At 41.9% G+C, this 57,671-nt stretch carries 52 protein-coding genes, 1 rRNA gene and 2 pseudogenes (1 of these 55 running past the window's edge); 27 read left to right on the top strand and 28 right to left on the bottom strand.

The annotated features are described in order from the left end of the window. Nucleotides 1-529, top strand: partial view of a transcription-repair coupling factor gene (gene mfd / locus AC19MV_RS19510; protein ID WP_498309645.1) — the end only. Its footprint begins 2,996 nt before the window's first position; only the last 529 of its 3,525 coding nucleotides appear in the window; the start codon falls outside the window, past its left edge; it ends in the stop codon at nucleotides 527-529. Continuing rightward, nucleotides 529-1,524 (top strand): peptidoglycan binding protein CsiV, encoded by a 996-nt coding sequence (locus AC19MV_RS19505; protein ID WP_498309643.1) that lies wholly within the window; start codon nucleotides 529-531, stop codon nucleotides 1,522-1,524. Before mfd ends, AC19MV_RS19505 begins: the two co-directional genes overlap by 1 nt. Before the next feature lie 90 nt (nucleotides 1,525-1,614). On the opposite strand, the gene nagZ is transcribed toward AC19MV_RS19505, so the two are convergent. Further along, nucleotides 1,615-2,625, bottom strand: coding sequence for a beta-N-acetylhexosaminidase (nagZ, locus tag AC19MV_RS19500; protein ID WP_498309642.1), 1,011 nt, complete (start codon nucleotides 2,623-2,625; stop codon nucleotides 1,615-1,617). A gap of 220 nt (nucleotides 2,626-2,845) precedes the next feature. Between nagZ and AC19MV_RS19495 the strand changes: the two genes are divergently transcribed. Then, nucleotides 2,846-4,222 (top strand): L-serine ammonia-lyase, encoded by a 1,377-nt coding sequence (locus AC19MV_RS19495; protein WP_432403847.1) that lies wholly within the window; start codon nucleotides 2,846-2,848, stop codon nucleotides 4,220-4,222. A gap of 143 nt (nucleotides 4,223-4,365) precedes the next feature. Here the strand turns inward: AC19MV_RS19495 and AC19MV_RS19490 are convergent, their stop codons facing one another. Next, nucleotides 4,366-5,979, bottom strand: a complete 1,614-nt coding sequence (locus tag AC19MV_RS19490; protein ID WP_498309640.1) for a methyl-accepting chemotaxis protein — start codon at nucleotides 5,977-5,979, stop codon at nucleotides 4,366-4,368. A 505-nt stretch (nucleotides 5,980-6,484) separates the two neighbouring features. Here AC19MV_RS19490 and AC19MV_RS19485 point away from each other — a divergent pair. The 6 genes and pseudogenes from AC19MV_RS19485 to AC19MV_RS19460 all read left to right on the top strand — a co-directional run bounded on the left by AC19MV_RS19485 (nucleotide 6,485) and on the right by AC19MV_RS19460 (nucleotide 13,496). Beyond that, nucleotides 6,485-7,552, top strand: coding sequence for a RelA/SpoT-related domain-containing protein (locus tag AC19MV_RS19485; protein ID WP_498309639.1), 1,068 nt, complete (start codon nucleotides 6,485-6,487; stop codon nucleotides 7,550-7,552). Nucleotides 7,553-7,732: 180 nt separating this feature from the next. Further along, nucleotides 7,733-8,917 (top strand): hypothetical protein, encoded by a 1,185-nt coding sequence (locus AC19MV_RS19480; protein ID WP_498309638.1) that lies wholly within the window; start codon nucleotides 7,733-7,735, stop codon nucleotides 8,915-8,917. 282 nt (nucleotides 8,918-9,199) lie between these two features. After that, complete coding sequence (locus tag AC19MV_RS19475; protein WP_498309636.1) at nucleotides 9,200-9,925, top strand: ISAs1 family transposase; 726 nt, start codon at nucleotides 9,200-9,202, stop codon at nucleotides 9,923-9,925. A gap of 67 nt (nucleotides 9,926-9,992) precedes the next feature. After that, nucleotides 9,993-10,465 (top strand): annotated as a pseudogene (locus AC19MV_RS19470) (ISAs1 family transposase); the annotation flags it as partial. Nucleotides 10,466-10,957: 492 nt separating this feature from the next. Further along, complete coding sequence (locus AC19MV_RS19465; RefSeq protein ID WP_498309635.1) at nucleotides 10,958-11,704, top strand: HAD-IIA family hydrolase; 747 nt, start codon at nucleotides 10,958-10,960, stop codon at nucleotides 11,702-11,704. Nucleotides 11,705-11,843: 139 nt separating this feature from the next. Continuing rightward, nucleotides 11,844-13,496 (top strand): M28 family metallopeptidase, encoded by a 1,653-nt coding sequence (locus AC19MV_RS19460; RefSeq protein ID WP_498309633.1) that lies wholly within the window; start codon nucleotides 11,844-11,846, stop codon nucleotides 13,494-13,496. Between the two features lie 174 nt (nucleotides 13,497-13,670). On the opposite strand, the gene AC19MV_RS19455 is transcribed toward AC19MV_RS19460, so the two are convergent. Further along, the gene (locus tag AC19MV_RS19455) at nucleotides 13,671-14,072 is read right to left on the bottom strand and encodes an ACT domain-containing protein (protein ID WP_498309631.1); all 402 of its coding nucleotides are present in this window, start codon (nucleotides 14,070-14,072) and stop codon (nucleotides 13,671-13,673) included. A gap of 509 nt (nucleotides 14,073-14,581) precedes the next feature. On the opposite strand from AC19MV_RS19455, the gene asnB reads away from it, so the two are divergent. Together asnB and AC19MV_RS19445 are read left to right on the top strand one after the other, a co-directional pair. Next, nucleotides 14,582-16,246 (top strand): asparagine synthase B, encoded by a 1,665-nt coding sequence (asnB, locus tag AC19MV_RS19450; RefSeq protein WP_432403858.1) that lies wholly within the window; start codon nucleotides 14,582-14,584, stop codon nucleotides 16,244-16,246. Nucleotides 16,247-16,333: 87 nt separating this feature from the next. Further along, the gene (locus AC19MV_RS19445) at nucleotides 16,334-16,837 is read left to right on the top strand and encodes a GNAT family N-acetyltransferase (protein WP_498309630.1); all 504 of its coding nucleotides are present in this window, start codon (nucleotides 16,334-16,336) and stop codon (nucleotides 16,835-16,837) included. A gap of 44 nt (nucleotides 16,838-16,881) precedes the next feature. Here the strand turns inward: AC19MV_RS19445 and AC19MV_RS19440 are convergent, their stop codons facing one another. The 4 genes from AC19MV_RS19440 to AC19MV_RS19425 all read right to left on the bottom strand — a co-directional run bounded on the left by AC19MV_RS19440 (nucleotide 16,882) and on the right by AC19MV_RS19425 (nucleotide 18,751). Continuing rightward, a complete protein-coding gene (locus AC19MV_RS19440; protein ID WP_498309628.1) occupies nucleotides 16,882-17,085 on the bottom strand; it encodes a DUF1289 domain-containing protein in 204 nt (67 codons plus the stop codon). After that, nucleotides 17,060-17,410: a VOC family protein gene (locus AC19MV_RS19435; protein WP_498309626.1), complete on the bottom strand. Its 351-nt coding sequence runs from the start codon at nucleotides 17,408-17,410 to the stop codon at nucleotides 17,060-17,062. The genes AC19MV_RS19440 and AC19MV_RS19435 overlap by 26 nt, the downstream gene beginning before the upstream one ends. Before the next feature lie 97 nt (nucleotides 17,411-17,507). Beyond that, nucleotides 17,508-18,206 carry a DUF445 domain-containing protein gene (locus AC19MV_RS19430; protein ID WP_432403866.1) on the bottom strand — a complete coding sequence of 233 codons (699 nt, stop codon included), beginning with the start codon at nucleotides 18,204-18,206 and terminating at the stop codon, nucleotides 17,508-17,510. A gap of 161 nt (nucleotides 18,207-18,367) precedes the next feature. Continuing rightward, nucleotides 18,368-18,751, bottom strand: a complete 384-nt coding sequence (locus AC19MV_RS19425) for a GNAT family N-acetyltransferase (RefSeq protein ID WP_498309624.1) — start codon at nucleotides 18,749-18,751, stop codon at nucleotides 18,368-18,370. A gap of 363 nt (nucleotides 18,752-19,114) precedes the next feature. On the opposite strand from AC19MV_RS19425, the gene AC19MV_RS19420 reads away from it, so the two are divergent. The 4 genes from AC19MV_RS19420 (at nucleotide 19,115) to AC19MV_RS19405 (ending at nucleotide 23,895) form a co-directional block, all read left to right on the top strand. Then, nucleotides 19,115-22,387 (top strand): DUF748 domain-containing protein, encoded by a 3,273-nt coding sequence (locus AC19MV_RS19420; protein WP_498309622.1) that lies wholly within the window; start codon nucleotides 19,115-19,117, stop codon nucleotides 22,385-22,387. A 107-nt stretch (nucleotides 22,388-22,494) separates the two neighbouring features. Next, nucleotides 22,495-22,851 carry a glutaredoxin family protein gene (locus AC19MV_RS19415; RefSeq protein WP_432403876.1) on the top strand — a complete coding sequence of 119 codons (357 nt, stop codon included), beginning with the start codon at nucleotides 22,495-22,497 and terminating at the stop codon, nucleotides 22,849-22,851. A gap of 163 nt (nucleotides 22,852-23,014) precedes the next feature. Then, complete coding sequence (locus AC19MV_RS19410; RefSeq protein ID WP_432403879.1) at nucleotides 23,015-23,464, top strand: hypothetical protein; 450 nt, start codon at nucleotides 23,015-23,017, stop codon at nucleotides 23,462-23,464. A gap of 203 nt (nucleotides 23,465-23,667) precedes the next feature. Beyond that, entirely contained in the window at nucleotides 23,668-23,895 is a 228-nt protein-coding gene (locus AC19MV_RS19405; protein WP_498309620.1) for a DUF2986 domain-containing protein, read from the top strand. A gap of 522 nt (nucleotides 23,896-24,417) precedes the next feature. On the opposite strand, the gene AC19MV_RS19400 is transcribed toward AC19MV_RS19405, so the two are convergent. Together AC19MV_RS19400 and AC19MV_RS19395 are read right to left on the bottom strand one after the other, a co-directional pair. Continuing rightward, nucleotides 24,418-25,914 (bottom strand): MATE family efflux transporter, encoded by a 1,497-nt coding sequence (locus tag AC19MV_RS19400; protein ID WP_432403884.1) that lies wholly within the window; start codon nucleotides 25,912-25,914, stop codon nucleotides 24,418-24,420. A gap of 87 nt (nucleotides 25,915-26,001) precedes the next feature. Next, nucleotides 26,002-26,832: an ion transporter gene (locus AC19MV_RS19395; RefSeq protein WP_432403887.1), complete on the bottom strand. Its 831-nt coding sequence runs from the start codon at nucleotides 26,830-26,832 to the stop codon at nucleotides 26,002-26,004. A gap of 210 nt (nucleotides 26,833-27,042) precedes the next feature. On the opposite strand from AC19MV_RS19395, the gene AC19MV_RS19390 reads away from it, so the two are divergent. Further along, nucleotides 27,043-27,525 (top strand): L,D-transpeptidase family protein, encoded by a 483-nt coding sequence (locus tag AC19MV_RS19390; RefSeq protein ID WP_432403972.1) that lies wholly within the window; start codon nucleotides 27,043-27,045, stop codon nucleotides 27,523-27,525. 39 nt (nucleotides 27,526-27,564) lie between these two features. After that, on the top strand, nucleotides 27,565-28,134 hold the full coding sequence (locus tag AC19MV_RS19385; RefSeq protein WP_498309618.1) for a VOC family protein: 570 nt from the start codon (nucleotides 27,565-27,567) through the stop codon (nucleotides 28,132-28,134). Between the two features lie 66 nt (nucleotides 28,135-28,200). On the opposite strand, the gene AC19MV_RS19380 is transcribed toward AC19MV_RS19385, so the two are convergent. From AC19MV_RS19380 to AC19MV_RS19360, 5 genes are all read right to left on the bottom strand, one after another. Next, nucleotides 28,201-28,479, bottom strand: coding sequence for a hypothetical protein (locus tag AC19MV_RS19380; protein WP_498309617.1), 279 nt, complete (start codon nucleotides 28,477-28,479; stop codon nucleotides 28,201-28,203). A gap of 10 nt (nucleotides 28,480-28,489) precedes the next feature. Beyond that, a complete protein-coding gene (locus AC19MV_RS19375) occupies nucleotides 28,490-28,948 on the bottom strand; it encodes a GNAT family N-acetyltransferase (RefSeq protein ID WP_498309615.1) in 459 nt (152 codons plus the stop codon). 202 nt (nucleotides 28,949-29,150) lie between these two features. Next, the gene (locus AC19MV_RS19370) at nucleotides 29,151-30,254 is read right to left on the bottom strand and encodes an ISAs1 family transposase (RefSeq protein ID WP_498309613.1); all 1,104 of its coding nucleotides are present in this window, start codon (nucleotides 30,252-30,254) and stop codon (nucleotides 29,151-29,153) included. A 273-nt stretch (nucleotides 30,255-30,527) separates the two neighbouring features. Further along, on the bottom strand, nucleotides 30,528-30,842 hold the full coding sequence (locus tag AC19MV_RS19365; protein WP_498309611.1) for a hypothetical protein: 315 nt from the start codon (nucleotides 30,840-30,842) through the stop codon (nucleotides 30,528-30,530). A 120-nt stretch (nucleotides 30,843-30,962) separates the two neighbouring features. Next, the gene (locus AC19MV_RS19360; protein WP_498309609.1) at nucleotides 30,963-32,174 is read right to left on the bottom strand and encodes a YbfB/YjiJ family MFS transporter; all 1,212 of its coding nucleotides are present in this window, start codon (nucleotides 32,172-32,174) and stop codon (nucleotides 30,963-30,965) included. A gap of 125 nt (nucleotides 32,175-32,299) precedes the next feature. Between AC19MV_RS19360 and AC19MV_RS19355 the strand changes: the two genes are divergently transcribed. From AC19MV_RS19355 to AC19MV_RS19340, 4 genes are all read left to right on the top strand, one after another. Beyond that, complete coding sequence (locus AC19MV_RS19355; protein ID WP_498309607.1) at nucleotides 32,300-33,133, top strand: LysR family transcriptional regulator; 834 nt, start codon at nucleotides 32,300-32,302, stop codon at nucleotides 33,131-33,133. 436 nt (nucleotides 33,134-33,569) lie between these two features. Then, the gene (norV, locus tag AC19MV_RS19350) at nucleotides 33,570-35,063 is read left to right on the top strand and encodes an anaerobic nitric oxide reductase flavorubredoxin (protein ID WP_498309605.1); all 1,494 of its coding nucleotides are present in this window, start codon (nucleotides 33,570-33,572) and stop codon (nucleotides 35,061-35,063) included. Further along, nucleotides 35,060-36,205, top strand: a complete 1,146-nt coding sequence (gene norW / locus AC19MV_RS19345; protein WP_498309603.1) for an NADH:flavorubredoxin reductase NorW — start codon at nucleotides 35,060-35,062, stop codon at nucleotides 36,203-36,205. Before norV ends, norW begins: the two co-directional genes overlap by 4 nt. Nucleotides 36,206-36,465: 260 nt before the next feature. Beyond that, nucleotides 36,466-36,801, top strand: a complete 336-nt coding sequence (locus tag AC19MV_RS19340) for a TehB family protein (RefSeq protein WP_432403911.1) — start codon at nucleotides 36,466-36,468, stop codon at nucleotides 36,799-36,801. Nucleotides 36,802-36,983: 182 nt separating this feature from the next. Here AC19MV_RS19340 and AC19MV_RS19335 read toward each other — a convergent pair whose 3' ends face one another. Beyond that, on the bottom strand, nucleotides 36,984-37,649 hold the full coding sequence (locus AC19MV_RS19335; RefSeq protein ID WP_498309601.1) for a DUF3047 domain-containing protein: 666 nt from the start codon (nucleotides 37,647-37,649) through the stop codon (nucleotides 36,984-36,986). A gap of 218 nt (nucleotides 37,650-37,867) precedes the next feature. Here AC19MV_RS19335 and AC19MV_RS19330 point away from each other — a divergent pair, with 218 nt between their 5' ends. Next, nucleotides 37,868-39,487, top strand: a complete 1,620-nt coding sequence (locus AC19MV_RS19330; protein WP_432403916.1) for an NAD(P)/FAD-dependent oxidoreductase — start codon at nucleotides 37,868-37,870, stop codon at nucleotides 39,485-39,487. A 246-nt stretch (nucleotides 39,488-39,733) separates the two neighbouring features. Here the strand turns inward: AC19MV_RS19330 and AC19MV_RS19325 are convergent, their stop codons facing one another. The 5 genes and pseudogenes from AC19MV_RS19325 to AC19MV_RS19305 form a co-directional block, all read right to left on the bottom strand. Then, nucleotides 39,734-40,549, bottom strand: a complete 816-nt coding sequence (locus AC19MV_RS19325) for a M23 family metallopeptidase (RefSeq protein WP_498309678.1) — start codon at nucleotides 40,547-40,549, stop codon at nucleotides 39,734-39,736. Between the two features lie 119 nt (nucleotides 40,550-40,668). After that, on the bottom strand, nucleotides 40,669-41,541 hold the full coding sequence (locus AC19MV_RS19320; RefSeq protein WP_498309599.1) for a 6-carboxytetrahydropterin synthase: 873 nt from the start codon (nucleotides 41,539-41,541) through the stop codon (nucleotides 40,669-40,671). A gap of 529 nt (nucleotides 41,542-42,070) precedes the next feature. Next, a complete protein-coding gene (locus AC19MV_RS19315) occupies nucleotides 42,071-42,775 on the bottom strand; it encodes a response regulator (protein ID WP_498309597.1) in 705 nt (234 codons plus the stop codon). Continuing rightward, nucleotides 42,772-43,473, bottom strand: a complete 702-nt coding sequence (locus tag AC19MV_RS19310; protein WP_498309677.1) for an ATP-binding protein — start codon at nucleotides 43,471-43,473, stop codon at nucleotides 42,772-42,774. Before AC19MV_RS19310 ends, AC19MV_RS19315 begins: the two co-directional genes overlap by 4 nt. After that, nucleotides 43,474-44,247 (bottom strand): annotated as a pseudogene (locus AC19MV_RS19305) (HAMP domain-containing protein); the annotation flags it as partial. A 162-nt stretch (nucleotides 44,248-44,409) separates the two neighbouring features. On the opposite strand from AC19MV_RS19305, the gene AC19MV_RS19300 reads away from it, so the two are divergent. Then, nucleotides 44,410-44,670 carry a hypothetical protein gene (locus tag AC19MV_RS19300; protein WP_498309596.1) on the top strand — a complete coding sequence of 87 codons (261 nt, stop codon included), beginning with the start codon at nucleotides 44,410-44,412 and terminating at the stop codon, nucleotides 44,668-44,670. Nucleotides 44,671-44,696: 26 nt separating this feature from the next. Beyond that, the gene (locus tag AC19MV_RS19295) at nucleotides 44,697-45,059 is read left to right on the top strand and encodes a hypothetical protein (protein ID WP_498309594.1); all 363 of its coding nucleotides are present in this window, start codon (nucleotides 44,697-44,699) and stop codon (nucleotides 45,057-45,059) included. Nucleotides 45,060-45,121: 62 nt separating this feature from the next. Here AC19MV_RS19295 and AC19MV_RS19290 read toward each other — a convergent pair whose 3' ends face one another. Both AC19MV_RS19290 and htpX read right to left on the bottom strand, forming a co-directional pair. Further along, entirely contained in the window at nucleotides 45,122-47,617 is a 2,496-nt protein-coding gene (locus AC19MV_RS19290; RefSeq protein ID WP_498309592.1) for a putative bifunctional diguanylate cyclase/phosphodiesterase, read from the bottom strand. 280 nt (nucleotides 47,618-47,897) lie between these two features. Further along, a complete protein-coding gene (gene htpX, locus AC19MV_RS19285) occupies nucleotides 47,898-48,761 on the bottom strand; it encodes a protease HtpX (RefSeq protein WP_432403938.1) in 864 nt (287 codons plus the stop codon). A gap of 265 nt (nucleotides 48,762-49,026) precedes the next feature. Between htpX and pepE the strand changes: the two genes are divergently transcribed. Then, a complete protein-coding gene (gene pepE, locus AC19MV_RS19280; protein WP_498309590.1) occupies nucleotides 49,027-49,737 on the top strand; it encodes a dipeptidase PepE in 711 nt (236 codons plus the stop codon). A 93-nt stretch (nucleotides 49,738-49,830) separates the two neighbouring features. Here the strand turns inward: pepE and AC19MV_RS19275 are convergent, their stop codons facing one another. After that, entirely contained in the window at nucleotides 49,831-50,256 is a 426-nt protein-coding gene (locus tag AC19MV_RS19275) for a VOC family protein (RefSeq protein ID WP_498309588.1), read from the bottom strand. Between the two features lie 97 nt (nucleotides 50,257-50,353). Here AC19MV_RS19275 and soxR point away from each other — a divergent pair, with 97 nt between their 5' ends. After that, entirely contained in the window at nucleotides 50,354-50,800 is a 447-nt protein-coding gene (gene soxR, locus AC19MV_RS19270; RefSeq protein WP_498309586.1) for a redox-sensitive transcriptional activator SoxR, read from the top strand. Between the two features lie 135 nt (nucleotides 50,801-50,935). On the opposite strand, the gene AC19MV_RS19265 is transcribed toward soxR, so the two are convergent. After that, a complete protein-coding gene (locus AC19MV_RS19265) occupies nucleotides 50,936-51,382 on the bottom strand; it encodes an Hsp20 family protein (protein WP_432403952.1) in 447 nt (148 codons plus the stop codon). Nucleotides 51,383-51,745: 363 nt separating this feature from the next. On the opposite strand from AC19MV_RS19265, the gene AC19MV_RS19260 reads away from it, so the two are divergent. Next, nucleotides 51,746-51,976, top strand: coding sequence for a hypothetical protein (locus tag AC19MV_RS19260; protein WP_160054258.1), 231 nt, complete (start codon nucleotides 51,746-51,748; stop codon nucleotides 51,974-51,976). A 98-nt stretch (nucleotides 51,977-52,074) separates the two neighbouring features. On the opposite strand, the gene AC19MV_RS19255 is transcribed toward AC19MV_RS19260, so the two are convergent. The 4 genes from AC19MV_RS19255 to rrf all read right to left on the bottom strand — a co-directional run. Next, nucleotides 52,075-53,199 carry an ABC transporter permease gene (locus AC19MV_RS19255; RefSeq protein WP_498309585.1) on the bottom strand — a complete coding sequence of 375 codons (1,125 nt, stop codon included), beginning with the start codon at nucleotides 53,197-53,199 and terminating at the stop codon, nucleotides 52,075-52,077. A gap of 3 nt (nucleotides 53,200-53,202) precedes the next feature. Beyond that, entirely contained in the window at nucleotides 53,203-55,959 is a 2,757-nt protein-coding gene (rbbA, locus tag AC19MV_RS19250) for a ribosome-associated ATPase/putative transporter RbbA (protein ID WP_498309583.1), read from the bottom strand. Nucleotides 55,960-55,980: 21 nt separating this feature from the next. Then, complete coding sequence (locus AC19MV_RS19245; protein ID WP_498309582.1) at nucleotides 55,981-57,000, bottom strand: HlyD family secretion protein; 1,020 nt, start codon at nucleotides 56,998-57,000, stop codon at nucleotides 55,981-55,983. A gap of 584 nt (nucleotides 57,001-57,584) precedes the next feature. After that, nucleotides 57,585-57,671, bottom strand: a 5S ribosomal RNA gene (gene rrf / locus AC19MV_RS19240); the annotation flags it as partial.

Below are 57,671 nucleotides of genomic sequence, written 5' to 3'. Positions count from 1 at the left end.
CATGGAAATGCTCGAGTCTGCTGTTAAAGCATTAAAAGAAGGTAAAGAGCCCTCACTTGCCTACATGATGAGCGCCAAAGCGGAAATCGATTTACGTATCCCCGCTTTGCTGCCTGAAGATTATGTCAGCGACGTCAATATGCGCTTGTCACTTTATAAACGTATCGCCAATTGCGAAAACGATAATATGCTCGACGAACTCAAAGTCGAATTTATTGACCGTTTTGGCATGTTGCCGCAGCCAACGCGTAATTTAATGGCCATTACCTTGTTTAAACATCAAGCAACCGCACTGGGAATCGTTAAAATTGAAATGCATGCCAAAGGTGGTAGCGTTGAATTTGGCCCTGAAAACTGCGTTGATCCAATGTTTATTATTGGTTTGTTGCAAAACCAGCCACAAATCTATCGAATGGACGGGCCAAATAAGTTAAAGTTCACCATTCCTGCTGAAACAAGCAAAGAGCGTCTTGAATTAGTCAATACCTTGCTTGAACAGTTCGCTAAACACCAAACTGGAGACAAATAGTGCTTCGTAAATTTGCGATGTCTATCGCCGCTATCACAGCGCTATCCCACAGCTTTTCAGCCCATGCAGAATCATGGTTTGAGGTTGAAGTATTTGTATTTGAACGCCAACATCCGTCAGTTGAAAAATGGCTCGATGCATCACCACCAAAATTAGCCAATAATACTGTTGATATTATCACTCCGGTGATCAGTACCGACATTACTGGCGTTGCAGTGGGACTCAATGGTTGTTCGTCTACCGACTGGGCCAGTGACACCAGCAACTGTAACGACCCTAAAGTGAGTAATAATATTGCCACTCACCCAAGCCAGGTGCCTTTTAATATTGGGGCAAGTAGCCCACAATCGGCTTATTTGGGTCAAGGTCCATTATTGCTGGCACAAAGCCAAGGGCAATTTAGCGATATTATCCGCACCATCAGTCGTGAACCCTATGTGAAAGGTTTAGTACACTTAACCTGGCAGCAAAATATGCAGTCTCGTCGAGCGGCAAAACCGGTGCGTATTTTTGGTGGTAAAGATTTCTCTAAAACCTTTGATTACCACGGCTTAAGCGTGAATAAACCCGCAGACAGCAGTAACAGCATGCCTGCAGGTGATTACAGTGCATTGGGTGGGTTTTATGATGCACCGAAAATCAGCCCAGTGTGGGAATTAGATGGCTCAATTAACATTTACCTAAGCCATTACCTGTACATCGAAAATAATTTGGCGTTGCGTAAACCAACCCAAAAAATGATTGAATCAACTCCTGCTGCGTTTAACGAATACGCTGCATTAGATATTGATGGTAAAAAGCAATTAGCCCCTTACCTGCAAAGTATTCCATTAATTCAAAACCGCCGAGTAAAAAGTGGCGAGTTACATTATTTTGACCACCCACAAATGGGCATTGTGATGCAAATTCGTAAAATGGCGCAACCTACCAACGTGAAGCCAATTGATTTGACCGGTTATAAACCACAAGCTCAATCAATGCCTTACGCGGGTTAATCGCTGCTGAATTAACACATAAAAAAACCGGATCAACTGATCCGGTTTTTTTATTGCAAACTTAAAGCAAACTTAAAGCAAACTAACGCGTTAACGGTTAATTTGACTCACCAATAGCTGCGCCGCTTGAATGCGGGCTTGCTGCTCTAGAGCATGGCACACTTGCGCAGGCTGACTTTTAAGCGCCAATGCCGTATGCAGCGGCTCGTCTGCTGGCCAAACAAAATCAGTCAGTAATGCATTAACGCCTGTCGGGTCGTTACACACTAAAATCATGTCACATCCCGCCTCTATAGCCGCTTTAGCACGTCCTTGATAGTTACCCGCAAAGCTCGCGCCCTTCATGCCTAAATCATCAGAAAATATCACCCCGTCAAACGCCAATTGTTGACGTAATACCGTTTGTAACCAGTATGCTGAAAACCCAGCAGGATTAGGGTCAATAGCTGAATACACTACGTGCGCGGGCATCACTCCTTGCAACTGTTTTTGGCCAATCAGTTGCTTAAATGGCACCATATCAAATGCGTCAATCACGTCTTTAGTGCGAGGGTCTACTGGCATTGCAATGTGCGAATCGGCAGCAACACTGCCGTGTCCAGGAAAATGCTTACCTACTGCTGCCATACCCGCTTCGTTCATGCCGATAATAAACTGCTCAGCTAGCGCACTGACGTGTGCAGGGTTAGGACTAAAACTGCGTTTACCAATCACTTCACTTATACCGTTTACATCTAAGACCGGTGCAAAACTTAAATCAATATCGCACGCAAGTAGCTCTATCGCCATTAAAAAGCCACATTCTTTCGCCCATTGTTTTGCTAATGTTAAATCCATGTTTGCAGCGGGTAAAATATCACCCATCGCTGGAATTAAACTAAAACCTTCACGAAAACGCTGTACCCGGCCACCTTCGTGGTCTACGGCAATTAACAATTCTGGCCGAATGCGGCGAACTTGCTTAACTAGCTCAATTAGCTGGTTTTTATTTTCAAAATTGCGTGTAAATAAAATTATTCCACCCACTTTTGGGTGTTGTAACTGCTCGGTTTCCAGATTTGATACTGTTAAACCGGCTAAATCCATCATTAAATAGCTCAAACTGTTCCCCTAATCGTATCGTCAACGTCTAAATATTGCGGTTATTGTGCATGATAAGACAAGCTAATGTGAAAATTATGCATAAAAAAATCTAATGAACTGTCATTCATCAAACTGTGGGATACTCTGCTCACAAAAGAGATAAACCGCCAAGTTGATATAAGGCGATTATACTCACTAATAACGAAAACAATAAACGACTCAGCAAGGGTTACACAAGATGATTAGTGTATTTGACATGTTCAAAATTGGTATTGGTCCTTCAAGCTCCCACACGATGGGCCCGATGAAGGCTGGTAAAATTTTTATTCAACATGTAGCAGACAACAATTTATTGGATCAAACCGATGAATTACAAGCCGAATTGTTTGGATCTTTAGGTCAAACAGGCAAAGGCCACGGTACCGGTAAAGCGGTCATTTTAGGCTTAATGGGTGAAGACCCTGAAACCGTTGACACCGATGGTGTTGATGCCATTTTAGACGCTGTCTCAAAAAACCAACAGCTCACTCTGGCCGATGGTCGTTTAGTGAAGTTTACCCGTGATGATGGCGTCACTTACCACAGACGTAAAACCTTACCTGCGCATGCCAACGCCATGACGTTATACGCGCTATCAAAAGGCGAATGCATCTATAAGCGCACTTATTACTCTGTAGGCGGCGGCTTTATTCTTGATGAAGATGAAATTACCCAACGTAATGCATCACCTGCCACACCGATTGAACAAGCCCCCTACGACTTCAACAGTGCTTTGCATTTATTGCAACTATGCTGCGATAACGGTTTAAGCATTTCATCGTTAATGATGTCTAACGAAATGAGCATCGCCAGCGAAGAAGACATTAAACAAGGTTTGTGGAAAATTTGGCAAACCATGAAAAGCTGCGTAGAGCGCGGTTATCAAAAAGAAGGTATTTTGCCTGGCGGCTTAAAGCTTCGTCGTCGTGCCCCTGCACTGTATCGTCGCTTAAAAGCCGAAGGTCGTAATAATACTGATCCGCTAACCGCAATGGATTGGGTTGATTTATTTGCCTTGTCGGTTAACGAGCAAAATGCCGCGGGCGACCGCGTTGTTACCGCACCAACAAACGGTGCTGCGGGCATTATCCCTGCGGTATTGTGTTACTACGATATGTTTGTGCAAGAAGTCGACATTGATGTCTGTAGCCGTTACTTACTCACGGCAGCTGCGATTGGTATTTTATACAAGAAAAATGCCTCTATCTCTGGCGCTGAAGTAGGCTGTCAGGGTGAAGTAGGCGTAGCTTGCTCGATGGCAGCAGGTGCATTAACCGAAATTATGGGCGGTACGGTTGAGCACGTCGAAAACGCCGCCGAAATCGGCATGGAACATAACCTTGGGTTAACTTGCGATCCTGTTGGCGGCCTCGTACAAGTGCCGTGTATTGAACGTAATGCGATGGGCGCGGTGAAAGCCATTAATGCCTCACGCATGGCACTGCGCGGCGACGGTAATCACAAGGTGTCGTTAGACAAAGTCATCAAAACCATGATGGACACCGGTAAAGATATGCGCAGCAAATACAAAGAAACTGCCAAAGGTGGTTTAGCGGTTAACATCGTTGAATGTTAAGTTTGATTAGCGGTTAATTACTTACCATTAACCACATTAACACAATAAAAAATGCCTGTTATCGCTAACAGGCATTTTTGTATCATTTTATCAATCAAATCAATAACCACATATAGTGATCGTATGGTGGGTTAATCCATTAACTAATGCGTTTTAAATTGACCAATTTGTCCACGCAGTTGCTGCGATAACTCATCCACTTGTACGCTGGCACTGTAAGATTGCTGCGCGTTGTTCGCCGTTAATCCTGCTTCGTCGCTGATATTAACAATATTACGATTAATCTCATCCGTCACTGCGGTTTGTTCTTCAGCGGCAGTAGCAATTTGAGTCGCCATATTCGATATAGTCGCAACCGACTCAGTAATTTTACTGAGTGCCTCACCCGCTTGCGCGGCTTGTTCTGTGCTCTTAAATGCTTGCTGACGACTTGAATCCATTACGGTCACCGCATCTTTCACACCGTTTTGTAACTGACCAATCATTTGCTGAATTTGATTGGTCGAATCTTGCGTGCGTTTTGACAATGTTCGTACTTCATCCGCCACTACCGCAAAGCCTCGACCATGCTCACCCGCGCGTGCAGCTTCAATCGCTGCGTTAAGAGCCAGTAAGTTAGTTTGGTCAGAAATACTGCGGATAACCTCTAAAATGCTGCCAATATTATCGGTATCTTTTTCAAGCTGATGTAACGCGGTGGCTGCGTGCTCAACGCCATTGGCTAATGCTTCAATTGAGGTAATCGTAAGCTGAACCACTTTATCACCCTGCACTGCTTGGGTATCAGAGTCCTTGGCTGCTTGGGCGGCTAATTCGGCATTGTTGGCCACTTCAATCACGGTGGCTTGCATTTGATTCATCGCCGTTGCCACTTGTTCTGTCTCACTTTGTAGACGCTGCATACCGGCTAAGGTTTCATTACTTGAAGAAGTTAACTGCACACTTGCCGTGCCCAATTGCTGGCTGTTGTCATTAAAGTCAGTAATTAACTCGCGTATTTGGCGTACAAACAGGTTAAAGCTACGTGCCACTTTGGCAATTTCAGTATTGCCGCTGTCATCAAGTTTAACCGTTAAATCTTTTGCACCCGAGGCGATATTGCGCATCGAATCATCTAATATTCTCAAAGGGTTAACAATCGTGCGGTAAAGCAGCAATAAAATAATGGTCAGAAACACGCCGAGGCCGATATTTCCCCACAATTGCACGCTGGCAGCCGATTGCGTGGCTAATAAGGTTTCTTGCACCGCGGCATCAAATTTACCATCGATTTCATCAGCCAATAAATCTAAATCATCAGCAAGGTTAGATGACACTTCATCAAATCCACCCGCCCCTTTCATAAGCTGATTACCCGCTTCAGTACCTTGAGTTAAATAAGCATCAGCCATATTAACGCCAGAGGCATGCAACTCATTCACCTTGCGTTTAATCTCTTGCGCTCTTTGGCTCACCTCTGGCGCAACAGCAATCAATAAATCAAGCTTTTCGAGTGCGCCGTTTAGGCTTTCTAATGCTTCCGCTTTAGCTTCATCGCTTTTGGTGGCGCCAACATCGGTTAAAAATTGTTGAATTTGCACCACAAAATAACGCGTGTCTTTAAGCGCAAAAATAGCATTAACCTGTGCTTCTTCGTGCACGACACCTTCATGAATATGGGTTTGTTGAATATTACTGACCGAAATCAAAATCACTAAAGCCAACAAGGAAAGCGTGATTGTGATTTGGAGCATTTTTTTGATTGATAAATCAAACATTGTTGAGGCACCTGTATCGGTATAAGTAGATCCTGTTTATAGGATAACGCTCGGTATATTGACTGTCATTAAGTGCAAATCAATTATATGCACTACATCTTATAAACATAGAAAATGCATTATACAGACAGTCCAAAACCCTTAAAAACCTATAATCCCTCACAAATTTATAACATCATCATACTTTAGCCTGAAGCACATAGGAATGGCCTTGGTGTTTTTTGCGTTATTTTGTCGCTTGAAAGACCCGCAGAGTGTTAGATGACCGCTTTAGGAAAGAGGTCCGAATGAAAAAAGGTAATCTAACGATCTAACTAAAGGTGTGACTGTAAACGCCGGCTTTACAATAACAGAGGTCTAATACAATCTTTACTTATAATAACGCCCTTCTTTCACTTCGCAAACCTCATTTTAAAACAGCTAGTTACCTCCAGTTCTCTTGCCATATTTTGTTAACGCGTTAGAATGCATTTAATAGTATGATTAATAGTTATCGGAGCGCGACATGGAAGTAAATAATGAAATGGATGAAGTAAGCTTTCTAGAAAGGAATAATATCTCAAGTGAAGATTGGGGAAAATCAAAAATTGACTGGCTTACTTTGCAAAAAAAAGGTGCTGACCATCTATCAAAACTTGATGAAAGGAAAGAAAGTGCTGAACTTTTTGCACGAATGATCCAGAGGTGTCCAGAGGTTCATTCCGTTAGATGGCGGGTCAAAGATCCTGAACACTTAATGGAAAAAATTGTCAGAAAAACAACTGAAGGCTCTAATTCATACAATGAGATTTACTTAGACATTAATGCAGACAATTATCATGAAATAGTTACTGATCTAGTCGGAGTGAGAGCACTGCATTTATTTAAAGATGATTGCTTTGGAATTGATGAATATCTCCGTAATCTTTGGACGACTAAAGAGCAACCTGTCTACTACGTAAGAGAAGGAGATAATGAAGCTACTGGTCACGAGCGTTTTGATATTAAAACACATCCAGCAGGCTATCGTTCTATCCATTATGTTTTTGAATCTACACCATTAAAACAAAAAATATATACTGAAGTCCAAGTGCGAACAATTTTTGAGGAAGGTTGGAGTGAAATAGACCATAAAGTTAGGTATCCTAATTTTTCAGATAATGAACAAGTTTCATACTTCCTAAGAATTTTTAATAGGCTTGCTGGTAGTGCCGATGAAATGGGCACTTTCGTTAAAAAGTTAGTAACCGAACTTGAATCAACAGCATCACAACTTACCGCAATAGAAAAAGAAAATATTGAAATAAAACAAAAGCATGAAAAAAACATTGCCGAAATTGACCGTTTATTTAGTGAGCTTGATAATTCTAATGACAAGCATAAGTTTCAAGAAGATCTGGTTAAAAATTTAAAGAAAGAAGTCGAAAAACTAAAAGCACAATCTAAAAGACAAGAACTTACCACAATTGGACGTAAGGCGCTTTTAAATACTTTATTCAGTGACATTCATCATAGGAACAATAACACATTAATTATTAGCGCTCCCAAATTTTCAAGTCCAGTTAAACACGAAAAAGATGAAGATGAAAGCTAGTAACTCATTTTTGCAGGCTTCCCTATTACAGGGCTCTACTTCGCTCAGTATAATGTTCAATAAAAGGTTATGCTTTTGTGCACAAATAGTGTGCTTTTTAGCTGCATTTTTACGGGCGTCTTAGGCGTATTAATAAGAACTGTCCCTTATTCAAATTATAATTTTCGTAAGGATAATTAAATGTTTGCATTGAACAACAATTTTCTTTTAGGCGATATTGTTCTAATACGCGGTGCGGCCAAAAGTAGCAAGATAATTGCACAAATGACGAACGGTCATTTCTCGCATGCTATGATTAACCTTGAGAATGGTCTTGCACTTGAAGCGATAACTGGTTCTGGAGTTCAGGTTACAAGTCACAATAGATTATCTTTTAAAAATAAAGAAAATATTGCAGTTTTGAGATGTAAATTTCCTGATGAAGAAACCAAGAAAAATGTTAAAAATTATATTGCCACTAAATATCAATTATACCAAGGTCGTGGATATAGTTTAAAAGGAGCTACAAAATCCATTACTAAAGATAAAAAAGACTATACAGCAGGTCAATACTTTTGTTCGCACCTTGTTGCAGGTATATACGCTGACTCTGGTTTTCCATTGTTTGAAAAAGAACCCTATAAGGTCACTCCAAATGACTTTCTAGGTTCAAGTTTACTAGAAGACGTAACAGATACAGTTTTAACTGCTTATTCTGATATCACTATAGAGAGAGTTAAAAATGCAAACAAAATAATCGAATGTATAGATTATGGGAGTAACACTCTTTCAAAAGATGCACTTAACCATCAAAAACTAATTCAGAACACTAAAAAATATTTTATCCGCTTTGGATTGAAAGCGCCAGAAAGAACGCAACAATTTATTGATATCCTTACAGACCCTTTTAATGTTAGATTCGCAAATAAATTAGACTATTTAATTAGTAAAGAATATAAGAAAATTGGAATAAATCAGTATCTCCAAAATTTAGGTGACGAACCAGACTTTGAAGCAGATCTTAAAGTTTTAATAAGTGAGTTTGATAATTATGGAATTTCACATGCAATCAATACTTACAAGGCTTACGTAGCAATTATTACTAGTTCACTTGTCAAACATGAAAACCTAAATGAATTGAGAGAACTTTTCAAAAAGGTTAATCATAAGTATAAATTTAAATATTCAGAATTAAAACTTGAATATTATGATTGTATTTTAAAAATGTGCGAAAATAACATAAATCATTTTATTGAAGCTTGTAATTTTATTGAATCAAGATATCCTGAATCACTTCAAGAGCTTGAATTTCTGAAAGAAATGATATCAAAACAAATTTCATCTAGTTTAATCGCACCTCGGGTGAAGCTTTTGTATAAATGTTAACTTTTTATCAAAATTTTTTTACCAACGTCAATCTTTAGATCTTAAATGAAATTTCAATCTTTTTCCTTAGAAAACAAACAAAGGCCATCGCATACAACTAGCAAATACAGTAACAGAGAAACGTAAAGTCACACTTGAAGTCCTATCAAACCAGGGGCTGATCATACTCGATCGCTTTTCATACATCCTTTTTTAAAACAAAGAGATAAAAAATAGCTTGATTGATCTCGCCAGTATGATCAAATAGCGCTCTTTTTCTTTTTCTTTGTCTTTATACTTAATATGCTTAAACATCTCGATAAGATTACTGATTGCCGTTCCCATATAAATCAAGAACATGATGTCATTGATATCTGCTTCCTCGTCCTAAGCACAGTGATATCAGGTGCGCAAAGTTGGGCCGATTGCCACGAGTTCGGGACATTAAAACTCATGTGGCTGCGTAAATATCGCCCCTTCGCTAATGGTATTCCCAGCCAGCAGAGCATTGGTCGCATTTTCAGAGGAGTGTCAAAGCAATCCTTGCTAGATGCCTTGTTGAGTTGGGTTAACGAGCATCGGCTTAGCACAGGACTTTCTTCTATTGCGATTGATGGGAAAGTGCTTAAAGGTGCTAAAGCATCAGCCTCGAGCGCTGCATTACATATGGTCACTGCATATGATACCGGCTCTGGTTTAGTCTTCAGCGCTAAATCAGGTGCGAGCAAAAAGAGTGAACTCAAACTCGTTCAAGAATTGCTGACGTGTCTTGATTTGAAGTCTGAGTTACTGACATTTGATGCGCTGCATTGTCAGACACAATCACTTGATTATATTGTCAAAGAAGTTGGGCATTGTATTTTGCACGTCAAAGGTAATCAGCCCAAGCTGTACGAGGCAGTACAGGCACAATTTGCTGATTACATTACAAATACCCCAGATGCCGAACAGGGCAACCGCATGAGTGTGTGTTTTTTGAGCGCTATGAATAATTTCAATACTGAATCACTTCCAATATTCATGAAGTGATAACGTACTGAACAAATATAGTTCTAAAAACATACTTGCTCTGTATGAAAAACGTTCACGATCTTGCCCTGAGATGCCGAATGCTTTACGCAAGATGATAAAGGCCATGGTCGAGTTGAAAAACGGGTAACGTTTCAGTGTCCATTGAATTTACCCGCTTAGGTAAAGATGAAATGGTCTCAATTAAAAACATTAATCGCAGTAGATCGTCATCGAAAAGTGGGTAACAAAACCAGTATAGATACGCATTTTTATGTCAGCAGTGCAGTGCTGACATCAGAAGCCTTTGGTACCGCGATTAGGGCTCACTGGCAAACGGAAAATAATCAGCATTGGCTTTTAGATACGCTATTTCAAGAAGATAAGTAGAAGATGTATGATAAAGATGGTGCCAGTATTCTGGCTATTTTAAGGCGTGGGGCATTAAATCTAGTGAAGCTACATCCCGCTAAAACAAGCCAGAATCAGAAATTCAATAGCGCTTGTTGGAATGATGATTTCAGGGAAAAGATTATTTTTGGCGCTAGTCAAAAAGTCTAATCAGCACCTGGCCGATTGGTGGTATTTTAGCAAACAATCATTCAAATACTGCTAATGCTAACTCATATAAACTAGTTAAAAGGGTTAATGATCTAGAGCAACGAGTATCGGCTAACGAGCTGAAAATAAGACAAGCTTTAAACCTAAAAAACTGTGATATAAATATTAAGTTATTCCTAGATAAAAACTATGTACCACAAGTATATGAATCAACAAAAATGTCACAGTTAAATATAAGGTTGATATTGTAACAGGCTCCGACTTTGATTTGCAGAATCAGACTCTAACATTTCTAAAGCAAGGATTATCACTTGCCGAGCAGGCGGTGATTTCTTCGTTAAATAGCACCCTTCTTAAATCCCAAAAGATTTTCATCATTAATCAACTTATGTTGTTAATTCAATACCTGCATTTTTTGCATTTAATCGTTGTTTTCTGGTCTGAATTAGCATTAGATGTAAGTAGGTTGTATTTGAAGGAAGAAATGAAAGAATGAAAAATATTATATGTGATATTGATGGTGTGTTACTGCACGACAACAAGTTGATCCCTGGTAGTGATAAATTTATTCACCGCATCTTAGAGCAAGGCAATCCGCTGGTTATCCTCACTAATTATCCTGTACAAACCGGTAAAGACTTACAAAACCGTCTGGGTGCGGCGGGCATTAATGTACCCGAAACCTGCTTTTATACCTCGGCAATGGCAACGGCGGATTTTCTTAAACACCAAACCGGCACCAAGGCCTATGTGATTGGTGAAGGCGCCCTCACCCACGAGTTGTACAACGCAGGCTTTACGATTACCGACATTAACCCTGATTTTGTGATTGTGGGCGAAACGCGCTCATACAACTGGGAGATGATCCATAAAGCGTCACGCTTTGTGGCGGGCGGCGCACGCTTTATTGCCACCAACCCTGATACACACGGCCCAGCTTATAGCCCTGCTTGTGGCGCATTGTGTGCCGCCATTGAGCGGATTACCGGCAAAATGCCTTTTTACGTGGGAAAGCCAAGCTCATGGATTATTCGCTCCGCACTGAACCACATTCAAGGCCATTCTGAAAATACCATTATTATTGGTGACAATATGCGCACCGATATTTTAGCGGGCTTTCAAGCCGGGCTTGAAACCATTTTAGTCACCAGTGGCGTGAGCCAAATGAGCGACATCGATAAAGAACCGTTTAGACCAAACCATGTGTTTGCCTGCGCCGGTGATATTGACGTGGTCTAAGGCCACACATTTAACGATTACATTAAGCCATTACATTTACATTAGGTAACACATTATCAAGCCAGAACCCTTGTCATAGCGCGCTGGCTTGATTCATTATGCTGGTCCGAAATAATAAAAACGATAATCAGGATAGAGCATGAAACGACTGTTTCCTCTTTGCGCCGTAGCGCTGCTCAGTGCATGTAATGGTGGTGAGTCAACCACCCCACCACAAGATACCCCAACAAAAACAACTCAAGTGAGCTTTGACGAGCTGCGCTTTAGAACCGATATCGAAACCTTATCATCAGACAAATTTGAAGGCCGTGCGCCCACGACCCACGGCGAAAAACTCACCCTTGACTATCTGTCTGCCGCTTTTACTAAAATGGGTCTTACCGGTGCAAATAATGGCAGCTTTTTACAGCCTGTGCCGATGGTGAGTTACACCGCGAGCGAACAACAACTGGTCAATTTAGCGGGCATTGAGATGCAATATCGCCGAGATATTGTGCTGGGCAGTCGCCACGACAATCAACAAGTCAGTATCAAGGATGCCCCATTGGTGTTTGTGGGTTATGGCATTAATGCACCTGAGTACGAGTGGAACGATTATCAAGACATCGATATGCAAGGCAAAATAGCCATTATATTGGTTAATGATCCCGGTTTTGCGCATCCTAATGATAAAAAGTTTAACGGCAATGCCATGACGTATTACGGCCGTTGGAGTTACAAATTTGAAGAGGCCAGCCGTCAAGGTGCGCTGGGCGCGATTATTATCCACGACACCAAACCCGCATCTTATCCTTGGTCTGTGGTTGAAAACAGCTGGACAGGTGCGCAACAAGATTTAGTGCTGAACAAAACTGAACAAGACAAACGAGTACAAGTTGAAGGTTGGATAACCTTAGACAGTGCCAACAACTTGTTTAACAAAGCGGGTTTATCATTACCCTCGTTAATGGACCGCGCGGCAGACAGCGCATTAAACGTTGATTTAGCCCAAAATGCCTCTATCGAATTTACCAATAAAGCGGACTATGCCGACAGTTATAATGTCGTGGCCACCTTACCTGGTACTAGCCAGGTTAATGAGCATATTCTGTTTACCGCCCACTGGGATCATATTGGTACCGATGACAGTAAAGAAGGCGACAAAATCTACAATGGCGCCCTAGATAATGCCTCAGGCACAGCGGGCATATTAGAAATAGCGCGTCAATTTGCCGATCAAGCTAAAGCGGGTAATGGCCTTAAACGCTCATTAACCTTTATTGCTACCACGGGTGAAGAACAAGGCTTACTTGGTTCTCGCTACTACGCAGCCAATCCGCTTTATCCTATCGATAAAACGGTTGCAGTGTTTAACCTCGACAGTACCAATGTGTATGGCAAAACCAAAGATTACACCATTGTCGGCAAAGGCCAGTCTGAGTTAGAAGTGTATTTAGATAAGGCTGCTGCAAGTCAAAATCGAGTCACCACAGGCGAAAGTAATCCAGCCTCTGGCGGTTTTTTCCGCTCAGATCATTTCAGCTTTGCCAAGTTAGGCGTTCCAGCCGTATTTGCCGGTGGCGGCGCAGAGCCGCTTGATGAAGCAACCGCGAAGTATAAAGCGCTAATGAGTGAGCAAATGAAAGGCTGTTATCACAACGTATGCGATCATTACCATGCAGATTGGGATTTGTCTGGTGCATTGCAAGATTTGGGCGTGTACTACCAAGCAGCTGCAGAGTTAGGTAACAATCAAGATTGGCCTGGCTACTTTGCCGGTTCTGAATTTAATCAATTACGTCCTGCAGATTAGCTCAGCACCACCTGATTCCTTCCCCCCAGTAAGGATTGGCCCATCATGTATTTGATGGGCTTTTTTTATTCGTATTTGGCTATTATTTTGCTATTATTTTGCTAGTAACCATCTGTGCCATTAATCTTTGTGTCATGTAAGCGTTGTGTGAGCTAAGCCGCTGGATAAACGTGACTACAGTTTACTAAATTCATTTAGGGCTTCGATGGCTAAAGCCGCCTTTTCGGTTTGCACAAAAATATGGTCATGATAATAAGCGGCAATGACATTGGCACTGATGCCTTTTTCAGTGAGTTTATTAGCCGCTGCTGCCGTTAAACCAACGGCATCAAGACTAGAGTGTACCGTTAAGGTAATGCCTTTAAACACTGACTCAAAAGACAAGCCACCCTCTAGCGCTGCCGCTTTGGTTAATACTAACGTCAACCCTTCTAATTCGCGAAAGGTCGCCAGTGGCGATAAGCGTTGATAATCACCATATTGGCCGCCCGGCACTGAGCAAAAAACGTATTCATCATCTAACAATACTGGTGACATTGATGCCAGTAATGTCGTTAAATTTGTTTCACCTACCATACTTTTTCCTTCCATAAGTTTTCGTTATAAAGTGATGTTATTCATCACGTTCGGCTAAGTGAGCAACAAAAGTGATCCTATCGAGTATTAAAACACATCACTCGTTAAATATGATCGGCTACCTGCAAGTGAATAGAAGCCCCATTATCGCGCATCTGCATGTCCCGTAGGCGCCATTATGGCCATGTTAATGGCGTAAAATGACCATTAAACCCCACTTTTGCTCAAATAAACATCAAACGCACAGCATTAGTGCAATTATGGCTTTTAGTGGGATTTGATTATGAAATCTTAAAAAAAATAGCCAATATCGCGATAAAAATAAAGATACTGCAGATAAATAGTGATTTCACAAAACATTACTCAAACAAAAAGATATTTAAAAGAGATAAAGTCATTAAAAACACCATATTTATGATGTTATCTCAAAAAATTGACTTGGCAGTTAACAAAAATGCTGGCAAAGTAGAAAACAGATAAAGATTAGCCAACGCTGCTGGAGCTGTATTATGTGTTCAATATTTTCAATTTTAGACATCAAAACTGATGCAAGTAAACTTCGCCAGGTGGCGTTAGAAATGTCAAAGCTACTGCGTCACCGCGGCCCAGATTGGTCTGGCATCTATGCTGATGACAAAGCCATTTTAGCGCATGAACGTTTATCGATTGTTGACGTTGACCACGGAGCGCAACCGCTTATCAGCCTTGATGGCAACATAGTATTAGCCGTAAACGGTGAAATTTATAACCACAAGCAATTAAAAGCTCAGCTAGGTGACAAATACCAGTATCAAACCAACTCAGATTGCGAAGTGATTTTGTCACTTTACCAAGAATACGGTTGTGACTTTTTAGACAAACTGAACGGTATCTTCGCATTCGTACTGTATGACAAAGCCAAAGGCACTTACTTAATCGGTCGCGACCACATGGGTATTATCCCACTTTACACCGGTCTTGATGCGTCTGGTAACTTCTACGTTGCCTCTGAAATGAAAGCATTAATGCCAGTATGTAAAACCGTTGCTGAGTTTTATCCAGGACAGTATTTATATTCTGCCGACGGTAAACCTACTCAGTATTATCATCGTGACTGGCGCGATTTTGACGCCGTTAAAGATAACCCAGCTAGCATTGAAGAATTACGTGACGCATTAGAAGCGGCGGTGAAACGCCAGTTAATGTCAGATGTTCCTTACGGAGTATTATTGTCTGGTGGCCTAGATTCATCAGTGATTTCAGCCATTACCCAAACATATGCAAAACACCGTATTGAAAACGATGGCGAAACTGGCGCATGGTGGCCACAACTGCATTCATTTGCAGTAGGGTTAGCAGAATCTCCTGATTTGGTTGCGGCGCAAAAAGTGGCCGATGCTATTGGCACTATTCATCACCCAATTGTGTATACCTTCCAGGAAGGCTTAGATGCGATTAAAGAAGTGATTTATCACTTAGAAACATACGACGTCACCACTATTCGTGCCGCTACGCCAATGTATTTAATGGCTCGTAAAATTAAGGCCATGGGCATTAAAATGGTGTTGTCTGGCGAAGGTGCTGACGAACTATTTGGTGGCTACTTGTATTTCCATAAAGCGCCTAACGCCCAAGCGTTTCATGAAGAATTAGTGCGCAAACTTGATAAGTTACACTTATTTGATTGCCTGCGTGCTAACAAAGCCATGGCAGCATGGGGACTAGAAGCACGCGTACCTTTCTTAGATAAAGAGTTTATTGATGTAGCAATGCGCATTAACCCTGAAGCGAAGATGTCTAAAGACGGTCGCATTGAGAAGCACATTTTACGCCAGGCATTTGAGCACAAATTACCTAAAGAAGTGGTGTGGCGTCAAAAAGAGCAATTCAGTGATGGTGTAGGATATTCGTGGATTGACGGCTTAAAAGCTCACGCGGCAGCCAACGTTGATGACGTGCAATTTGCTAACGCTAAATTCCGTTTTCCGTACAACACGCCAGAGTCAAAAGAAGCGTACTTCTATCGCAGCTTCTTTGAAGAGTTCTTCCCACTCACCAGTGCAGCAGAAACGGTGCCAGGTGGCAAAACAGTGGCCTGCTCTACACCAGAAGCACTATTGTGGGATGCAAGCTTACAAGGCATTAACGACCCGTCGGGCCGTGCAGTGAAAAACGTTCACGCCAGCGCTTATTAATTGCAAGTCGCATAACAAACACCACCTACCTAGGTGGTGTTTTTGTTTATACTAACCACTCAAAAGCACATAAAGAGAATCCGATAGATGCCAGAAATCAGTATTTTTAATTTAGAAATGACCGACCGCAGTCAACTTAACGCTAAGCCGCAATCTAACGGTTTAACGTTAATCCAGGCCAAGGTTAAACAATTTGAATTCAATCGATTTCTGTATCAATTTGTCGGCGCTGCATGGGAATGGACCGATAAACTGGCGTGGACAGACAAGCAATGGCAAGCCTATAGCGAAGCGGAAAACCTGCACTTGTATGTTGCTTATGTTGAGGGAGCACCTGTTGGTTATTTTGAATTACAGCAACAAGAAGCTGGCAATGTCGAAATAATGTATTTTGGCCTAGGAGAGCGGTTTATTGGTAAGGGCTTTGGTGGTTATTTACTCACACAAGCAATCGAACATGCGTGGGCATTACCCAATACTCAACGTGTTTGGGTGCATACGTGTTCGTTAGATCACCCCAGTGCATTACATAACTATCAAGCGCGTGGGTTTACGCTCTTTAGAACCGATATTGAACCGCAAACAAATTAGGCAATACAGGAAAAATAGGAAAAATAGGCTGGTGAAACCACAGATTAGCGATGTTTACTCGCAATTGCGCGTTGCTGCATAATGCCGAACAAGGCAGTTTTTTGTTGATCGTTCATCGAATGCCACGCTAGGATTTCATCTAACGATCGATGGCAACCTAAACACACATCGTTGCTGTCTAAGCAACAATGGCGGACACAAGGTGTTTCAACTGTCGAGCGATTATTCTGACCATACGGCATATTCATTACCATTTACGTCGGTGAAGTGAAAACGTCTACCTCCGGGGAAAGTAAAAACATCACGGCTGATAGCCCCGCCCGCTTGAGTAATTGCAGTTTGTGTCGCCAGTAAATCTTGACTGTAAAGAACAATCAATGGGCTGCCTGTTGCTAATGTAAACTGGGTAGACGACTGGTAAAAACTGCCGTCAATACCCACTTGTAAAAAGCAACAGTAATCAGGACCGTAGTCCTGAAACTGCCAACCAAACACTTGCTTAAAAAAGGCTTTAGTGGCCAACACATCTTTTACCGGTATTTCTAAATAATTAATTTTGTTGTGCTGGCTCATATTGACCTCAATTAAAGGTGTTAAACACACTGGTTATTAGATGATGAGCATAAAACGAGTCGATGATTAATGTGAGTAAAACGCCTTAAGTGACGTCTTACTGTATTAGCGCCGCTGCTGCACCAATAATGCCACCAAACACTCCGCCCCATACCACTAACCAACCTAGGTGGGTTTTAATCATATCTTGTATTATCTGCTTGACTAACTCTGGGGTTAACTCGTTTAAGCGTTGCTCAACAATATTGGCGACCTTAGCTTGCATATCGGCCATGACACTTGGTTGTTCAAGCTCACTAACTAAAATAGCGTTAAATTGATCACTTTGCGCTAATTCGACCAAAGATAGCTTCATTTTTTCAATAAAGGGCTCTTTTAATGGGATGAGTGCTTCAGTGCCGCCAAACATTGCTAACATGCCACCAAACGATGACTTCTCGATCGTATCAACCAACGCATCAAAAGACGGCGCTAAATCAATTTTTTCAATCACGGGCGTTAAATCAATATGACTGGCACTGCTGCTCGTTAAAAAACGGTCAATGTTTTCTTGGGTAAAAAACTGCTGCATCATTAAATGTTGAATACCGGCTTTAAATTCTTCAAAACGTGATGGCACTACGCCAGAACCATATAACCCTGGGACTTTTTCAAACAGCATATGGATCGCTAACCAGTTAGTGATTGCGCCAGATAATGCAAATAAGCCTATGGTTAATACGATTTGCTGTTCTAAGCCGTAACCGACCAATACAAAAATGGCGGCTATTAAATTTGTCGCTACGCTCTTGTTCAATCTCTGTTCCTTAACATTATCCCGTCCCGATAATAGGCCACACCTTGAATGCAGTAACTATATAGAGGACACAAAAAAACCTCGGTCATTTTATCAGAAAATGGAACCGAGGTTTATAGCTTGTTATGAGTGGCCATCAATAAACTGCAAGCTAATAAAGCTTAAGCAGTACATTGTTCCTTTAACACCTGTTGCTCATAACGGTTGATCAATAACACCCCAGTGCTTTGTGCCAACTGTTCAGCCTTTTGATGCATTTTATCAACGACATCTTGTTGTTGATATTCCGCTAACACAAACACGTCTTCTAAATACCAAACGGGGGCGAGTAATAAAGATGAAAATGATGGGTATAATTGCGTAAAGCCCACCATATGATCGTCTTTAATACACACAAAAATCATGGTGTCATTTTCAGCAAGACGATGCTTTAAAAAGGCATGGCAAGCAGCATAATCCTTAGGTTGATTTAATTGTTGGCGATACAAATCAAATAAGGCGCTTAGTGGTTCTAAATCGATGCTCGAAGCAAGACGAATTTGCATTTATCATCCTTGAAAATAGTCATCACAGCAAGATGAGTCGCTATTGATTAAGTTAATGAGTCATTATGCTACGCGCCGTTAACAACCCAGTGGTTTTATGCGCAAACAGACAATGAATGTGATCATGATTGTGATTGTGAATCTAAATGTTAACAAAGCATTAGTTTGCTAAGCGAACAAAACATCATCACAATACGAATATAAAATCTATTAATTACATAAACTTAATTTAGATATTTAACAATCTAGCATCAATAAAGACCAAAGTAAATTAATCTGTTTCTACTGTAAAATAATCCCTAGTAACGAAATTTATTTGTTACTATGACTCACTGTGACCCTGCATTCATCAAGAAATCTCCTATGAAATCCTTTTTTGCTCAACTTCGCACAAGTTTTAAACGCCGTCCTCGCTATCAAAAATGGCTATTTTGGCTCGTAAGCGTGTATCTACTCTTGTGTGCCATTTTAGGCGGGTTAATTCCTGCGGTTGCTAAACAACAACTGCCACAGCAATTAAGCGATATATTGGGTCGTCAGGTGACATTGCAAAACGTTGAAATTAATCCGTTTACGACAGAACTCACCGTCACAGGCTTTGCGATAAACGAACAAAAACAAGACGCTCAGTTTGTCAGTTTTGAGCGCTTATATGCCAACTTACAAGTGTGGCAATCGATACGGTTAATGGGCCTGGTCCTCGAAGATGTCGTGCTTGAACAACCTAAAATTCAAGTTAGCCGCAGCCAAGATAGCCAGCAACATGATGTGTTTAACTTCACTGATATCATTGAACGTATTGCCAGTAATAGCAGCGCGCAGCAAGCAGAGCAACAACCTCAATCGGCAGAAATGTTGTCGATGCGCATGGCGAACATTCAACTCATTGACGGGACATTTACGTTAAACGATAAGGTCACTGACACTAAAATCAGCTACCCGAATATTCAACTAAAACTAAGCCAATTTGACAGCATTATGGCGGCTATTGATGATCAGCAAAACTTGGTTAATCAATTTAATATCGCCATTGAAGATCAATTCCAAGGGGCATTAAGCCTGCAAGGTCAGCTACAGCTGGCACCACTCATGCTCCAGGGTGATATCAACGTTGCCAAAATCGATTTATCGCGTTACTGGTCTTTTATCGACCAATTGTTTGCCATCAATTTAGCCCAGGGCCAACTCAGCGTGAATGGACACTTTCGTGTTGCGCTGCAAAATGCCGAGTTTGAGCCAATAAGCGACATTCACATTGCCAAAGCACGCGTGGTGATTGAAAACGTAAAAGCGGTACACCTACAAGATGAAAAAATCTCGATTGGCGTTCTGGCGTTAAATAACATCAATGTTGATACCCCAAAACAACAGGTCACCATTGATGAGTTTTACAGCGAAAATGGCAAAATCAACCTAAATATTACTCCAACTGGTGCAGATCTCGTTGCCTTGTTACTCCCAAAAAACACTGAGTTAGTGGTTAGCAGTGACGATGCAGCGACTGCAACTACAACTACAAATACAAAAACTGCCGAAACGGAAACCACAGCAACTGCAACCACTGCAATTGAAAACTCAGAAACAAAAACCGCCGCTATTGATACTACAACTATTGATACTGCAGCTACTGAAACGATAGCTATTGATACGACAGCGACTGAAACGACAGCGACTGAAACGTCAGACACTGCGGTGCAAATTGAATCCTCGGGCACAGACAGTCAAGGCAAGCCATGGCTCGTTACGCTCAACAAATTCAAGCTTGAACAGTACCAAGTGACATTAGGTGAAGGCATTGCTAGCGACAACATTATCATATGGCAACTCGGCCCGATTAATGTCAGTACCGGCAAAGTTATATCAGACTTTTCTAGCCCGATAGATTATCAATTCTCAACCGTGATTAACGAGCAAAGCCAATTGAGTTCCACTGGCCAAGTCGATGTATTGGCGCAAAGTATTGTTGCTGACATAGATTTTAGCAACATGATGTTGACGCGCTTGCAGCCGTATATCGCTCCTTACATTAACGTCACGTTAGAAGATGGGGTATTTTCAACGCAAGGAAAGCTCATTGCAGACGCTAACGAAACCTTAATTTATCAAGGCAGTGCCAAAATTGAACAGCTCGACATTACAGATAATGTGCTTAAGCGGCCTTTATTAAATTGGGAAACCATGGCGATAAACCAACTGTCTTATGACCGTAAACAAGCCAAAATAGACATAGACGAGATTAACTTCGACGCCCTCTTCGCGCGTTTAATTATTTCAGCTGACCGAAGCACAAACATTAGCCAATTGATCCATGACAATGGCCCTGACCAAGCAGACGCGACTGCAAAGGATAGTTCGACAGAGCCAAAGTTAGCGGCTACAAATGAAAACGCCGAACAAGAAACCACAACAGATACGCCTGAAATGCAGCTCAACATTAACAAAATTGGCGTTAAAGACAGTTCAGCCTTTTTCGCAGATAACTCGTTAACGCCCAATTTTGCTTCCGGCATCGAAATGCTCAATGGCGAAATCACTAATTTATCGTCTAACCCGCAAACCACTGCATCAGTCGACTTAGCCGGTAAAATAGATAAATATGCACCAGTGACTTTAAAGGGTGATGTCAATCCTCTGCTAGAACAACCGTATTTAGACTTAAACCTCAACTTCAAAAAAGTAGAGCTCACATCTGTTAACCCTTATTCGGGCACTTACGCTGGCTATTACATCGATAAAGGCCAGCTGTCGCTTGATTTAAACTATAAATTAAAAGACAACGTGCTTGTTGGCAGCAATCATCTGGTTATCGACCAGCTTAAACTGGGTAAACGCAGTAATAGTGACTTAGCAACCAGTTTACCTGTTAGCTTGGCAGTGGCATTGCTGCAAGACCGTCACGGAGTGATTGATTTAGGGGTAGATGTGTCTGGTGACATTAACTCACCCAGTTTTAGTTTTGGCAGTATTATTATTAATGCCATAGGTAACTTAATCACCAAGGCGGTAACATCACCATTCTCATTTATTGCAGGGCTAGTTGGCGGTGAAGAAGCCATCGATAAAGTCGGCTTTGATTATGGTGTCAGCGCCATTGAGCATCAACAACAAGTCACCCTGGATAAATTGGCCAGCGCCTTAATCGAAAGACCGTTATTGAATCTTAATATTAAGGGTAGTGTTGATGTGGCTAACGACAAACCTGCGCTGGCAGAACTGAAATTACATAGAAAACTGGCTAAAACGGCTGCCATTAAACTGCGTGCGCTGCCTAAACATTTATCGGCAAGCCAGTTCCCAGTGTCAGGCCCGCTAACCGACGCGCTTTATACATTAGTGGAACAAGAGTTAGGACAACTGCCAGACGACATTAAGCAGGCTTTATTAATAGAAGCCCCAGAGCTTAGCCCACAAGAGCTCACTACGCGCTGGCACATCGCGCTTTACAATATGTTAAAAAACAATCAAGACGTCAGCATTGATGATTTAGGTCTGCTTGCTCAAGCACGCGCCAGAGCAGTGAAAGCCTATTTAGTCGAACAGGGCCAAATTGATGCTGGAAAAGTTTTTGTACTCGAAAGCCGTATAAACACCAATCAAACAGCGGCCTCGGCGTTGTTAGAGCTGCAAGCAAAATAACCCGAGCTTGTTATCTGCGCTTAAGTTGGAGTAGACTGCGGCTAATTTAATTAAGGCCATACCACCACAAGGTTTTGGTCTTCACATGATGATACTTGAGGATAGATATGTTCATTGTTCGCTGGATTTTAGGTCGAATTATTTTATTATTAAATTTTGTATTTGCGCCTAAAAAACGTCAACGCCCGCAAGAACAACAAGCCGTTGTCGACCAACAAACTCAGGCACTGGCGCTCTATCAATATGCTGCGTGTCCGTTTTGTGTAAAAGTACGTCGTGAAATGCGCCGTCAAAACTTGAACATCAATATTGTTGATGCCAAACAAGAACACAACAAAGCCTTACTCACAGCAGAAGGTGGTAAGTTACAAGTACCTTGCTTACGTATCGAGCAAGATGGCCAAACACAATGGTTGTACGAGTCTAAAGCCATTACGAGCTATTTGAACGAACGTTTTGCCTAGATGCCCTGAGCATTAATAAATAAGCCGCACTTGTTGCGGCTTATTTTTGGCTGTTTAACAGTGTAAACCCTCTCTTTAAGTTAATTTACCTTGCTGTGGGCTATCATCCTTCCAACCGCTTAGGTTATGATTTACGCCATTATTTTGCTTTAGGGGTTTATCTGTGTTTAAAAATAGTCTGGTAATATGTAGCGTGGTGTTATTGAGTGCATGCAGTTCAAGCCCACCCGACCCAATGGATTTTGCCGGACAATTTCGCGACACCTTTAGCACGCAAATAAAAGGTGACGGCATTAAGCTATTCACCTATAGAGCAAAATTGGCCACGGCAACAGATCGCCCTCTGCCTGGCGAACAACCTCACGACCAACGTATAAACCGCCGTAAGCAAGACATGCAAAGTTATTTAATTGAACAACGCAATGCAGAAGAACGCCTTGAGCTGTGGCATCAACAAGTTGATTTGGGCCTACAAAAAACCATCGAAATGAGTGGTTACTGCAAAACGAGTTTTGTCGAGTTAAGTCGTTATGTGGAACCCGATCGTGCAGAAGTGCGCGGTGAGTGTAATGACGGCGCGACTGAAGAAGACATTAAAAAATTCGGTCGCTAATGTCGCAGCAACCGCTTCTTGAGCGGCGCTTTGTTGTACTAGTTATAAATTGCTGTATCCAGCACCGCAATTGAGCTAGAATTAGCCTCCAATTTTCTCGTGAAGTTGCCGACGGCCGTTAGACCAGCGCCTTCACGCTTTGATAAGCCATTTATCTTCTGAAATGATATGAATAGTTTGTCGTTTACACAGTAAGAAGTCAGATGAATAGAAAGCAAGAGATGATCAAAAAGTTGGCCAAACGTGCCAAAGCACGTGCCAACAAAGTGGTGCCATCGAACCCAAGCACTAAAACGGTTGAGCGTTATATTTCTAAAGCTGATCGCGAAAAAATCGCCTTAGCACAGGCGGCTGAGCAAGCTGCTGCCACGAGTGAAACAACTGAAACGACTGTTGTTGACACTGCGACAGAAGATTCAGACAACAAATAAGCTTATTAACACCTTAGACGTTAATGACTAAAAAGCCCTTATTGCATGCAATAAGGGCTTTTTTAATGGCGCATGACTGAATGTATAGTGGTTCCCTGTCAAAGTCATGCAACGCAGTGTAAGCCCTTTATACCAATTCTATTAATTATGTGACCAATCAGAGCCACTCAGATTGTTCAGTTTGAGGCGCATTGTTGAAATAATGGTTATTCCCTTTTAAGGCAATGCAACAAAGAAATGAACGGTCTGAGTGTCTCCTGTAAGGCGGGTTTCTGTGCCTTCCATGCTGCTTAATAGCATTTTGACGTAGAACAACTATGCCTACAATTCTATTACTTGCCTAGAAGACACAGAACTCCCGCTGAATGACCAGATAATTAGTGGAATTGGTATTTACACTCGCCTAAAAGGTATGTCCTAGCCGTTTTTGCTCTGCGCACTCGCCATTTGAACAAGAACAACCATCACTCTATAGCGACGCTTTAATCAAAAACAGCTGAACGTATTCTGAGTGATTATTTATTAATGCCGATTGGTATTACGTGTTTCTTGCTCAGCTAATTGCTTGCACAAGGGCTCTTCGTCTAACTGCGCCATCTGAGTTCGTCCTGGCATAGGCGATGGCGCGGCAACCATATCAATATTGATGGCATCATCTTCCAGTAATTGCTTGTTGGCACCGGCTGATACCAAGCCTTGCTGGCTGATTTTATCCACTAATCGATAAGCACATACAATACCGATAACGCCAAAGATAATCGCGCCAATCACCTGGCCAATTAACACGCCGTACACCCCGCCCCACTGCGCACCGAAATACACAAAAGGGATCGTGCCAATCGTGGCTTTGCCAACATTAAACATCGTCGAATACTTCGCTTTGCCTAAGTTATTAAATGAGGCATTGGCAATAAATAATATCCCCGAGAAAATGAAGAACACAGCGATATATTGACAGAAAAACAAAATCAATTCGGCAGCATCGCCTTTCATATCAAAACTACTGATAATCACATCTTTTAGTAAAAACAGTAGCAACGACATAGCTAATACATACACAACACAAAACTGTATTGCCTTGGTCAAGCTTAGCCTTACTCGCTCGAACTCATTCGCACCAAAGTTCTGACCCACGATTGGGCCAACGGCCCCCGATAAAGCAAAAATCATCCCAAAGGTCACCGGAATTAACCGACCTAACACAGCCCATCCTGCCACATAACTGTCGCCAAAATCTGCAATCGCTCGTGTTACCACAGCGTTGCCAATAGGAGTCGCCACATTCGTCAGCATGGCTGGCGCTGCAATCGCAAAAATCACCCCTAAATCTTGTTTAAACTCAACCCAGGAAAATTGACCTAATAACTTATGCTTAACGACAACCCCACGAGCAGAAATAATAAATACCGCGATACGCGCCAATACCGACGCAGCAGCAGCGCCTTCTATGCCCATCGACAAAGTAAAAATAAAGATCGGATCGAGTACGGCATTAACGCCACCACCCGCGAGTGTCGACATCATCGACAATTTAGCATCACCCACCGCACGCAGTGCGCCGCCTAACGCCATGGCCAAACAAATAAATGGCAACGAGGGCACTAATATTGTTAAGTAGCTTTCAGCCAGTTCAGCAGTTCGCCCAGTAGCGCCAACAAGTGCCAGTAATTCTGGAATAAAGAGGTATACAACAATGGCCACCAGCACGCTGGTTAACAGCGTCACTATGGCACTGTTTAAAAATAACCGTTTGGCTAACTTGATATTTTTTGAACCGATGGCTTTGGACACCAAAGCGCCAAGCGCAATCGATAAACCTATGCCAATCGAGGTGGTGAAAAATGAAATCGTACTGGCATAACCCGCTGCGGCTGCAAGCTCAATTTCACCCAATAAACTTAAAAAGAAAATATCGAGTAAATCAACAACGAATAACGCCGAAATGCCGACCGCCGCGGTCGAACTCATCACCAATATGTGACGTAAAATAGGGCCTTCGACAAACTTAGCTGTGGTCATGCGTATCCTTTAATAAAAATCACCCAGCAAAACCAATCTCGATGATAAAGCGCTGGGTCTATAAAATGGCAACATTAATGATGCACATCAGAGTTTTTCTAACTCGCTGCCACAGTGATTACAGTAATCAGCATCGTTGTCGTGACCTTTTTTGCCACAATTACTGCACTTACGTAAATCACGGGTTCTCACCATCTCATGAGAAATCTCCGCGGTTAAAATCCCCGTGGGTATGGCAATAATCGAATAACCAATTAACATGGTTAATGCGGCAATACCCTGACCTAGTGGCGTTTGTGGCGTAATGTCGCCATACCCTACGGTGGTAATCGTGACTACGGTCCAATACATGGATTTAGGGATCGAGGTAAAGCCATTATTAGGCCCTTCGACTACATACATAATCACACTGAGCACCATGATGATTAGGCTGACCGAAAAGAAAAACATAAACACTTTACGGCTAGACTGCACCATGGCTTTTAATAACAAATGGCCATCACTTAAATAGCGCAACAGCTTTAGCACTCTAAATACCCGGAATAAACGCAGCACTCGTAGTGCTAAGGCCACGTTTGCCCCAGGGAAAATCAAGCCTAAATAACTGGGTAAAATCGACACTAAATCGACCAAACCAAAAAAGCTGCGAGCATAATGTAAGCGATTGAGCGAGCAATATAAGCGTAATATGTACTCAACGGTAAACAATACCGTAAAGCTCCATTCAGCGATACTAATAAGCTGACCATATTGCTCATTGATGTGCTCAATAGTGTCAATAAAAATCAACACTACACTCAGCACAATGCATATCATCAAAATGATATCGAAACGTTTACCTTCTGGCGTTTCAGTGCCAAAAATAACATTTCGGAGTTTTTGCTTTAGCGGACTGTCGGACTTTTCTTCGGCATTCATTTCAGGTTTCGCTATATTAGGCAATCTTTTAGACCAACTTGCAAAAAACTTGCAAATAAACTCGGTTAACTAATATCAATTAACCCTTGATGTCGTTAAAATCTAACATTGACTGCCGAGTTTTAACATTCGGAATTAGTCATTTTACAATAAAAATTAAAATGGTCATTGGTTTACGGAGATTTCATGCGCGCGTTGTCTATATTATTTATGGTTATGTTTTTTTGCCCACTGTTGGCAAATGCTTCTTCATCTCAATCATTAAAAGCCAAAGTTGACCTCGTTGTGGTGAACAAATCAGAATCTCGCTTGTCTGTGATGCGCGACGGTAAAGTGGTTAAGAGTTACCTGATTGCCATGGGCGATGTACCGCAAGGACACAAACTCAAAGAAGGCGATCAGCGCACCCCACAAGGTCGTTACACCTTAGATTATAAAAAATCTGACAGCGCTTTTTATAAATCGATTCATATTTCATACCCTAATGAAGAAGATAAATTACGTGCTGATGCATTGGGCATTCGCGCCGGTGGCATGATTATGATCCACGGTGAGAACCCACGCTCACCTTTACCGCCAGAAGAAGCTCAAAAGTACAATTGGACCAACGGTTGTATTGCGGTAACCAACAAAGAAATGGACGAGCTTTGGCAAATGATTGATGCCGGCACTCCAATTGAAATTTGGCCATAGCCACTGCCGTTTTACGTTAATAATTGTTTGAGTGTGCACATGAACTACCAACATCTACAACAAACCTGGGCTGACTTTAGCGTGCGGATAACCGCCTTTATTGAGCAGTTAGGGCTAGACCGTTTATCTTTACAGGCCGATCACGCCGCATTGCGGGTTAATAACAACCAAACAGCGCAGTTACTTGCTGATGAATTTAGCCAATATGGCGAGATTATTTCAAATAACATGATTAATGGCAGACCCATTTTAATCATCAAGTTAACTGAGCCATTAGTGATGGGTAAAATGCACATTAATTGTGTTGAGCTGCCCTTCCCATCATATAAAACCTATCCGATAGAAGGATGGGAACACATTGAATTGGTGTTTCCCTCTCAAGCAAAAACCTGTGAAACGCTGATTACTGAACTGATTGGGCACGCGCCGCAACTGGCCAGCATCATAGATAATGCTCAAGCTGGGGTTGGAAAGATTAAAGTGAAACAGAGTTCACCAAAAGGTGATAACGAACGCTTAGCCAACCCAACCATCGCATTTAAAGCCAATGGCATTTGCGTAAAAGTGCATCCGCATGATATTCAAACTATTATCGCCAGCGAACAATAAGTTAAGCAGCTTGATGACAGTACGATTATACCAATCGGCATACTTAACGTATTTAATTTAACGTATTCAACGTTTATTTTTACGTTTAATTAGAAATCGTAGCGCAAGGAAGTGCAATAGGGGTAGCGCGGTATACGCGAGTAATATTGAATCAAAAAAGAATATCCATTTTACGATTAGCCACTTCTCTGTTCCGCTGCACAAGCTGTGACCTAAAAATGCAATACACTCATCATTTGGCGTCATCAACATCATAATGGCAATAACAAAAATACCCACGAAGATGGATGAGCGTTTAACCATTTCAATGATAAGCGCTTTAGTTGGTTTTACTTTAATCAACATTGAGCTTCATTCAATCAATGAATCTAGTCATAAATAGACTATTAGGATCAGCCTGATAATTCGCAAATGGGCCGCAATATTCAAAACCATGACGTTGATACAAACGTCTTGCGGGGGCAAAAAAGTCCATCGAGCCGGTTTCTAAACTCAACTGCTGATAGCCTCGGCGTTTTGCCTCATTGAGCAAATGCAATAACAATTCAGTGGCCACGCCCTGGTTTCTCGCCGCTGCGGATGTGCGCATTGACTTAATTTCGCCATGGGTTTCATTGAGCTCTTTTATCGCCACACAACCTAACACTTCGCCTTGAAGCTTCGCGCACCAAAACGTAATACTAGGATGAGTTAGCGCATCGATATCTAACGCATGCACACTCTCTGGTGGTGAAGTCGCATACATGTCTGCCAAGTGCGCTTGTAATAATTCAATCACACCAGCACCTTGTAAATCATCCACCAAAATATCCATCGACTAACATTCCTTTTGCATTGAGATTATTAATTAAGCGTCCAACCACAGATATAATACCAATTCTATTAATTATCTGGTCATTCAGCGGGAGTTCTGTGTCTTCTAGGCAAGTAATAGAATTGTAGGCATAGTTGTTCTACGTCAAAATGCTATTAAGCAGCATAGAAGGCACAGAAACCCGCCTTGCAGCAGGGGCTGATTACACTTTTTGACCAGCACCAAAAATAATCTCTTCCCTGAAATCATCACTCCAACAAGCCCTATTGAATTTCTGATTCTGGCTTGTTTTAGCGGGATGTAGCTTCACTAGATTTAATGCCCAACGCCTTAAAATAGCCAGAATACTGGCACCATCTTCATCATACATCTTCTGCTTATCTTCTTGAAATAGTGTATCTAAAAGCCAATGCTGATTATTTTCCGTTTGCCAGTGAGCCCTAATCGCTGTACCAAAGGCTTCTGATGTCAATACTGCACTGCTGACATAAAAGTGTGTATCTATACTGGTTTTGTTACCCACTTTTCGATGACGCTCTACTGCGATTAATGTTTTTAATTGAGACCATTTCATCGTTATCTCAGCGGGTAAATTCAATGGACACTGAAACGTTATCCGTTTTTCAACTCGACCATGGCCTTTATCATCTTGCGTAAAGCATTCGGCATCTGGGGTATTTGTAATGTAATCAGCAAATTGTGCCTGTACTGCCTCGTACAGCTTGGGCTGATTACCTTTGACTTGCAAAATACAATGCCCACCTTCTTTGACAATATAATCAAGTGTTTGTGTCTGGCAATGCAGCGCATCAAATGTCAGTAACTCCGACTTCAAATCAAGACACGTCAGCAATTCTTGAACGAGTTTGAGTTCACTCTTTTTGCTCGCACCTGATTTAGCGCTGAAGACTAAACCAGAGCCGGTATCATATGCAGTGACCATATGTAATGCAGCGCTTGAGGCTGATGCTTTGGCACCTTTAAGCACTTTCCCATCAATCGCAATAGAAGAAAGTCCTGTGCTAAGCCGATGCTCGTTAACCCAACTCAACAAGGCATCTAGCAAGGATTGCTTTGACACTCCTCTGAAAATGCGACCAATACTCTGCTGGCAGGGAATACCATTAGCGAAGGGGCGATATTGACGCAGCCACATCAGTTTTAATGTCCCGAATTCGTGGCAATCGGCCCAACTTTGCGCACCTGATATCACTGCGCTCAGGACGAGGAAGCAGATATCAATGACATCATGTTCTTGATTTATATGGGAACGGCAATCAGTAATCTTATCGAGATGTTTAAGCATATTAAGTATAAAGACAAAGAAAAAGAGCGCTATTTGATCACACTGGCGAGATCAATCAAGCTATTTTTTATCTCTTTGTTTTTAAAAAGGATGTATGAAAAGCGATCGAGTATGATCAGCCCCTGGCCTTGCAGGAGGCACTCAGACCGTTCATTTCTTTGTTGCATTGTCTTAGAAGGGAATAACCATTATTTCAACAATGCGCCTCAAACTGAACAATCTGAGTGACTCTGATTGGTCACATAATTAATGGAATTGGTATAATACTGCTTATTATTTGCACTGAATTTCAGCTTTTAACCAGGGATGATCAATAGACGTCACCCCGCCTAAAAAAATCCCACCATCCGTTTTGCCTTTATTTTCATCGATAACATCATAGCCATTTGGGCATAATTCAATGGCGCGAGTACTCCAAAACATGTTCAGCATTTCAATTGAGGTTGTGCCATTACCATAATATTCTACAAGGTAATGATTTTCAGCCAACACTTTGTCTTTATATCCACCAGACCACGTATACGCTTGGTAACCTGTCGCACAACCGCTTAGTGATATACATACCGCAATTAGTCCTAAACACTTCATATATCGTCATCCCTCGCGTGACATAAAATCTTATGAAAAATACACAATAAGTTAACTGATTATTTTACTGTCCGCTAGAAATTAAATACTTGGTTTTAACATTATGACGTACTTCTGTATTTAACCAATAACCACCTGATTTTCTTTGTCTATACGCTTACTCACCACAGCGCGGCTTTCGTGTCTAAGTAAGCCGAGTAAAAATAGCGTTCCCATCATCACCACACTGGCAGAAACATATAAACCAATATCATAATTGCCAAAAAACTCGGCTAAATAACCCGTCGGCACAGGTGCAATAATTTGCGCGGCGCCGTAGGCTAATGTCATGGTGCCCATAAACTTCGCGGGATTACTGGGGTAGAACTTTCCTGCCATGGTAAGCACTAAGCTGACACACGCTATAAAGGTGCCACCAAATAACAATGCGCTAATAATGACCACGGCTAAGTTGTCGTTAAGTACAGGCAAAATAATCCCCACTGCTTGCAAACAATACGCGGCTAACAGTGCTTTAAGGAAACCTGTTTTACGCGCAATCCGGTCCCATATTAACGCGGCGGGAGTGGCTGCGAGTCCAATCAATAAAAAAGTTAATCCACCTTGGCCTTGCAGCCCTTCTGTTCGCTCAACAATATCGACAATAAAGGTTGAACTCACAACATATCCATAGCCCGCACAAAAATAGGCAGACATCATCAGTAACTTAAATGTGTTTGTCGGTGGATTGTCCTGTGCAACCTCCCCTTGTTGTTCACCCGCCGAAGGATGCGGCATCCATAACCAGGCGGGAATAGAAACCACTAGCGCCAACACCCCTAGCGCTAACCATTGCTGCTGCCAATCAGCAGACAACCCAAGCATCAGTTCGAACAAGAGTGAAGTGATAATAATACTCAGGCCAGCGCCTGCAAAATGAATACCTAATTCTGCACGATGATTGTGTCTTACCAACCATTTTAAAATAAGCCCAGATGCAATAATAAAGCCGCCAGAGGCACAAATCCCTGCAATAAAACGCAATACAGCCCATGCAACAATGTCAGTCGTCATCACCATGGCGACTGAAGTCACCACACTCAAGAGTAAATACACACGCTGTAAATGGTATTTGTAGTGCAGATTATGCAGACTCGCAGCAAGCAAAACACCACTCATGTAACCCATAAAATTAGCGGTTGCCAGCCAACCACCTCCTGACTCGGTTAGGCCAGCACTGTCCTGCATTACGGGTAGTAGCAAACTGTAGGAAAAGCGTGCTACGCCAACGGTAACAATTAAACTGCAGATCCCTGCCAAATAAACCCGAAATTTTGTCAGTTCCATTAACATTTATTGCCGCCTAATCGAAAAATGATTCACTGACAATACGTCAACCTGTTAATCTAAAAAATTGAATTATTGAGAACTTAAACTTCTTGTATTGAGAACTATACTGAGCACTATATTGGAGCCATATGGAAATATTGACGCTTAAAACGTTCAAAGCGGTAGTAGACGAACAAGGTATTAAAGGCGCAGCCGATAAACTCAATACCGTTCAGTCCAATATTACCAATAGGATTAAAAAGCTTGAAACCGAAATAGACACCAAGCTGTTTACCCTAACAGGCAGAAAACTGCAACTCACGCCCAGCGGACAGCTGTTATACGAATATGCAGAACAAATATTACAACTGGAATACCAAGCTATTTCAGCGATGTCACGCAATAAAAACACCTATGAACTGCGTGTTGGCATGCCTGAAACATTTGCCGCCGTACACATGCCATTAGCGCTCAAACAACTTAAGCTCAACCATGCTGAAATTAAAACCAAAATCCATACTGATACCAGCGAACGCCTAGTGTTTTCGGTACTCAATAATAAAGTCGATTGCGCTGCAATAGGCAATGCTCCTCAGCATGAAAATCTGGTAGTGATCCCAATCGTTAAAGAAGAGTTGATCATGGTAACGCCGCGAGACAGCGAATATGACCCGGTATTATTGGTTAGAGATGAAGGGTGTGGTTATCGACAACATGCCATGCTCTGGCGACAGCAAGCAGGCCGTGGCAGTGATGAGCTAATGATAATGAGTAGTGCTGATGGGGTATTGGGCTGCATAGCTGCGGGGTTAGGTTATACCATTATTGGCAAAAATATGGTCGCTGGCAGTCGTTATGAAAAGTCTCTGGTTATGACGCCTGTGAGCCATGGTCCAAAACATGTTCAGCTATCGATTGTCTACCACAAAAATAGCCCGCTAGAGTCAGGAATATTGACCCTTGCAAAGCTGTTAACCAAGTAATAACGGTATGTTCAAGTCATCAACAATGGTTTATTCATTACCGTGATGGCTCTGCCATACAAATCAACTAACCCTTTATAAAGTACGACAATCAACTCAATCACAATTTGTTCTGGTAGCACCTGAATAGAATCACTTGAATAAAGTCACTTGAATAAAGTCATTTGAATAGAGTCACTTGGATAAAGTCTCATCAATAACGCCACTTGAGTAAAGCCACGCCCAATACAATCACTCCGATATAGTCAAAATGACAATTTGCAGTCATAAAGACACTGATTAAAAATGTCATTATGACAGTACTTATTCCACAAAAATATCACCAGCCATATACTTATCAATCACTTAGCTAGTTGGCACGCCATCTGCAATAACGAAGTTAACTTTTGAAACTTTATCTTTAAACATTAACTTCTACTTTATTACAGGTGTACTTATGACCATTCACATTAAAAATAACATCAACTGGGTTGGCCAACGCGATTGGGAAATATTGGACTTTCATGGCACTGAATATAAAACGACTAAAGGCACGAGTTACAACAGTTACCTTATTCGTGAACAAAAAAATGTCTTAATCGATACCGTTGACCATCGCTTCAGCCTGCAATTTATTCAAAACCTTGAGATGGAAATTGATCTCGATAAAATTGATTACATTGTCATTAATCATGCTGAAGAAGATCACTCTGGCGCATTAGCCGCACTCATGGCAAAAATCCCTAATACCCCAATTTATTGTACCGAAAATGCTATCGATTCCATTACCGGATTACATCACCACCCTGAATGGAACTTCAATATTGTCAAAACTGGCGATAGCCTAGATATTGGAAATGGCAAACAATTGGTCTTTATTGAAACCCCAATGTTGCACTGGCCAGACAGTATGATGACCTATTTAACCGAAGATGCCGTGTTATTTAGTAACGATGCATTTGGTCAGCATTATTGCGATGAACGCCTGTTTAATGACGAAGTTGACCAGATTGAATTAATGGATCAATGCTTGCGCTATTATTCCAATATTTTAACCCCATTTAGCGCATTAGTGACCGCAAAAATTAACGAAGTTTTGGGCTTTAACCTTCCCGTTGATATGATTGCCACTGCCCACGGTGTCGTGTGGCGAGATAACCCAACTCAGATTATTCATCAGTATTTACAATGGGCTGATAATTATCAAGAAGATCGCATCACAATCTTCTACGACTCAATGTCTAACAACACCCGTTTGATGGCCGATGCCATTGCTCAAGGGATCCATGATGTCGATCCTGGTGTGTCTGTAAAAGTGTTTAATGTGGCTCGTCACGACAAAAATGACATTCTTGCGAATGTATTTCGCTCTAAAGGCATTTTAGTCGGCTCATCAACCATGAACAACGTCATGATGCCAAAAGTCGCGGGCATGTTAGAAGAAATAACCGGTTTACGTTTTAAAGATAAAAAAGCCGGTGCTTTTGGAAGTTACGGTTGGAATGGCGGCGCTGTTGACCGTATTCATACCCGCCTGACTGACGCCGGGTTTGAAACCACTGTTGGCCTAAAAACAAAATGGAAACCAGACGGTAAAGCAATGCGCGAATGCCGTGAGCATGGCCGCCAAATAGCCAAAAGCTGGGCGTTACATGATCTCAGTAATGTCGATTCCATTTCATCTTCCCTTACCCAATACAAACCCGTAAAAATGCCAGAAGTGAAAACACCTACAGCTCAAACATCTTGTGCATCAACCACCAGCAGTGACGATAAACAAGACATGTTATGTACGGTATGTAACTGGGTTTATCAACCGGTATTAGGTGAGCCAAATCAAGATGTGCAGCCGGGAACCCCTTGGTGTGAGGTACCTGACTTTTTCCTTTGCCCTGATTGTGGTTTAGGTAAAGACGTATTTGTGCCTATTGACGCGAGGAAAGCATCATGAATGCACCTATCATCATTATCGGTAGCGGCTTTGGCTCATATCAGTTAATCAAAACGATTAGGCGCACAGACAAGCACATACCCATAACGGTTTTTACTCTTGATGACGGTCATGATTACAATAAACCAGATTTAAGCCATGCATTCAGTCTCCAGCAGACAAGCGCCGATTTAATTCGTCAGTCGGCTCAGGAGTTTGCTTCAGAGTACAATATTACCTTGCATGCACTCACTCGAGTAGACAGCATTGATAGCCAACAACAAAGTGTATTGGTTAATGGTACTGCCTACCCTTATTCACAATTAGTATTGGCTACTGGAGCAAAAACATTTGTGCCTCCCATGCAAGGTAACGCAACCAATAAAGTCATTACCTTAAACAGCTTACAAGAGTTTGAAAGCGCACAGCAGCAATTACACGAGGCAAAGAGAGTATTGGTTATTGGCGCTGGGCTTATAGGCACCGAAATCGCCATGGATTTAAGTCACTGCGGTAAACAAATCGTGATGGTAGAGCCAAGCAAAGGCTTAATGGCGAATATGTTGCCAGAGCTCGTCGCGACTACACTGCAACACAAGTTAATTGAGGCTGGCGTTGAGTTTGAATTTGGCCAAACAATAAATGCATTAGATCACAACGGCTCGGCAATATGCGCCACGCTGAGTTCAGGTAAAACCGTGGGTATTGATTGCGTCATTTCAGCTGCTGGATTGAAGGCTAATGTTGGTTTAGCCCGACAATCTGGATGTAAAGTGAATAACGGTTTAGTGGTTAATAACCAGCTGCAAACCTCTGTGAATAACATTTACGCCTTAGGTGATTGCGCCGAAATCAACGGTAAGGTGATGTCCTATTTACAGCCGATTATGTTAAGCGCCAATGCCTTAGCCAAAACCTTATTAGGCCAACCGACAGAGCTGAAACTGCCTGCGATGTTGGTCAAGGTTAAAACGCCACAAATGCCTATTCAATTAGGCGGTAATACCGTAACCGATGTAGCCTCTTGGCAGGTGGATATTGATGCTCTGGGTTGTTCAGTAAAAGCCTATAACGACCAAAAACAGATTATCGGTTTTGTGGTAACCCAAGGACACATGAGCAATACCTTCCCATTACTTAGAGCCTTACCAGCAAGCCTTTAGCATTTAATCGAGTAGGCTTTACCCTTAAAGCCTACTCATCAATCAATTTAACCTGAATTGTGGATAAGGGATGAACTGATGCTATTTAACATCAGCATGTTAACCCTCCTCACTTTCAAGTTTGTCATTTGTTATGCTAACAAGGCGAGTTGACGTGTTAATAGCTAGCCTATTGTAAGTCGATTCAACGCAGTTAGCAGGGCAAAGGACTGATTGAAAGACGTTTATTATCCCAAGTTCAGATTATTTAGGAGAACATTATGTCTCATCAACGTATCCCAGCAAATTGGACTATTCAGCGTTCTACACCATTTTTCACTAAAGACAATGTGCCAGATGCATTGCTAAGTCACCACAATACCGCCGAAGGTGTTTTTGGTCAGCTCTGTGTCATGGAAGGCGTGGTCACGTATTATGGTTTTGCCAACAGCGAAGCGACTGAACCTGAAGTGAAAGTCGTGATTAATGCAGGCCAATTTGCTACCAGCCCACCGGAGTACTGGCACCGTATTGAATTAAGCCCTGATGCCCAGTTCAATATTAATTTCTGGTCTGAAAAAGATAAAACCGGCCAGGCGATGTTTAACAAAAAATAATGCACTACTATTCTGATTAATAAAGCTATTAAAGACATATCCTCTACAGATAAATCGCTTGTATGAGATACATGCAAGCGATTGATATAAAGTTTAATCAGCGCTTTAATTAACGGTAAAGTAAAAAACAATTCGGCTTAGTTAGGCCGCTTAGTACCCAGTGAATTCCGGTTGATCAGTGACTATTTTTCAGTAAATATTATGTCACCATAATACGATTCTGCATTTTTGCCGCTGTTGTCGGTATCGGTCATAATCGCAATCATATCGATGTATTGATAAGCTTTGCGATTAGCTTTTTCACTGCCTTTATCGCCAAATGTGTCAATCAAATCTTGGTACACATTGCGTTTTTCGTCATACCACTGACCGGGTTGCGATTGCTGTCCTCGCACAGACATCATTTTAACACTTGATCCTGCAAAAGCGTTGTTCCACACCAAGCCTTTGTCTTGATTACTCGACCAAATATAGTTTAATGATTTAGTGTTCCACACCATAAAACCGCCATCCATAACCACATAAACTCGCGCCACAAAGTCATCTCCCGCTTTACTGCGCTCGTCTAACGGCGACAAAGTCTGTTCAACTAACCAACTCCAGTTTAGATAAGGCGTAGCAATGAGGTCAATTTGCTTTTCTAGCACCAGTCCTGATGCAGAATGATGACTGAGTGCTTTTAATGCTAGGCGCCCTTTATAGTCTTCAACGCTGTAAATTGATTCACCAGAGAATACTTTAGAAGTCCAACTCTCAATCCCATTATCACTCAATAAAGTCACATTAATTGCTGCTTGCACATTCACACAAACAGTTACGCTACAAAGTAATATCATCCATCGCAACATATGCATCTCCTATTCCCCTGCTCGCTTATAAACACTCAGCTCATACACACAGCTCATACACTAGAATGGGCTAAACTGAGTGAGCTATTTTACCCATTAATCATGATGATAAAGAATGCAGCAAGACATAGCACATGTACCATCAATAGATAATTTCATTTTAATGTTAAATCACGTAAACTACGCGCTGTTTTTTTAAGTCTATTTTTAGGTAAATCATGATCCGTTTAAACCAAATAAAATTGCCTCTCGACCATAATGAAGATGCGCTGCAAGAGCTCGTATTGCAAAGGCTTTCTATCTCAGCGGATCAACTGGTTGATATACATGTGTTTAAGCGTGGCTATGATGCCCGTAAAAAGAATTTAATTTCGTTAATTTACACATTAGATGTGACATTAGCCAACGTAGACGAAGCCGCGTTATTGGCATCACTTGCTGACGACCATAATATCCGCGTATCACCAGATACCGACTATAAATATGTCGCAACAGCACCTGAAGGCTTAACGGAACGCCCACTGGTTATCGGCATGGGACCTTGTGGCTTGTTTGTTGGGCTTATGTTGGCACAAATGGGCTTTAAACCGATTATTTTAGAGCGCGGAAAATCTGTCCACGAACGTGCTAAAGATACTTTCCGCTTTTGGCGTACCAGTGAGTTAAACACCGAATCTAACGTACAATTTGGTGAAGGTGGCGCGGGTACATTTTCTGATGGTAAGTTATATAGCCAAGTTAAAGACCCTGGATTTAAAGGCTTAAAAGTTAAACAAGAATTTGTGGCTGCGGGTGCACCAGCCGAAATCATTTATGTGAGTAAACCACATATAGGTACCTTTAAGTTGGTCACCATGGTGGAAAAAATGCGCCGTGAGATCATTCGATTAGGCGGTGAGATTCGCTTTGAAACCCGCGTTGATGAAATCAATATTACTGACCGCCAAGTCACGGGTGTGACGCTGAGAAATGGCGAAGTATTGCATTCTAAGCATGTCATTGCTGCGATTGGTCACAGCGCCCGCGATACTTTCCAAATGCTACATGATAAAGGCGTGTATATGCAGGCGCAGTCATTTTCGATTGGCTTTCGTATTGAACACAAGCAAGAGATGATTGATAAAGATCGCTTTGGCATTAACGCGGGTCACCCAATGTTAGGGGCAGCTGATTATAAGTTAGTCCACCATTGTAAAAGTGGTCGCAGTGTATACAGCTTTTGTATGTGTCCTGGCGGTGTGGTTGTGGCGGCTACGTCAGAAGAACATGCGGTAGTGACTAATGGCATGAGCCAATATTCGCGCAGTGAACGTAATGCCAACAGTGCCATCGTGGTTGGCATTGATCCAAGTGATTTTGATAACGATCCACTTCAAGGTATTGCGTTACAACGTAAATTGGAACGCCACGCCTATATCATGGGCGGCAGTAATTACGACGCCCCTGCGCAAATGGTCGGTGACTTTTTAGCGGCAGGAGTGGGTAAACCGTTTGAAAACGTCGAGCCGTCTTATAAACCTAACGTAAAAATGACCGATTTAAGCGATGCATTACCGCAATTTGCTATCGATGCTATTCGTGAAGCCATCCCGGCATTTGGTAAAAAAATCCGTGGTTTTGACAGTAAAGATGCCATGTTAACCGGCGTTGAGACTCGCACCTCGTCACCGGTACAAATTAAACGTGGTGCTGATTTCCAAAGCATTAATACCAAAGGTTTATACCCTGCAGGTGAAGGTGCCGGTTATGCTGGCGGGATTTTATCGGCGGGTATTGACGGTATCAGTATTGCAGAAGCCGTTGCGTTAGACATGATTAAAGAAATGACAAACAGTTAAATCCATCCTGAGTAAACAGAGCAATCATAATTGAATGCTCTGTTTACTGCTTATTCACCGCAACAATAATATTTTACTTAACCCGAGCTCTCTAACTTACCGCTACTCATGATGAAATCTTCTAATAGCTCAAGAAGTAAGAAGTAAGAAGTCCACGTTCAACTCAATAACATGACCTCAAATAACATGACCCATCAATAGAGGGTTCCGGTTCAATAACCATACCGCCCCCCTATGTGCTTAATACTATTTTGCCGCTTTCTTAGCTGCCAGCACGGTCGCCATTGGCGGTACAATCGAGACGGGATCTAAACGCATTTGGAACCAGTTTAAACGCCAATCTAAATGCGGACCCGTTACTCGACCGGTGGCACCGATTTCAGCGACGTTTTCACCCTGCACAACTTTATCACCGACCTTTAAATACAGTTTACTCAGGTGCAAGAAGGTAGAGCTAACGCCATAACCGTGGTCGATAATCACAGTACCACCAGAATAAAACATATCTGGCTCGGCTAACGTAATCACACCATCAGCAGGTGCAACGACAACGGTGCCAGTTGGACGCGCGACATCAACACCAAAGTGTGGATTGCCAGGTACATCGTTGTAAACCCGCTGACTACCATAAACGCCCGAAATCCTGCCTGTGACTGGCCAGATAAACGATTGCATAAAAGCTTGTTGTTGACTAAAGATATCTCGCGCTGCTCGGGTTTGTATCGCATCTTTCGCCGCCCTTGCCTGCGCGATAGGATCAGGCTTCATGATTTTTTGACTAATCCCAGTCACACGGTCAATTTTGTATTGTTTGGTTGCAATTTTTAGCGGCTTAATTTCGGTTAATCCGTCTGGGTAAGTCACTTTAAAGAGTTGGTCAACCGCGGCATCACGATCAAAACCAATCGCAAACTGTCCATTAGGAGTCACTTTTACCGCTTCACCATTAAGTAATATTTTACTGCCAGCTGGCACGCTACCTCTGACTAATGCCCCTTGCTCAAATTGGCCTTGAAATGTCACGGCGGCTGCAAAGGTGCTGAAACACAATAAGCTCGCCATCAATATGGCGGCGACAGAAATCACTTTACCAGGAGATTTTTTTAATAACATTAAACCGCATTCCTTGTGAAATAGATAAAAAAAGGGCCACCTTTTGGCAGCCCGTTTATATTACTCGATTAACCTTTTACCGCAATGGCTCCTTTGCCAATACCTTCATAGGCAATCACTTTAAAGTGACTTTCTGGCACTTTATTCGCCAATGTATTGGCCATATAATCTGCGAGTAATTCGACTGTTGTATCGTGTGGGATCAAATCACAGCACTCTTTTGGCATCGCAAGTTGAAAATCACCTTGAGGCGCCATGTAATGGAAACCAAAATGGGTTTTATCGCTAATATTGGTTTGTTTAGACAATGCTAAGGTATCAACCGGTACAAGATCTTCTTCGGTACCGAGATACACATCTTGCCAACGTTCGGCCCAGTATTGGTCCCACTTAGGTTCTGCGATGCCGTTTTCAAATACGGTGACAGGGCTTCGATGGCCGTGTGCAATACGCTGACAGTTACCGTCGTGTTTACGTAAACCATGGCTGTAATGGTAAAACGGTGTATTAAGCACTTCACTGCGTAACGTTATGCTAATACCTTGAACATTTTCGGGTAATGCTTCACGCAAGGCTTTTTTGAGAAAGTCGTTAACGCTTTCGTAATCAATAATTTCGGTTGGAATAAGCGCAAAAGCTTGCGACGGGCACGCTAGGTGAATATCACCTTTTTGACTTGAGAAATCCATCCATACCCGATCGCCTTTTTGCTGCCAACGTACTTCGCTGCAGGCGGTAGGGATAAGTAAGCGATGATCAGCAACATCGTCTATGGTATTTTTAATGATGCGTTTTACTTTAGCAAAATCCAACACCATATTTTGGTCATCTAAACCACCATCTAACAATATATCGACGATCCAGCTTTCTCCTACCATGCCACGAATGGGGCAAAGGTATGAAAAATCGATAACGGTTAAATCTTTTACAAACAGTTGCATTAATGCTCCTAGGCAGAAAAACAGTCCACCTCAGTTTAAATGTATTCCGAATGGCGCTTGCCAATGGAAAAAGTATCTTATGGCATCTTTATACGATGAGCTATCACTCCTTGGTCTAATACTTAGACGGAAAAGTCATCCGACTCATCATTAATGCCAATAACACAGACATTCTAAACAAAAGCCAGCCACGGAGCGAGTAAACATAAGCGATTAGTTAAAAAAACTCGCTAATGCTTAACGAGTAATTTAATCCATTGATATGAACATGGTGTCAGGTAAGCGTCACGGTGAGATATGAAAGCGGTAAAATGAACCACGTTAATCGGGATCGGTTAAATTTGGGTCTAGTTCTGCGTTAAAAAATACCACCAGCAAGCTGATAAGAATCAAACACTGGCAACACAATAGTAAATAAATCATCAATGAAGACATGCGGTTATCCCTACGAAATCCTTTTCAGTACAGTAACAAATAACCGTGCAGAAAATGTGCAGACTTCAAGGAGTTAATGTAAACAGGGCATCGATTACTCGACCTTATAACCCACTCCGTAAATAGAGTGTAATACTTCTTTTTGTTTAGTCACCTGAGCCAGTTTATGCCGTAAGTTTTTGACGTGACTGTCGATAGTACGAGAGCTCACAATACGATCATCGACATAACACACTTGCATTAAGCTGTCGCGGGAGTGCACAACACCGGGACGTTTGAGCATTGTTTGTAGCAACCTAAATTCAACCGGTGTTAACTCAACTTCTTGTTTATCAACATGGCATTTAAATCGCTCAATATTTAAGTCGATGTGTTTGTATCGAATAATTTGTTCATTTTGACTGCCTTGGGTATTTTCAACCCGTCTTAAAATGGTTTTGACCCTCGCAACCACTTCTCTTGCCGAAAAAGGTTTACACACATAATCATCGGCTCCGAGTTCCAGTCCCATCAATCGGTCAATTTCGTCAACGCGAGCAGTGAGCATTAATATTGGCATCATAGAAAACTGACGAATTTCGCGGCAAATCGTTAAGCCGTCTTTATAAGGCAACATTAAATCTAAAATGACAAAGTCGATTGACTGATTTTTAATCGTTTCAATCACATCCCTACCGTCGTATTGCACTTGTGTGTTAAAGCCTTCTAACGATAAAAAATCAACCAATATCTGCGCAATCTTTGGCTCGTCTTCTACCACTAATACAGTCATTGGCTGTTGATGAGCAAATCCACTCATATTGACTTCCTTAACAAAGGTAATTGGACTCTTATGCATAATCCACCCATTAATGATGGGGTTGCGGTAATACTACCGTTATGCGCTTCGACGATATTTTTACAGATAGTAAGCCCTAAACCTGCACCACTGCCTCTGCGAGTTCTCGCTATATCCTGGCGATACAGAGGTTCAAACAAATGTTCACATTCCGCTGCTGTCGCACTGGGTTTGGTATCGTTAATGGTTAAAATAACCGTACTTGCTTGCGATGTTAACTGTACGTCTATATTGCCAGGGCTGTCGGTATACGCCATCGCGTTCATCAATAAATTAATAAACAACTGTTCTAAACGCCTAACATCAGCAGAAACAAATAGCATTGGCGTAATCTGTTTACTCAGCGTTAAGCCTTTTTCATGCATAGATGAAGCAATACTAACCAAGGTGCTGTCTAACGATTCGCTAATATTTACCGTCGTTAAGTGATAACGAAGTCCACCCACATCTGACAATGACAATTCATACAAATCGTCGACCAAATGCTTCATTCTTAATACTTCTTGTTCAATCGATACGAGCTGTGTTGAGTTAAATGCTCTGATCCCTGCTTTAATTGAATCTATCTCGCCACATAAAATACTCAACGGTGTGCGTAACTCATGGGAAATATCCGCCAACCAACGATTTTTAGCACTGCGGTTTTTCGATAACGTCATCGCTAAATGATCAATATTAGCCATTAACTGCCCGAGTTCATCGGCGCGTTGAGTGTCCATGACTCGCTGGTCATAATCGCCCTTAGACAAATACGACACACCTAACATCACTTGTTTTACCGGCACCAATAAAAAGCGCGCTAACCACCATGCAATTGCACTGGCTAATAATAAACACACAAGGCCAATGCCAACGCTCGTCCATCGCTGTTGCTGGGCAAATGCCGTTGCAGATGACGAAACAATTTCTCGCATGGGATTACTGTATAAGTAACCAATCACTTGTTGGTTGTACATCAGCGGATAACTAATGGTATCGACTTTTTTATCGATTACAGTACCTGCAATATATTGATCGTCTGCCGAATATAACCCTGTCGGTGGGCCACCGCGATGGCTCGAAGCGCCTGGACGCATATTAGGTGGTGCTTGACGAGGACCTTGACGTGGTTGTTCTGCTAATCGACCAGCCGGACGAGGTGGTTTATCAAAGCCATTGGCGTTATTGTCTCTGGGAATACGCGGCAAACGAGAGTGTGTCAAAATAGTTTGGTTTAGTGAGTTTTGGCTAAGCTTGTACCAATGGAGTACCGACTCATCGTCTTCTGTTACTGCAGGTAAACTGGTTGCATAGAGTGTCAATATATCTTCAGACAAGCTGGCCAGGCGCTCTTGCTCTAAGCTATTAATGTAATCTAAAAAACCTTGGTCAAAGCTCCACCGCGCTAACGATAACGTGGCGATAAGCACAATACTGGTTAAGCCAACAAAGGCTAAAAATAGTTTTTAGGATATTTGCATAAAATACAGTATAACCAGCAATATAACGCCGCACTAGTGACGCGTAAAATCTGAATACAATCTCCTTTAATTCTGCACATTTTCTCCACATTGTTGGTTTATATTACCTTAAGAAACCCATTTAGGAATGCCATCATGACCCTTAAACCAATCAATATCACTTTACTTACATTGAGTTTAGTTGTCTCTGCAGCTGTGTTTGCCAATCCTACCGGTCGCAAACCACCACAGGAGGCAATTGATGCCTGTGCAAGCAGTTCTGAAAACAGTCAAGTCAGCTTTGAAAATCGACGTGGTGATACCCTTGAAGCGACCTGCAAAATGATAGACGGTGAATTAGTCGCTGTACCAGACAATGCGCGAGATGACTCGAATAAACCACCGAAAAAAACGTAGTTAACGCAAAATATTAAGGAGGGAATATGCAAGTAACTAGCGGCAGTACCTCGATGCAAATGTCATCGACAGAGAGTACACAACGTCCACCTCGTCCTGACGGTCCGCCACCACCAAAAGGTGGAGTTCCACCAGGATTAGACAGTGCAGTGTCGACATTGACAGAAGAAGAGCAGCAATCAACGACAGAGATGCTGGCTTCATTAACTGAAGAACAGCAAATTGAATTAAAGTCAGTTTTAGATGAGTTAAAGCCAATGACTGAAGGATTATCAGACGATGATATCGGCAGTGTTTTTTATGAAGCTTTAAACAGTATTTACAATAGTGGCGAGACACAAACCGCCAACAGTAAATCATCTACCGTGAATGTAGACGTATACGCATAACACGCCTGCGCAAATAAAAAGCCAGCACATAACATTGCTGGCTTTTTTCGTTATGCCAATGCTTAGGGGTTAGCACCTACCACTGGTGGTAAAAAATCGGCTAATGCATCTGGTAATCTTGGTTTACTGTATAAATAACCTTGGGCAAAGTCACACCCATTAATGCGTAAAAAATCTGCCTGGGCTTGCGTTTCGACCCCTTCGGCAATAATTTGTAAATTCAATGCGTGGCCTAATGCAATTACCGCCTTGGCAATGGCCGTATTATTCGAGTCGTGCGGAATATCACGCACAAAAGATTGATCGATTTTAAGCTTATCAATGGGGAGTTTCTTCAAATAATTCAGTGACGAATATCCAGTACCAAAGTCATCAATACTCAATGCAATACCCATCGCACCTAATAGTTTTAAATCACGAATAATGGCATCAGGATCGTGCATCATGCAAGATTCTGTCACTTCTAACTCTAAGTGTTTTGCCGGCAAGCCTGTTTCCAATAAAATCAGCCTAACTTTTTCAACAAAGTCACTGCGCTGCAATTGTAAACTGGCGACGTTGACCGAGATACGCTCAAAAGATTTCCCTTGAGTTAACCACGCAACACCTTGCAAACAAGCCGTTTTTAACACCCATAATCCGATATCCCAAATTAAACCAATTTTTTCAGCAATGGGGATAAACTCACCAGGAGATATATCCCCTAAAATGGAGTCATGCCAGCGTATTAACGCTTCAAATCCGCAGGTTGATAAATCATTTAATGCCAGCTTAGGTTGATACACTAAATAAAAGTCTTCATTGATGAGAGCTTGATGTAACGCCGTTTGTAACTTAATTTGCACAATGGCTTGCTTGGTCATCGACTCAGTATAAAACGCATAGTTATTGCGGCCGTCTTGTTTGGCTCGGTGCATTGCGGCGTCCGCATTACGCAATAAGCTGTCATGATCATCACCGTCGCTGGGGTAAATACTGATCCCCATACTGGCCGTCAGTCTTACAGACTGTGCATTATCAAGTATAAAGGGTAATTCAAATACACTGCGAATACGGTCGAGGGTTGATGTAACATAATCAGTACTCATAATATTGGGCAGCATTACAACAAACTCATCACCGCTTAGACGGGCTAACACATCGAAATCTGATAATGCATAAGACAAGCGCTTGGCTAATTCAACTAATATCTCATCGCCCATAACATGGCCAAGGCTGTCATTAATGTGCTTAAAAAAATCGATATCAAGAAAAACAACCGCAAGTTGTTTTTTGGCTCTATGAGAGTGGTTAACTTCTTGTTCTAACAAAGACATAAATTGCATGCGATTAGGCAGCTGCGTCAATGGGTCAAAATAAGCTAAATTCTTCAGCTTTTCTTCATTTTGCTTTTGTGCCGAAATATCAGCAAATACCGCGACGTAATATTGAATGATATTATGTTTATCAAATACCGCACTAATGGTAATGGCTTGAGGAAAAATTGCGCCATGCTTACGGCGATTCCATATCTCACCATGCCATTTGCCCTGCACCAATAGCGTGTTCCATAACTTATCAAAAAAGCTTTTGGGATGACGACCTGATCTTAACATTCGTGGATTTTGGCCTAACACTTCTTCGCGGCTGTATCCGGTAATATCAGTAAATGCCTGGTTAATTTCAGTAATATTGCCGTCGCTATCTGTTATCACGACTCCTTCAACAGCATTTTGGAATACATTGGCCGCCAGAATGAGTTGGTCTTGTGCCTCTTTGTGCTTGGCAATGTTGCGGGTCATGCCAATAACACCCGTCAATTCACCTTGGGCATTAAACACGGGCGCTTTAATGGTTTCTAGCCAGACTTTATTAAAATTAACATCCACTTCTTCACATTCAGACACCACTACCGTAGAGCCAGTAACGATAGCCAATTTATCACTTTCAAGAAACTGTTCTGCTGTACGTTGGTCAAATAAATCAAAATCGGTTTTACCTACGATTTGCTCTTTTGATTTTCGCCAAGCGCGTTCGACACTTTTATTGCAAGCGATATAAATACTTTGAGTATTTTTTATCCACACATGTTCATCAAATGCATCAATAAAAGCCTGAACATCAACATCATGTGTCACCTGTTGATCATGTTTAATCTCGAGATCGATATTTTGCACATAGACTCGTATGGCACTGCTCAACATATCAGCAATGCGTGTTTGAATCGCGGTGAGCTCTTGGAATAATTCTGGTTTATTAAGATTATGATTGATTGAGCTAAAGCTGAGTGCTGCTAATACATACCCATGCTGATCGCGTATTAACTGGTGGTACACTTTTGCATTTTGACCATCTGATGCTGTGACGGTAGGGATAAGACAAAGATGTTGTAACAAACTGATTTGATGTTGCTGACGAGTACGCTCATCTGCGCTTTGGCTAATGCAAATGTCCTGCACTAGATGATCAGTAATGTTTATTTGGCTAAAGGTAACGGTGAGACGAAACTCGGCAGAAATATCATTTATTTCTTGCTGCCATTCTCTGAGTTGAGCTTGAGAAATAGCTTTTGTTAGCATAACACCTTCCTAAATCTATACATTAATAATCGCGACCTACTTATCGCCAGCAAAGCCACTAGTCTTTCATTGAGCATATAACAGGCAATAGACCAGCCTATCTTAATCCCAGTATAAACAACATAACAATGGATAACTATAAGCTATAAATATTGATAACACGCTATGGATGAACAAATTAATCACAATATTCAATCATAAGTTAGGTTTTTAAAACAAATAAGGAACCCTAAGGTTCCTTATTTAACTTTACCATCTAACAAACTGTAAATATTAGTGATTAAAGATTTTTTAATGCTGCAATGCGTTTCTCTAACGGTGGGTGGCTCATCATAAAATCTGCCATTGACCGTTTACCGTTAATGCCAAAAGCTGACATTTGTGCTGGCATCGCGCCTGACTCAGGGCCTTGACGTAAACGCTCTAGCGCGGCAATCATTTTACCTTTACCCGCTAAACGAGCTGCGCCTTCATCAGCTTTAAATTCGCGAATACGTGAAAAGTAAGCCACGATCATCGAGGCCAAAATACCAAACAGCATGTCTAATACAAAAACCACTGCCATGTAGGCAAACATGCCTAAGCCTTCACCTTCTTCATCATTGCTAGACACAACATTATTAATAATGCCAGCAACCACGCGAGCAGCAAAAATAACAAAGGTATTCACCACTCCTTGAATTAAGGTTAATGTCACCATGTCACCGTTAGCAACGTGGCTCACTTCATGGGCAAGTACACCTTCGATTTCATCTTGAGTCATGCCGTAAAGCAAGCCAGAGCTAACCGCGACAAGTGCGTTGTTTTTGCTTGGACCGGTGGCAAATGCATTCATTTCTGGCGATTGATATATCGCAACTTCAGGCATTTTAATGCCAGACTTTTCTGCTTGGCGAGCCACTGTCTCAACTAACCAGCGCTCTGTATTATCACGTGGATGGGTAATGACTTCACAACCCATTGTCTTTTTAGCCATCCATTTTGAAATGGCTAAACTGATAAACGAGCCACCAAAACCGAAAATGGCAGCAAATACTAACAGTCCACCCATAGATTGGGTATTAACCCCTAGAATAGACATAACAATTGAGGCAACCAGTAATATGGCAAGGTTGGTTGCGATCAACAAAAATATACGCTTCATTTAAGCTCCTGTATGGCAAAATGCCGATTTACGATTGTTACTACAGACATAATATGTCCATAATTTTAGAATTCAAGCTTAGTTATATTAAAAAAGATTTATGAGTCTTTTTACATCGATAAAACCCTACTTAAAAATCTAGCGAGCAGAGTCTAGGGAGAGATTATTAATTGAAACTGAAAAACATCAATCGATGATAAACTCAGTGTATGCAATGGTTAATCTTTGATAAACTATCGAAAATAAGAACAAAAAAGGAATTTTTATGAGCATTAATGCATTAATGTTAAGCGCCTCGCGCGTCGGTGATTCAGCCTATTTAACTCACACGGTTGAGCTTATCCGCCCACTCACTCAACCAGGGCAACAATGGTTATTTATTCCCTATGCCGGTGTGAGTGTCAGTTATGATGAGTATTTAACCAAAGTGCAAACGGCATTAGCGCCGCTGCCCATCACCATTAACAGCATTCATCAATTTGCAGATCCTAAACAAGCGATTCAAGATGCAGCTGGCATTTTGGTTGGCGGCGGTAATACCTTCCAACTCTTAAACGAGCTATACCGCTACGATTTAGTGCATTTAATCCGCGAGAAAGTTCAAAATGGTATGCCGTATGTGGGCTGGAGTGCAGGTTCGAACATTACCGGTACTAGTATTCGCACCACAAACGATATGCCAATTGTGGAACCCCCTTCATTTACTGCATTAAGTATTCTGCCCTTTCAGTTAAATCCGCATTACACCAATTACCAAATGCCAGGCCACAACGGCGAAACTCGTGCGCAACGCTTATTGGAGTTTACTATTGTCGACCCATTAACCCCCGTTATCGGTATTCAAGAAGGCAGTGCATTATGGCGCCAGGGAGATAAATTAACCTTGATAGGCAATCAAGTGGCGTACCTATTTCATGGTAAACAACAAGAAATTGAAATTGCCGTTAATAGCGATTTGTCTGACTACTTAAAATAGTATTTCGACAGCAGCTCGTCGATTAAGTAAATTATTTTGTAAAACTAACCCGTTAGGCTTAAAATTTAAGCTTAACGGGTTAGTACAGAATATTTATTTACTATCGTATCGATTTCGCTCATTGGGTATATCAGTTAAATACTCTATAAACTCCACTTCAAATCCATTAGGGTCAATAAAATAACGACTTTTATAAGCAAAATCTTCTGCGCCCATAATAGCAACGCCAAACCCCACCAACGCTAACCGTGTCACTAACGCATCGATATTATCCACCACATAGGCAAAGTGAGCTAAACCCAAAGCGTTACTTTTAACATCACGCATATTTCCTGTACCAGAATCATTCAATGATAAATAATGGTAATCATCACCAAAATGTAGCCATTTCCGTGGGGTGCCATGCCATATAGACTCACCGCCACCGCGTACTCGCCAATGTGGAAACGCAGCCTGATAAAAACCCAAGGTTTCTTCCAAATCATTCACGACCAAATTTAAATGTTCTAATCGCATCACTTATCTCCTTATGATTAATGCAACACAGCTTAATACCTCAGGTTAACTTGAGGTAAAGCACTAATTTTGCCAAAATAATAAAAAATTTGGAGTGTATATGTCAGAAGAAGCAGTATTGAGTGTTGGCCAAGTGGCAAAGCGTTGTGGAATTAACATCTCTGCAATCCATTTTTACGAGCAAAAAGGCCTGATTAGCAGTTGGCGTAATCAAGGTAATCAACGTCGTTATTCACGCGATGTCATTAGACGAATATCTCTTATCAAAGCGGCGCAACAATTAGGCATATCTTTAGATGAAATTGGCAGCGCATTTGCTTCATTGCCCAATGGCAGGACAGCCACCAAACAAGACTGGGCGGCATTATCAGTTAATTGGAAAGACACACTCACACAGCGTATAAGTCGATTACAAAATATAAAAGATTCACTTGAAGGTTGTATCGGTTGTGGCTGTTTATCGATGAATCATTGCCCTTTGTATAACCCAAATGACCTGCTCGAACCACAAGGTCCGGGGCCTGTACTGTTAAACAAAAAAGCCTAGTATCAAAAAGACACTAGGCGTAAGCAATAAGCTAAATTGGGGAGTGATAAACAATAGGATGAAGATAAACGATAAAGTGGTCGCATTAAGTTTTAAGCCACCACTTTACCTGCCCATATGCTGAGCTACACTGGGTTAACCGAGTGTGTTTGTACTGACAATATCAATTTTACGAGGCTTCATTGCTTCAGGAATTTCACGTACTAAATCAATATTTAATAAGCCATGTTCTAGTTCCGCACCCACAACGCGTACGTAATCGGCCAGTTGGAATGTCCGCTCAAAGCCACGTTCTGCTATGCCTTGATGTAAGTACTTACGGTCATCGGTTTTTGTCGTCTTATTACCTTTAACTAACAGTTTCTCACCCTCGCTCATAATGTCTAACTCAGACATTGCAAAGCCTGCTACAGCCATAGTAATCCGATAACGATTTTCACCTAGAAGTTCAATATTATAGGGAGGATAGCCACTGTTAGCATTATTAGCAGCTGCATGTTCAGCAAGTTGGGCTAAACGGTCAAAACCAATTGCGCTACGGTAAAGAGGTGTTAAATCTGGTGTAAGATTAAAGTTTCGCATGTTCATATCCTTGTCTAAAGCAATATGTAAAAAATGACCACTATTTCATAACAGTGGCAATGTTAGTAACAGCCCTTACGGCACTGTCATAGTCAGAGTAGTAAAACCTCATTCGAGCGTTTCGTTATCTATCCTGCTACAAAATTAGATATATGGACACAGTGTTTAATATCAAGGCAAATGAATAAATAAATTTAAAAAAATAGATAAAAATATTAAATTACAACAATATTTCAATAGCTTAAACACAACCCATTATAATCAATTACGCCTGCAAACCTGTTTAAATGACTTTTGTCACTAGTAATTATATTTGAAAACGTCACAATAACTCTCAACGCAATACATCAATAAGGATATGTTATGAACCCTGCAACACTGGCACTATTAATCCCAATTATCGCCATTATAGGCAGTTTTATTGTGAGTATTATGAAGCTTAAAGAGCGCCAAAGCCTGGCGGCAAACCAACAAGAAAACAACAATAAGTCACTGCACGATGAAATCAGCTCGTTACGTCAACGTATTGAAGTGTTAGAACGAGTGATTACTGAAGACGCGTATGACTTAAAACAAAAAATTAATAACGCATAACAGAGTATTTATTGTTGTTAACACCAAAAAGCCACCATTATCGGTGGCTTAATGATTTAACGGCATGTCGAAACAAACAACCAGTTAACTGTTTACGGTTATTTATTGACCGAAATTGAGCGCCTAAATAGCGCTAAACTGCTCACAAAAAACACCATCCCAAGCCCAATAATATTCAGCAACTCTGGCCACACAATACTAAAATCGGCACCACGAAAAACCACCGCCTGCGAAAATGCCATAAAGTGCCGCGAAGGGAATATCCATGTGAATGGTTGAACAATGGCAGGTTGACTCTCAATGGGCGTAATCCCTCCAGACAGTAACATCATGGGGATGATGACAATCATTAACAGTAAGGCAAACTGCGCCATGGTGCGGGCTATGGTGCCAAGAAAAATCCCAATCGAGGCTGCGGCAAATAAGTAAATCGTTGTTCCACCCACTAATAACCAACGGGATCCAGCAATGGGGACATCCAGCAAGGTTTCGACCATAAAGAAAAGTGACAACGAAAAAGCAACCAGCACAATAAGTCCGTTTGCCCATACCTTGGACATAATGATTTGAAATGACGTCAGCGGCATAACCAGTAAATGCTCAATGGTGCCATGCTCACGTTCACGCAGCAGTGCAGCGCCTGTCAGAATAATAGCCAACAAGGTGACATTATCGAGCAGCGCTCCCATTGAACTAAACCAGCTCATGGTGCCATTAGGATTAAATGCACGGCGCTGGACTAATACTACGGGATAATCGATGGTTACATTAGAGCGATTAACAAAAAAGTTAACCTCCTTGGTGATGATACTTTGAATATAACTATTACCTAAACTTGCTTGAGTCACAGCGGTTGCATCAACATCGATTTGCACACTCGGTAAGCGTCCATCACGCACATCTGCCTCAAAACGTGGTGGAATACTTACCACAAACATAAAGCGGTCTTGGTCCATGACTTGGTCTACCTCACTGGCAGATATTTGCTCTGCAAACTTAAAATAAGGAGGATAGAAAGCATTGGCAATGTTACGCGACAGCGTTGAGTGGTCTTCGTCGACAATCGCAATGGATGCATTATTCACCGACTCACTAATGGCGGTTGAACGCGAGTAAATCTGCGCACTGAATAAAAACACAATCAGTATAATCATGGTCACGTCACCCATGACACTACGAAGCTCTTTAGTACCAAGCCAGAAAATATTGCTCCAAATTCTCATCGGTTATGCCTCCTGCTTTTTCAAACACGCCGCAGCCAAAACCACTAAAATAGGACCATAAATCGACAACATCATGATGTCGCCTGTCAGGTCAAAAAAGTCTAAACCTTTAGTAAATGCCGCCACACTCAAATGCATATAATAGGTTGCCGGCCACGCCATACCGATAATGTACCCGCCACCTTCTAACGTGGATGTAGGTTGCACTAACCCCGAAAACAGCGCTGTAGGTAATAGCGATACGATAGTGGTTGCAAACACCGCGGTGACTTGAGTTTTCGTGACAGATGACACCACTAAACCAATGCCAGTTGAGGCGCACACATAACAAAATGCCCCAACGGTGAGCCCCAATAGGCTGCCTTTTAATGGAACCTGCAATAAAAACACCACCAAAAATGTCAAAATAAAAAAGTTGATCATGCCAATAGCGATATACGGCAGCTGTTTACCAATAAGAAATTCAAACTTATTGGTTGGCGTAACAAAAAAGTTAGTGATAGTGCCGACTTCCTTTTCACGGGCGATACTCACAGCCATGAGTATTGCCGGAAAGAACAATAACAATAACGCTGGCGTTTTAGGCCCAATGGAATAAATACTTTCAAATGAAGGGTTATAGCGATAACGAGACTGCAGATCGACATTATACAGTGCACTGGCATCAACCCCGGATTCTGTCGCTAATTGTGTAAGGTACCAAATATAGCCACCAGTGACATAGCCTTCGATAGTGCCGGCTCGGGTGGTATTAGCACCATCTATCCATGCCGAAACGTGTGCAGTCTGACCCTTTTTAATATCGCGACCAAAACCGGCCGGGATCTCTATCGCCAAGGTGATATCGTTAGACTGTAAGCGCCGCTCAAGCTCGTCTTTACTTTGTAATACAGGTCTTTCGATAAAATAATGAGAGCCTTGAAAGTGACTAACGTATTCTCGGCTTTGCGGTGTTTGGTCATAATCGAGCACCGCGAAAGTCAGATCTTCAATATCTAACGAGATCCCATAAGCAATCACAATCAACAAAATCACACTGCCAAAAAACGCAAATGCGAGGCGAATTTTGTCACGCATTACCGCCATCATTTCAAGATAACTATACGCCAGCAACCGCGATAAATTAAAGCCAAAGCGTTTTGCATGCTGTGGTTGGCTTTGGCTTAATGTCGTCGGTTCTGAAGTAGGGGCTATTTCAAGTTGCGCTTGCTTTTGAGGGGGCTGGCCTATCGCATCTTCAAGATAACTGATAAAAGCTTCTTCAAGCGACGTTGACCCTTTGGCTTCAACAAGGTGTTGTGGCTCATCGTAAACTAAGACTTCACCTGCATGCATTAATGAAATACGGTCACACCGTAACGCTTCATTCATAAAGTGGGTTGAAATAAATATGGTGACTTTATCGCGACGTGATAACTCAACAAGCAATTCCCAAAATTCATCACGTGCAACAGGGTCAACACCTGATGTGGGCTCGTCAAGGATTAGCATTTCTGGCTCGTGGATCACCGCAACCGCAAGTGACAAGCGTTGGCGGATCCCAAGTGGCAGTGATGATGCCAAATCATCCATTTGCTTACGCAAACCAAAGCGATCAACCAGTACATCAATTCGCTCTGTGGCTTTCGAAGCAGATAAATGGAACAAACGCGCATGCAAGGTCAAGTTCTGTTTAACCGTCAGCTCACCATACAAGGAAAAAGCTTGCGACATAAACCCTACTCTATTGCGCATGTAGATATTGCTGGCATCGACAGGCTTACCAAATAAAAACGCCTCACCCTCTGACGCAGGTAACAGTCCGGTCAACATTTTCATGGTGGTTGTTTTACCGCAACCATTTGAGCCCAAAAAGCCAAAAATCTCTCCGGCTTGAATGTCAAAACTCACATTACTGACAGCAGTAAAATCCCCAAAACGACGGGTTAACCCTTTGGCTGTAATTGCAGGTGAAGCATCGGTTTTTTCAAAAGGAGGAATAACAAGCGCATGACCACTGCCGCGCTTTTCTTTTGGTAGTAGCCGAGTAAAGGTTTGCTCGATATTTTCAGATTGAGTTTTGAGTTTGAGTGCTTCAGGTGTACCCGAGTCCAACACATGGCCTGCATCCATAGCCACCAACCAATCAAATCCTTCGGCTTCATCCATATAAGCGGTAGACACTATCACGCTCATGCTAGGCCGTTCACTGCGTATTGTGTTAATTAACTGCCAAAATTGTCGCCTAGAGAGAGGGTCGACCCCGGTAGTTGGCTCATCTAATATCAATAAATCGGGGTCATGAATAAGCGAACAGCATAAACCCAGTTTTTGTTTCATCCCGCCGGATAACTTACCTGCTGGCCGTGATAAAAATGCATTAAGGCCCGTTGCATGGGTGAGTCGGTCAATGCGGGTTTTACGTTCAGAGGCCCCCTGGCCAAATAATTTACCAAAGAAATCGAGGTTTTCGGCAACACTGAGCTCACTGTATAAATTCTTACCTAACCCTTGAGGCATATAAGCAATACGAGGGCCAACATTTGAGCGATGTCGAGCCGAGGCCATATCACCGCCAAGCACTTCAAGATTACCACTCTGTAATTTTCTGACCCCAGAAATCAGTGCCAACAAGGTTGATTTACCCACCCCATCAGGGCCGAGTAAACCCACCATTTGTCCCGAAGGGATACTGAGCGTAACATCTTCAATCGCCATGACTTTTTTATATCTATGACTAACATTGCTAATACAGACGATCGGTTTGTGTTGTTGGTCCATGATTATGTACCCACATTAATGTTAATTGACTGAATTAGGCTCAGAGTCTGGCAACAATTGTTGAAGAAAATCAGGCCACGGAGTCAGCTGCTCTCCGGGTAAAGGTGTCAGGCGTATATAAGCCACGCCACGCACGCCAGTCTTCACATCTTCTATGTGTTTTTGTACTAGGTATTGAGGGATCCGCACCTTAACACGAAACATCAGTTTTTCACGTTCACTAAGGGTTTCAACTTGCTTTGGGGTAAATTGTGATTCGGGTGATACAAAGCTCACCGATGCAGGAATGGTATAATCGAGAACATCTAATTTAATTCTCGCCTCTGCACCTATCGCAATACGATTTGCTGGTGCCGAAGGTACAAATATCTCCATATAGACATCAGCAAGGTTAATCATAGTCAACACTTTGCCACCACTGCCAAGCACCTCACCTGGTTCGGCAAGTCGGTATATCACTCGACCAGTCACTGGGGATTTCAACACACAATCATCAATTTGAGTTTGGATTTCTTTGGTACTGGCCCTAACAGCATCCACCATACGTTCACGATAAACCAGGCCAGCCTTAGCCGCCTGAAGCGCGGCTTTAGCAACAGCAACCTGACTGACTCTTGTATCATAGGTTTCTTTACTAATATGGTTATCTTTTACCAGTGCTCTAGCCCGAGACAATTCTTGTTCGGCTAACACTTCCTCAGCCTTTGCCTGCTCGATGGTTGCCAGAGCAGAAGCAACTTGGCTTTCAGCACTGGCCACATTAGCTTCAGCACCAAGCAGTTGAGCACGCAATTGATCGGTATTAATTTGCGCGACAACTTGTTGCTCTTTAACAAGGTCCCCTTCCTGAGCCAAAATGGTATCGACCCGTCCCGCTATTTTAGTTGATACATCAACTTCTACAGCTTCAATTCTGCCGTTACCTGACACTAAACCACCGGCTAGCGGAGCGACTTGTAAATATTGCCACCCCCACCAAAAAGAAAAAATAAGCACTATAAAAACAACGATATATATAACTCTCTTCAATATGTTATTCATTGTCTAAAAATCCTTCTATGAGTGACAGCAATCTTTTTTAACGCAACAAGCTGACATTATTCAATCTCTGTCAAAAACCTTGTCTCGGCACCACAACCTTGAACAGTATTAATCGGCTAGAGAGCCAGACATGCATAAAATGAGAAGAGACAACGGCTCGTAATATGTTACCTAGTTGCAATAACAACTAAAGCGAATCAATATCAGATTGTAAAAACCGCTATCCTCACAGATAAATCTAGATTTCATTTGTCGATGTATTTATTTAACGCACAAGTGCAGCAAATGATGATATTTAGCAAGGTAGAAACGGTATTCACAACGCTCCCCCCATTCAAACGATAAATTAGTGTATTAACTCAATTAAATTTTGTATCAATAAAAGAGGTTAAACCTTGATCTGCCTCACAGTTAGGGTGAATAAGCGGACATAACTTAAAATAAGTACAAAAGTTTGATCATTCTCTGCTATGCATTCGAGCAATGAATATTTCAATCACAATACTATTTGCTCAAATTCAAGACGTAAAAAAGCCCGTTGCGTTAGCAACGGGCTTATCACTACTCTTTCGAGTAAATTAGGCGCCTGGAAATGACCTACTCTCGCATGGGGAGACCCCACACTACCATCGGCGATACTGTGTTTCACTTCTGAGTTCGGAATGGGATCA

Source organism: Shewanella sp. MF05913 (genome assembly GCF_059758095.1).
This window is presented reverse-complemented; position numbering and strand designations above follow the sequence as displayed.

Bases quoted from the DNA above. Each gene is read 5' to 3' on its own strand.
- AC19MV_RS19495 (WP_432403847.1), top strand. From the start codon at position 2,846: ATGATTAGTGTATTTGACATGTTCAAAATTGGTATTGGTCCTTCAAGC.
- AC19MV_RS19490 (WP_498309640.1), bottom strand. From the start codon at position 5,979: ATGTTTGATTTATCAATCAAAAAAATGCTCCAAATCACAATCACGCTT.
- AC19MV_RS19485 (WP_498309639.1), top strand. From the start codon at position 6,485: ATGGAAGTAAATAATGAAATGGATGAAGTAAGCTTTCTAGAAAGGAAT.
- AC19MV_RS19480 (WP_498309638.1), top strand. From the start codon at position 7,733: ATGTTTGCATTGAACAACAATTTTCTTTTAGGCGATATTGTTCTAATA.
- AC19MV_RS19475 (WP_498309636.1), top strand. From the start codon at position 9,200: ATGCTTAAACATCTCGATAAGATTACTGATTGCCGTTCCCATATAAAT.
- AC19MV_RS19465 (WP_498309635.1), top strand. From the start codon at position 10,958: ATGAAAAATATTATATGTGATATTGATGGTGTGTTACTGCACGACAAC.
- AC19MV_RS19460 (WP_498309633.1), top strand. From the start codon at position 11,844: ATGAAACGACTGTTTCCTCTTTGCGCCGTAGCGCTGCTCAGTGCATGT.
- AC19MV_RS19455 (WP_498309631.1), bottom strand. From the start codon at position 14,072: ATGGTAGGTGAAACAAATTTAACGACATTACTGGCATCAATGTCACCA.
- asnB (WP_432403858.1), top strand. From the start codon at position 14,582: ATGTGTTCAATATTTTCAATTTTAGACATCAAAACTGATGCAAGTAAA.
- AC19MV_RS19445 (WP_498309630.1), top strand. From the start codon at position 16,334: ATGCCAGAAATCAGTATTTTTAATTTAGAAATGACCGACCGCAGTCAA.
- AC19MV_RS19440 (WP_498309628.1), bottom strand. From the start codon at position 17,085: ATGAATATGCCGTATGGTCAGAATAATCGCTCGACAGTTGAAACACCT.
- AC19MV_RS19435 (WP_498309626.1), bottom strand. From the start codon at position 17,410: ATGAGCCAGCACAACAAAATTAATTATTTAGAAATACCGGTAAAAGAT.
- AC19MV_RS19425 (WP_498309624.1), bottom strand. From the start codon at position 18,751: ATGCAAATTCGTCTTGCTTCGAGCATCGATTTAGAACCACTAAGCGCC.
- AC19MV_RS19420 (WP_498309622.1), top strand. From the start codon at position 19,115: ATGAAATCCTTTTTTGCTCAACTTCGCACAAGTTTTAAACGCCGTCCT.
- AC19MV_RS19415 (WP_432403876.1), top strand. From the start codon at position 22,495: ATGTTCATTGTTCGCTGGATTTTAGGTCGAATTATTTTATTATTAAAT.
- AC19MV_RS19405 (WP_498309620.1), top strand. From the start codon at position 23,668: ATGAATAGAAAGCAAGAGATGATCAAAAAGTTGGCCAAACGTGCCAAA.
- AC19MV_RS19400 (WP_432403884.1), bottom strand. From the start codon at position 25,914: ATGACCACAGCTAAGTTTGTCGAAGGCCCTATTTTACGTCACATATTG.
- AC19MV_RS19395 (WP_432403887.1), bottom strand. From the start codon at position 26,832: ATGAATGCCGAAGAAAAGTCCGACAGTCCGCTAAAGCAAAAACTCCGA.
- AC19MV_RS19390 (WP_432403972.1), top strand. From the start codon at position 27,043: ATGGTTATGTTTTTTTGCCCACTGTTGGCAAATGCTTCTTCATCTCAA.
- AC19MV_RS19385 (WP_498309618.1), top strand. From the start codon at position 27,565: ATGAACTACCAACATCTACAACAAACCTGGGCTGACTTTAGCGTGCGG.
- AC19MV_RS19380 (WP_498309617.1), bottom strand. From the start codon at position 28,479: ATGTTGATTAAAGTAAAACCAACTAAAGCGCTTATCATTGAAATGGTT.
- AC19MV_RS19375 (WP_498309615.1), bottom strand. From the start codon at position 28,948: ATGGATATTTTGGTGGATGATTTACAAGGTGCTGGTGTGATTGAATTA.
- AC19MV_RS19370 (WP_498309613.1), bottom strand. From the start codon at position 30,254: ATGCTTAAACATCTCGATAAGATTACTGATTGCCGTTCCCATATAAAT.
- AC19MV_RS19365 (WP_498309611.1), bottom strand. From the start codon at position 30,842: ATGAAGTGTTTAGGACTAATTGCGGTATGTATATCACTAAGCGGTTGT.
- AC19MV_RS19360 (WP_498309609.1), bottom strand. From the start codon at position 32,174: ATGTTAATGGAACTGACAAAATTTCGGGTTTATTTGGCAGGGATCTGC.
- AC19MV_RS19355 (WP_498309607.1), top strand. From the start codon at position 32,300: ATGGAAATATTGACGCTTAAAACGTTCAAAGCGGTAGTAGACGAACAA.
- norV (WP_498309605.1), top strand. From the start codon at position 33,570: ATGACCATTCACATTAAAAATAACATCAACTGGGTTGGCCAACGCGAT.
- norW (WP_498309603.1), top strand. From the start codon at position 35,060: ATGAATGCACCTATCATCATTATCGGTAGCGGCTTTGGCTCATATCAG.
- AC19MV_RS19340 (WP_432403911.1), top strand. From the start codon at position 36,466: ATGTCTCATCAACGTATCCCAGCAAATTGGACTATTCAGCGTTCTACA.
- AC19MV_RS19335 (WP_498309601.1), bottom strand. From the start codon at position 37,649: ATGTTGCGATGGATGATATTACTTTGTAGCGTAACTGTTTGTGTGAAT.
- AC19MV_RS19330 (WP_432403916.1), top strand. From the start codon at position 37,868: ATGATCCGTTTAAACCAAATAAAATTGCCTCTCGACCATAATGAAGAT.
- AC19MV_RS19325 (WP_498309678.1), bottom strand. From the start codon at position 40,549: ATGGCGAGCTTATTGTGTTTCAGCACCTTTGCAGCCGCCGTGACATTT.
- AC19MV_RS19320 (WP_498309599.1), bottom strand. From the start codon at position 41,541: ATGCAACTGTTTGTAAAAGATTTAACCGTTATCGATTTTTCATACCTT.
- AC19MV_RS19315 (WP_498309597.1), bottom strand. From the start codon at position 42,775: ATGAGTGGATTTGCTCATCAACAGCCAATGACTGTATTAGTGGTAGAA.
- AC19MV_RS19310 (WP_498309677.1), bottom strand. From the start codon at position 43,473: ATGACGTTATCGAAAAACCGCAGTGCTAAAAATCGTTGGTTGGCGGAT.
- AC19MV_RS19300 (WP_498309596.1), top strand. From the start codon at position 44,410: ATGACCCTTAAACCAATCAATATCACTTTACTTACATTGAGTTTAGTT.
- AC19MV_RS19295 (WP_498309594.1), top strand. From the start codon at position 44,697: ATGCAAGTAACTAGCGGCAGTACCTCGATGCAAATGTCATCGACAGAG.
- AC19MV_RS19290 (WP_498309592.1), bottom strand. From the start codon at position 47,617: ATGCTAACAAAAGCTATTTCTCAAGCTCAACTCAGAGAATGGCAGCAA.
- htpX (WP_432403938.1), bottom strand. From the start codon at position 48,761: ATGAAGCGTATATTTTTGTTGATCGCAACCAACCTTGCCATATTACTG.
- pepE (WP_498309590.1), top strand. From the start codon at position 49,027: ATGAGCATTAATGCATTAATGTTAAGCGCCTCGCGCGTCGGTGATTCA.
- soxR (WP_498309586.1), top strand. From the start codon at position 50,354: ATGTCAGAAGAAGCAGTATTGAGTGTTGGCCAAGTGGCAAAGCGTTGT.
- AC19MV_RS19265 (WP_432403952.1), bottom strand. From the start codon at position 51,382: ATGCGAAACTTTAATCTTACACCAGATTTAACACCTCTTTACCGTAGC.
- AC19MV_RS19260 (WP_160054258.1), top strand. From the start codon at position 51,746: ATGAACCCTGCAACACTGGCACTATTAATCCCAATTATCGCCATTATA.
- AC19MV_RS19255 (WP_498309585.1), bottom strand. From the start codon at position 53,199: ATGAGAATTTGGAGCAATATTTTCTGGCTTGGTACTAAAGAGCTTCGT.
- rbbA (WP_498309583.1), bottom strand. From the start codon at position 55,959: ATGGACCAACAACACAAACCGATCGTCTGTATTAGCAATGTTAGTCAT.
- AC19MV_RS19245 (WP_498309582.1), bottom strand. From the start codon at position 57,000: ATGAATAACATATTGAAGAGAGTTATATATATCGTTGTTTTTATAGTG.